Here is a 57,671-nt window from a genome sequence, read left to right on the forward strand (position 1 = left end):
TGGTAAAGATGTTGGTGGATATCGTGAGCAAAAACGGTAACCTCTTGTTGAGTGTGCCTTTGAGGGGAAGCGGTGCCATAGATGAGAAGGAAGTGGCTATCCTTAAAGATATTAAAGCGTGGATGGATGTCAATGGAGAAAGTATTTATGGTACGCGCCCGTGGAACGTATTTGGTGAGGGGCCTTTGGCAGAGGCTGCCAACCCGATGAAAGCCCAAGGGTTCAATGAAGGACAGAATTATACGGCAAAGGATGTACGTTTTGTGCAGAAAGGCAAGAAGATTGTATATGCCACGGCTTTGGGATGGCCCGAAAGCAAAGTAATCATGATGAAAAGCTTCCGTAAAGGTTCTCCTTATTATAAAGGAAAGGTAAAAAGTGTGGAGTTGTTAGGTTACGGAAAGGTGAAGTTCACTTGTGGCGAAGATGGCCTGAAAGTGACGTTGCCGGAGGGGAAGACGAATGGCATAGCACCGGTATTGAAGGTAAAATTGGTATAATGAATGAGTCGGCATATCGGCTTTTATGAGAGAAGGATGCCGTAAAGATGTGACATGCCTGCTGAATCGTGGAAGAGACAGTGGGCATGCCTGTTTTTATCTACAGGGTGCTTTATGCTTTCCGATAGTATCCCCTTTTGCGGATTTCCTGCCAGACCGCTTCGTCCAATCCGTAAGAGGCATCTTCACCTTGGGAGATGAGACGGCGGAGTTCGGTGGAACTGATGTCGATGAGCGGGGTTTCCGTGAGCCGGACTCCGGAGGGCAGGGACGCGGTCTGCACCGGATAACCGGGGCGGGGGTAGACCAAGATGCGATGGTGGCTTAGAATCTCGTCCGGTTTCTTCCAATCCTTGAAAGCAAGCCAGTTGTCGGCACCGATGACTAATGTAAAAAGCCGGTCGGGATAAGCTTGCCGCAGGGCGGCCAAGGTGTCTGCCGTGTAGGATGGACGGGGCAGGCGGAACTCGAAATCGCTCACTTTGAGGCAGGGATGTTCCCGTACGGCCATGCGGGCCAACTCCAGACGGCTATTTTCATCCAACAAATCGGGAGACGATTTTTTGAATGGATTCTGGGGAGATACCATAAACCACAATTCATCCAACCCTTCATCCCGGCAAAGGCGTTCGGCCAGTTCCACGTGTCCCCGGTGGATAGGATTGAAAGACCCCCCGTAGATGCCCGTTTCCGTCATGCCCTTTCGTGGGATTTATGTTGGAAATGGGGTCTCCGGTGACGTTTGCGGTGCCACCATACGTAGATGATATAGGCTTGCACCACAGCCAACACGCCCATGGCTATAGTGATTTCGGTCCATTGCAGAAGGGCTGCGGCGATGGTGGTTATCAGGCACAGGACGAACAGTATGATGCTGGTCTGTAAGTTCCTTTGGATGGTTTTATCGTCCATGGAATATGGGTTTTATGGGTGCAAGAAGGCTTTCAAGCGGGCCAGTGCTTCGGCCTTGGCCTTTTCGAGGTCGTCGTTTACGACAATCGTATCGAATTTGGGGGCGAAGGTCAGTTCGTATTCCGCCCGTGCGATGCGGTCGTCTATGACTTCCGGCGTATCCGTGCCCCGGTTTTCCAATCTGCGGCGAAGTTCTTCCACCGAGGGCGGTTGGATGAACATGCTCAAGGCGCGGTCGCCATAAAACTCTTTGATGCGGCATCCACCGTGCACGTCCACGTCGAATACTACGTTTTGTCCGGCTTCCAGTTGCTTTTCCACTTGTGCTTTCAAGGTTCCGTAGAAGCGATCTTTGTAGACTTCTTCGTATTCTAAAAATTCGCCGTTGGCGATGCGTTGGCGGAATTCTTCGGGCGTGAGGAAGAAATATTCCACCCCGTCACGTTCCGTTCCCCGTGGCGGGCGGCTGGTTGCACTGATGCTGAAAGCCAAATTCAAGTCCTGCCCCATCAGATAATTGATAAGCGTGCTTTTCCCGCTGCCGCTGGGAGCGGAAAAGATAATCAGTTTGCCTGTCATTTTCGTCAGTATGGTTACATTACGTTGAGCACTTGCTCTTTGATTTGTTCCAGTTCGTCTTTCATCTTCACCACGATGTTTTGCATTTCTGCCAGATTGCTCTTGCTTCCCGTCGTGTTGATTTCACGTCCCATTTCCTGGGCGATGAAGCCTAACTTCTTGCCTTGTCCATGCCCGTTTTCCATGGTCTCCACGAAATATTTCAAGTGGTTGGCCAGACGCTGTTTCTCTTCGTTGATGTCCAGTTTCTCGATATAATAAATCATTTCCTGCTCCAGGCGGTTCTTGTCGTATTCCACATTGGGAATCGTTTCCAAGGTTTCCACCAGGCGTTGGCGGATGCGTTCGGTGCGGCTTTGCTCATACGGCTCGATGCTTTTCAGCAAATCACCTATGTTTTGTATCTTCTCGGTGAATTTCTTTTGCAATGCGGCACCTTCCTGTTTACGGAAGTCCACGAGCTTGCCGATGGCTTCCTTGATGGCGGTCCGTACGGCATTCCATTCCTCCTCGTCCAATTCTTCCACTTCCGTGCGGGTCATGACATCAGGCAGGCGCAATAACGTGGCGAACCAGTCGGCCGGAAGAGGAATATGCCGTTCTTCACTGATTTGTTTAATCTGTTGGTAATAGTTGTCCAAGATAACGCCGTTGATAGGTGTAGCCGTTTGCGTGTCGTCTTTTTCCACCCAGATAGTGAAGTCCACTTTTCCGCGCTCCAACGTCTGGCTGATCATGGCACGGATTTCCATTTCCTTTTCCCGATAGAGCGGTACGATACGTGCAGAAAGATCTAAAGCCTTGCTATTGAGGGATTTGATTTCCACGTGTATCTTTTTGCCTTTCACTACGGCAGTCGATTTGCCGTAGCCCGTCATTGATTGAATCATGATTTAATAATTATTTTATGCAAAAGTAGGAAAATAATAGGATAAAATGGTAACTTTGCGGAGTTATTCTAAGGAAAAAATAGTTTATGTCTTGTATACTGCATATTGAAACGAGTACGAAGGTTTGCTCGGTAGCCGTCACGGAAGACGGGGCGGTATTGTTTGAAAAAGTAGACAAAAGCGGGCCTTCACATGCGGTGCAGTTAGGTGTTTTTGTGGACGAAGCTATCTCTTATATCGACAATCACGGAATTCCTTTTGATGCGGTGGCAGTGAGTCAGGGGCCGGGTTCATATACGGGATTGCGTATCGGTGTGTCGATGGCCAAGGGCATCTGTTATGCCCGTGGTTTGAAGTTGATAGCTGTCCCGACGTTGGAACTGTTGTGCGTGCCGGTGTTGCTCTATCACGAAGATTTGCCTGAAGACGCTTTGCTATGTCCTATGATAGATGCGCGCAGGATGGAAGTGTATGCCGCTTTGTACGACAGGGCCTTGGGACCTGTACGGGCCATCGGGGCCGACATCGTGGACGGAAGCACTTACCAAGACTTTCTGAATGAGCGGCCCGTCTACTTCTTCGGTGACGGGGCTGAGAAGTGCAAGGTCGGGATTACGCACCCGAATGCGCGTTTCCTTCCGGAGGTCCTGCCTTTGGCACGGAACATGGGGCCTCTGGCCGAGAAGGCTTTCGCACTGGGCCGATTTGAAGATGTGGCTTATTTCGAGCCTTTCTATTTGAAAGAATTTGTAGCTTCAAAACCGAAAAAACTTTTGTAAATGATATATAATACCCAACGCAAGAAATTACCGATGCCGGAGTACGGGCGCGGCATTCAGGAAATGGTGGATTATGCGCTCACATTGGAAAACCGTGAGGAGCGTCAACGTTGTGCCCGCACGATAGTCTCGATAATGGGAAATATGTTTCCGCATTTGCGTGATGTACCGGATTTCAAGCATAAATTGTGGGATCATTTGGCTATCATGGCCGATTATAAGTTGGATATTGATTATCCGTACGAAGTGACGCCCAGAAAAGTAGGAGGGGACGGTAAGCCGTCTCCTATGGCTTATCCGATGAAAAAGATCCGTTATCGTCATTACGGGGCTTTGTTGGAAGCGTTGATACGCAAATTGGCCGAGATGCCGGAGGGTGTGGAACGGGAAGAACTGACGATGTTGGTAGCCGGGCAGATGAAACGGAGTTTGGGAAATTGGAACAAGGATGCCATGGACGATGACAAGGTGGCTCTGGATTTGGACCATTATACGCATGGTTCCGTGCATTTGGACAAAGAACGGTTCCATCTATTCTTCGACCAATACGATAAGGTCCAACCGGGGCGTGCTCCTGTGGCCTATCGCAATGTTGGGCGGAAGAACAAACGGAAAAATTAAGCGGCGGTTCTGTTTGTATGGCTTCATTTATCATAGAGGGCGGTCGTCGTTTGACCGGAGAGATTGTACCCCAAGGCGCGAAGAACGAAGCCTTGCAGGTGATTTGTGCGACATTGCTTACTTCAGAACCGGTACGTATCAAAAACATACCCGACATCTCGGATGTGAACAACCAAATCCGATTGTTGGAAGATGTAGGTGTGAAAGTCACGCGGAATGCTCCGGGCGACTTTACTTTCCAGGCCGACGAGGTGAACATGGAATATGTGCAGAGCGATGAGTTCCTGGCGCGTTGTACCAAACTGCGGGGAAGCGTGATGCTTATCGGGCCGATGATAGCCCGTTTCGGCCGTGCCATGGTGGCTAAACCGGGGGGAGACAAAATAGGACGCCGTCGGTTGGACACACATTTCCTCGGAATCCAGAAACTGGGGGCCAAGTTTGATTACGACATCCGCCGGGGCGTGTACGACATTCATGCCGGGCGCTTGTGTGGTACGTATATGTTGCTCGACGAAGCCTCGGTCACGGGTACGGCCAATATCATTATGGCTTCGGTGTTGGCTACGGGTACGACAACGATATATAATGCCGCGTGCGAACCTTATATCCAGCAACTTTGTCATTTGCTCAACCGTATGGGGGCGAACATCAGCGGAATAGCTTCCAACCTGCTCACCATCGTAGGAGTGGATGCGCTTCATGGTGCCGCACATACGGTTTTGCCGGACATGATAGAGGTGGGCAGCTTCATTGGCATGGCGGCCATGGTGGGCGACGGTATCGGCATCAAGAATGTGTCGTATGATAATTTAGGCATCATTCCTTATACTTTTAGCCGTCTGGGCGTGCAAGTGCTTCGTCATGGAGATGATTTGTTCATCCCGAGGCATGACCATTATGAGATTGATTCTTTCTTGGACGGTTCGTTCATGACTTTGAGCGACGCACCGTGGCCGGGACTGACCCCGGATTTGTTGAGTGTGTTGCTCGTGGTGGCTACACAAGCCAAAGGTACGGTGTTGATTCACCAGAAGATGTTCGAGAGCCGCTTGTTCTTTGTGGACAAGTTGATTGACATGGGTGCACAGATTATCCTTTGTGACCCGCATCGGGCCGTGGTGGTCGGGCACGACCATCAAATCCGTTTGCGTGGCGGACGCATGACGTCGCCTGACATACGTGCCGGAATTGCCCTATTGATAGCCGCCATGAGTGCAGACGGGACGAGCCGTATCAGCAATATCGAACAGATTGACCGGGGATACGAGAATATCGAATCGCGTCTGGCGGCATTGGGAGCTTGCATCAAACGTGTGGAAGAATGATACGTGAAGACGAAGTATATAAAATAGGTATGTTGACCAAGACACACGGGGTGTCGGGGGAATTGAACATGGCCTTTACGGACGATGTGTTCGACCGTGTGGAAGCGGAGTATGTGGTATGCCGTATGGACGGGATACTGGTGCCTTTCTTTATGGAAGAATACCGCTTTCGGAGCGATACGACGGTCTTGATGAAATTCGAAGGGGTGGATACGGAGGAGCAGGCACGCCGCATGGTCGGCGTGGAGGTTTATTTCCCGAAGGCCCTGACGGAAGAGGTACATGAGGGAGAATATACGTGGAGTTACTTCACTGGTTTCACAGTTGTGGACACGGTTCATGGTGAATTGGGACAGGTGGAAGCGGTAGACGAATCTACGTTGAATATCCTTTTTGAAGTCGCTACCCCTTCCGGCGGGAAGATTTTGCTTCCGGCCGGTGAAGATTTGGTGGATGATATCGACCATAAAAACCGTAAGATTTACATGACTTTGCCCGATGGCCTTTTGGCTTTGGGTGAATGAGAATAATACCTTGGATGAATACGAACGAGAAAAAAAAGATTGCGATATTAGGTTCCACGGGATCTATCGGGACGCAGGCCTTGCAAGTCATCGAGGAACATTCCGATTTGTATGAGGCGTATGTACTGACGGCAAACAACCGGGTGGAGCTGTTGATAGAACAGGCACGCCGTTTCATGCCCGAAGCGGTAGTCATTGCCAATGAGGACAAGTATGAGGTGCTGCGAGATGCGTTGGCCGACTTGCCCGTTAAAGTGTATGCCGGGGCGGATGCGCTTTGCCAGATTGTGCAGGAAAGACCGGTGGACGTGGTGCTGACGGCCATGGTGGGATTTGCAGGATTGAAGCCGACCATCAGTGCCATAAAGGCCGGTAAGGCCATAGCTTTAGCCAATAAGGAAACATTGGTCGTGGCCGGAGAATTGATTAACCGTCTGGCAAATGATTACCATGCAGACATCATTCCGGTGGATTCGGAACATTCCGCCATTTTCCAATGTCTGGCTGGTGAGGTAAGCCCTGTGGAGAAGATTATCCTTACAGCTTCGGGCGGTCCTTTCCGCACGTTTTCCCGTGAACAGTTGGCTATGGTGACCAAAGCCCAGGCTTTGAAACATCCGAATTGGTCGATGGGGGCGAAAATTACCATCGACTCCGCGTCGATGATGAACAAGGGCTTTGAAGTGATAGAGGCCAAATGGTTGTTTGGCGTCGAGCCGGGACAGATACAGGTGGTGGTACATCCACAGTCTATCGTGCACAGTGCCGTGCAGTTTGCCGACGGGGCGGTCAAGGCTCAGTTGGGAGTGCCGGACATGCGTGTGCCCATACAATATGCTTTCTCTTATCCGTTGCGTTTGCAGAGTTCATTCGAAAGGTTGGACTTGTTCCGGATAGGTACGCTTACTTTCGAGGAGCCGGACACCTGTCGTTTCCGGAATCTGGCTTTGGCGTATGAAGCCTTGTACGAGGGTGGGAACATGCCTTGCATTGTCAATGCGGCTAACGAAGTTGTCAACCGTGCCTTTTTGGAGGATCGTATCGGTTTCTTGCAGATGAGCGATGTGATAGCCAATACGATGCGGGAAGCTTCTTTCATAAAGGAACCCACGTACGAGGATTATTTGCAGACAGATGCCGAGGCACGCCGGATTGCGGCAGAGTACGTCGGGACATGTTAAACAAAAACAAAACAAACACAATATTACATGGATGCAACATTGATTAAAGCCCTCCAGTTGGTGCTCTCGCTTTCGATTCTCGTAGTGCTTCACGAGGGGGGACATTTCTTTTTCTCCAAACTCTTCCGCGTGAAAGTGGAGAAGTTTTTTCTTTTTTTCGATCCTTATTTCCACTTATTTAGTACGAAAGACAAATGGTTTACCCGTTTGTTTCCCAAGTGCAAGGACAATGAGACCGAGTACGGTGTCGGTTGGCTTCCCTTTGGAGGCTATGTGAAGATTGCCGGCATGATAGACGAAAGCATGGACACCGAGCAGATGAAAAAACCGGTGCAGCCGTGGGAGTTCCGTGCCAAACCGGCGTGGCAACGCCTGCTCATTATGATTGGAGGCGTAGTAGTCAATTTCCTTTTGGCTTTGTTCATTTACACCATGATTCTTTTCCATTGGGGCGAACAGTATGTTCCGGCCAAGGATATGACGATGGGATATCAGTTCAACGAACAAGCGGAACGGTTAGGTTTCTGTGACGGGGATGTCTTGTTGGCGGTGGACGGTGAAGAAATCCGGAAATGGGACGGTTCCGTTTACCGTGCCGTATCGGAAGCCCGTGAAGTGACTGTGTTGCGTGGGGGCAAGGAAGCAAACTTGACAATGCCGGAAGATATGAACATGTTGGAGATGCTCAAGTCCAATCCGCCGTTCATGGTTCCTTTCATTCCCTCGGTCATAGATTCTGTTCTTCCTTCCTCTCCGGTGTATGAAGCCGGAATCCGTAGTGGTGACCGCATCGTGGCGATGGATGGGAAGCCGGTGGCTACGTGGAGCGACTTTGACGAAATTATGAGAGCACGCATGGAACCTTTGATGGCCGAAAGCCCGTCCCATGAGGATAGCGTGCGTCTCAGTCGCCTGTCTGTGGTTTACCAGTCGAAAGATGGCACTCGTACGGATACCGTTACATTGGAACTTGGGGCGGATTACAAATTAGGATTGTTGAAACAAACCCTTTCGGCATATTATAAACCAATAAAGGTTGACTATGGTTTCTGGGCCAGTATTCCGGCCGGTGTTTCCCATGGGATAGATGTACTTTCCGGATATGTAAGCGACTTGAAGTACTTATTTACGGCCGACGGAGCGAAAAGTGTGGGCAGTTTCATCACTATCGGGAGCATTTTCCCTGCTACGTGGGACTGGCTGACGTTTTGGGAAACCACAGCTTTCCTGAGCCTGATGCTGGCCTTCATGAACATCCTGCCCATTCCGGCGTTGGACGGTGGTCACGTGCTGTTCCTCGTTGCCGAGATGATTCTTCGCCGCCCGCCTAGCGACAAGTTCCTCGAACGTGCCCAAGTGGTAGGTATGGCTTTGATCATGGGTCTTATGGTGTTGGCTTGTTATAATGATATTGTGAGGTTCTTATTGTAACATCTTTGTCGTATCTGATACAACGTTCCGGTAAATTCTTGATTTAGGTCAAGAATTTACCGGAATTCATTTCTAAATGATTATTCATCCTTGCGGGATAAACGTCCTGTTTGTATCTTTGTATCACGAAAAAGAGATTAATAGGTAATTGTTTTAAGGTAAAGATACGCGTTAGGTTACGGTTTGTTTAAGGTAAAAAGATTATTTTTTCAGATGGATACATATATATGGCACGTGTTGTTTGCTTGTCTGGTGGCGGCTGCGCTTTGCATAGGCACGTTGGTGGTGACGGTCAGGCACGGACATTTATAATGATAAGATGGAGAGAAAGAAGATGGAAAGAGAAATGCCGAAAGATCCGATGATGTTGATGAGTTTCATCAATATGAAGTTGCGTGATTTTTATCCGACGCTCGATGCTTTATGCGATGATATGGACGTGGACCGTCAGGAATTGGAAGGCAAGATGGCCGAAGCCGGTTTGGAATATAATGCGGCAGCCAATAAGTTCTGGTAACACACAAACACAATCAATTATAGTAGACGTCCCCTTCTTGCCGCAACGGCTATGAAGGGGACGTTGTTTCCTTATGATGTAAAAAGTGGGTAGTGGCTCAATCTTGTTCCTTATTGCCCGTGTCTCGCTTGTTCTCAAGCATGTCCACTTCAATCTTGCGCAGATAAAATTTGACTTTGGCTCCCAGTTCGTCAAAACGTTGTTTGAGATGGAATACTTCCGTGCGTTGTCGGTAATATTCGGCATTATTTCCCCGTCGTTTTTCTGTTTCCAGTTTTTTCAGTATTTCCTGTTCTGCCATCAAGGTGCTGTCCATTATGGCCAACGTATCTTGTGCCGCAAGGAGTTCGATGCTGTCCATTACGATAATGCCGGTGGCGCGGGCTTTAAAGGCCGTAGGGAAAGTTTCACGCATGGCCAGAATACTGTCTTTGGCAGCTACGTAGTTTCCTTCTGTCATTAAGGTACGCGCGGCATCAATCATACGGCCTGCGTATTCTTCTTCCTTATCTTCTTGGCCTGTACAGGAACAGGCGATAACAGGAAGCAATAAGGTGTATAATGCTTTTCTCATAGGCTTTTTGTCACAGAGTTCGTTTTACAAAAGTACCATTTTTTGAGGGAATAATTCAAACCGATGCGCAAAAAATCGTATTTTTGCAATTATTTTATGGTATTTTTGAAGAATGAGGAATTTGACGAAGGAAGATTTGCGACATTTGTTGGACAAAAAGATATTCCATCAAATATCGGAAGTGGCTGATGAGCAGGGTGTGGAATGCTATGTCGTAGGCGGTTATGTGCGTGATCTTTTTCTGGAGCGTCCTTCGCAGGACATCGATGTCGTGACGGTGGGGAGCGGCATAGCTTTGGCAAAGGCCCTGGCCGGCAGGTTAGGGCGAGGTGCACGCCTGAGTGTGTTCAGCAATTTCGGTACGGCACAAGTCAAGTTCCGGGGGATGGAGGTGGAGTTCGTGGGAGCACGGAAGGAGAGTTACAGCCATGACTCGCGCAAGCCGGTGGTGGAAGACGGGACGTTGGAAGACGACCAGAACCGCCGTGATTTCACGATTAACGCGTTGGCCGTATGTTTGAACCGTGAACGGTTCGGGGAACTGGTCGACCCGTTCGACGGCGTGTGGGACATGGAAGACCGCCTCATCCGTACGCCGCTCGACCCCGACATCACTTTCAGCGACGACCCGCTGCGTATGATGCGTTGTGTGCGTTTTGCCACCCAACTGAATTTTTATATAGACGAAGAGACGTTCGAGGCACTGGAACGGAACCGGGAACGGATAAAGATTGTCTCCCGCGAGCGTATTGCCGATGAATTGAACAAGATAATGATGACCCCTACGCCTTCGAAGGGTTTCGTGGAGTTGGCCCGGTGCGGCTTGTTGCCTCTCATTTTTCCTGAGTTGGCAGCTATGGAGGGGGTGGAAAAGGTAAAAGGACGTGCGCATAAGGACAATTTCTACCACACGCTTGAAGTGCTCGATAATATTTGCCGGCACACGGATAATTTGTGGTTGCGTTGGGCGGCCCTCTTGCACGACATCGGCAAACCGCGTACGAAACGTTTTGACCCTGTGGCGGGGTGGACTTTCCACAACCATAACTTTATCGGTTCCAAGATGGTGCCGGACATTTTCCGGAAGATGAAGCTGCCGATGAACGAGAAGATGAAATATGTGCAAAAGATGGTGGAGCTGCACATGCGCCCCATTGTCATTGCCGATGAGGAAGTGACAGATTCTGCCGTGCGTCGCTTGTTGTTCGAAGCCGGTGATGACATCGAGGACTTGATGACACTTTGCGAGGCTGATATTACCTCGAAGAACGCCCAACGTAAACAACGTTTCTTAGACAATTTCAAATTGGTACGCCGCAAGTTGGTGGATTTGGAGGAGCGCGATCGCGTGCGCAACTTCCAGCCTCCGGTTTCGGGAGAGGAGATTATGGCGGTGTTCGGACTGCCTCCTTGCCGTGAAGTCGGTAGCCTGAAGAGTGCAATTAAGGATGCGATTCTCGACGGTGTGGTGCCGAACGAGCACGATGCGGCATACGAGTTCATGCTCCGTCGGGCGGTAAAGATGGGACTTAAACCGGTTGGCACTTCAGAAATAGGAGGAGCACCTTCTGCATCGGTAAAGGAAGAAGTTTGACAGCCGGAGGAGACTGTGGCTTCTTTTGCCATGGGTGGCCGCTTTCTTTTTAATTAACTGTGATACAGTTTGGTAGATAGTTAGTTCTCGAACGGAAGAGAATGACGTTTCGTTCTGCGCCAAACGAAAAATCAATCTCAGCCAAACGATTTCTCATTCTCAGCCGAATGAAATTCCGTTCTCAGGAGATTTTCATTTGGGGCGGAGGGACGATGAAAATCATATACATGTGAAACAAAGTTCCTGGACGGGAAACCAACAATGCGGCGGAGCCGGATGCTTTCCTGCCCCGCCGTATCGTTGGTAGGTTGAGGGCTTATCTTGTCAGCGAGAACCGCAGGCTGAACCCGAAATCCTGCGTGATGGTGGGATAAGCGTTGGACGAGAGCAACGGTTGGTTGCGTTGGCGGTCGTAGTAGAGGCTCAATGTGACGTAACGGCTCATCGTGTAGTCCGCACTGAACGAGGCTTTGATGGCTTTGTTGCCGCTTGTAGCTTCCGACAGCGAAGTCTGTATGTTGCGCGTAATGGCATCTTGGTTGCGGAACGAGAAGTCGAAACGCAGGTTCAGGTCGTGGCTGATGACTCGGCTGTTTTTTGCCGAAGTCCCGCTCTTGCGGGTATTGTTCCGGTTGTTGGCCGCGTTCGTTTGTTTGTTGTTGCTTCCCCTCCCGGCTTTCTTGCGTCGGCCTCCAAAGAGGGACGAGAACTTGAAATCATTGATTTTATAGCCCCATCCGATGACGAAGTCGTTGCTGCACGCCTCATTCAACTGCGCTGCGGTCATACTCAGGGTGAGTACGCGTGTCTTGCGGTATTCCACCTTGAAAGTCATGTTGTTGTTCAACGTCATGTCCAATCCGGCCAAAGGGGAGAAGGCTTCGTTGATGGATACGGAACTGATGTCGTACATGCTGCTTGGGATGATGGCATTGTCCGTGGTGTTTTGTATGAATCCTAAGTCGCCCATGTACTCCATCCAACTGCTGTACGTATTGTAAGCCCCCACGGAGTAGATGCTCTTGTAAGAGTGGTTCAGGGTTACGCTCTTGAAATGGTCCCGTATCCATGGCAGGTAGGCCAGGCCTTTGTAGGATACGGTCCAGTTGGGCAGCATGCGTGCCAGGTTCGGGAAAATGTCCAACGGGGAGTTGATGTCACCTCCCCCGGTGTAAGCGGCCAGGAAAGCCGGTATCATTACGTCGGACGAATACTTGTCTACCGTACCGTTGGCAGGGTCGAACTTGCCCTGTAACCCGGTGGCAGCCGGATAGGTGGCATTGGCGTAGCGGGCTTCCACACGGCTTTGGAACGTGTTGAGGTATTGTTGGAAACGGGCGAATGTCTTGCTGCTGTATCCGTTTCCGGCATCGCCCCGGCTTTCGAAGGCCGATTTGATGGAAATGGTGGTCATCGTGAAGCTGCCGCTTTGCGTGGTGGGCATGCCCGCATACATATATTGTATGCTCTTGTTGCTGTTCACCGTACGGCTGGCGTTCAAGTCAATCTTCAAGTCCGGGATAGGTTCCAACGTGGCTTTAATCTGGAGATCCTCCATGGCGTTGGTGGTGGCCGGCGTGCTGATGCTGTCATTGTTGAGCAGCCAGCCCCGTTCGTTGGCCTTGTCGATATAGCTTTCGCCAGTGAAACCGAAGGCAAAGTCCAATCCCGGTTGCATGCCGCCGCCCGTGCGTTGCCCGAGCATGTCGCCCACGTTGGGCAGGAACCCGGGTAAGGACATGGCAAACGTGTTACGGTAGCTGACACTGACGTTGCGCACCATCATCAGGAAGCGTGTAGCTCCTTGTAAGTAGGGGTACCAGGGCTTTTCCCTGGCCGGTGTCTTGGCTATGACGTTGACACGCAGTTTTACGGAGTCCATGTTCAGGATGCGAATCTTGTTCTTGTCCAGTTTCTTGAACTTGATCGGGTAGCGGTGTCCGGCAGCGGTTACGGCGGTGACGCGTATGCGGCGGCTTTTTTGGTTGTGCGCCAGTTCCACGGTCGTGTCGGGCTTCAGGGTGATTTCACCGGCGAATCCCTTGAACTTCGGGTTTTTCACCTTGGCGTTGGCCGTGCCTTTGGCATTGTCTGCCGGTTTGCTGCCCGGTTTGTCCTTCCCGTCTTTGTTTTGCCCGTCTTTTCCCTTGGCGGCAGCTTCCTTCTCTTTTTCTTTTTGTGCCTTGGCCTTCTCCCGTTCACGGTTGCTTTTGTCCTTGGCTTTCTTTCGTTCGCTGGCCGAGAATTTCTTGTTGACCTCTTTCAGGAAAGAAGAGAAATTATACAGCGTTTCCAGGTTGAAGCGCCCGTTTATCGTAGCCGAACGTTGGTTGTTGATGGTGTTGCCGTAGGAAGTCCCGTCTTCCAGTTCCATGCCGCGTTCCCAGGAATAGTTGGCCGTGTAGTTCCCGTCAAGCGAAATCCACGAGAAGCACGGGATTTTCTCCAAAGGCACTTTGTAGGAGGCCGTAAAGTCCTGTTGGTAGTCAAGCGGCGTACCGAAACCCTTGATGCTGTGCCATACGGAATCTTTCCATGCGTGGTATTGGTCGGCGTAGAGGTCCTTGTTGACCGGAACGTTCGGTTCTTCGATTTCCGCATGGGTGGCGGAATTGAACGAGAAATGAAGGTTTTTGGTCAAATCCCATTTCAGGCTGAAATCACGATTCCACAGGAATTCTTTGGAGAAGGAGAGAGGGAGCGACGTTGGGTCTTCCAGATTCTCGATGTCCCGTTCCTGGTACTCGTAATAGTTTCGCAGGATGTTCGTGTTGAAGCTGATGTTTTGCGGCAAGTAGTTAAAGTTCTGGTCGCGGATGATGTCCCACCATTTGCTCTTGCTTTTAATCATCTTCTTGAACGGCTCGAAAGGCTTGTATTCGGGAGAATAGTTGTAGTTGAACGCTCCGTTCCAGTTCTTTTCCGTTTCCCAAGCCGTGGTTTCGCCCGTTTTGTTAGACTCGCTGTGCGAATAGCTGAACGAGAAGTTGGCAGGGTCGTAGGGCATGGGGTGTTTGGGCGTGGCGATGTTGAATTTCACGTTGCTCAGGCTGAAGTTCTTGTTCGTGGTTTCCGTGGTAGTCAGACTTCGCAGCGAGTCCTTTTCGTGTTCCGTGGCGCAAGCGTCGAGGGCGTCTTCCAACAACATGTCCGTGTCGAGCGGATTGTATTTCGGTTTGACGACCTCTTTATTGAACGAATAGTAAATGGGAGCCGTGAAGCGTACTTTCTCCGGCAGCAGCTTGCCCAGTTCAAAACTGGTCGTGATGCTGTAATTGTACATGTCCTCCTGGTTGCGTTCGCTCACTTTGTCTTCTATGCCTCCGAATCCGGCAGTTTCCATGTGCCCGGTCAGGTTGACGGAGCCGAGGTCGGAGAATTGGACGTTCAAGGAGCCTTGTGCTGCCCATCCGCCGTCGTTGCTGTATTCCTGCAGGCGAAGCTCGTTGGCCCATACTTCCACCGACTTGGTTTCGCGGGCATTGTTGCGCACGCCTATCATGATGGTCTTCACTTCTCCCAAGGTAGGGTTACCCATGACGCTTACCTTGTTGTTCGGCCTGTTGTCGTCGTAGACGGAGAAGAGTGTGGTCAGGTTGGTGTTGCCGAGGCTCTTTTCGCGGTTGCGTGCCTGTTTTACTTTGGTAAACACCGAGAGGTCGATGTCCAACATGTTCTCTTCGGGCCACACGGCACGGCACTGGTCGGCGGAGTAAGTGTCGTACCGTCCGGCAGCCGTCAGCTTCAAGGGAATTTCGTATTCGTAGAAATTGTTCTTGTAGTCCGAACCGAGGCGGATAAAGACACTGGTCTGGTTGTCTTCCGTTTCGGTTACGTTCTCGGCCAACGCGTTAGCATGTACGAACATTTGGAGGTGTTTATACTGGCGCATGTCCAAGTTGGTATTCTTGTACACGGCACGGGCGTCTCCTGTGGCCAAGTTGCGGACCGTCAGCGAGAGGGCCTGTTCGTTGTCTTCTGCCAGTTGGCTTTGTGAGGGATCCACTACGCGGCTGATACCCGGAGGGAGTACGTAGTTCACCGGTGTCTTGTCGTTGTTTTCTTCAATGTTGACGGCCGATATTTCCATGCTTCCGGTCGTGGAGGGCATTTCTCCTGCATAAAGGGCCTGTTCGTAGGAACGCCATTCGGCTTTCACCAGGTCCAACGTGGCGAAACGCAGGATGACGGGCTGTTCGAAACCGGTCAGGAACATGCGCATGAACCGTATGCTCGTAAAGTCGTTGATGTTGCCCACTTTCTTTTGGTATTCGGTAAGCGGTACGCGGAACTGGTACCAGTTCACCTCTTCCGTGTTGCCGTTGCGGAGCTTGACGCTCGCCGTGCGTTTGTCCACGATATAGTTTTGTCCCACGACGAAGCTCTCCGGACGGATGCTGATTTTGTATTGGTAATATTTCTCGTACTCGTTCAACGTGTAGTCCTGGTTGATGTCTTCCACGTCGGGCGTGGTCTTGTATGAAGTGTCATACGATTCGTTCGCATTTTCGTTCGACCGCGAGTTGCCTTCCGGCAGGTTGATGTACTTGTAACGGTCGAGGATGCTGCGTTGTTGGGCATCGTAGTCCGACCCCCGGAAGTAATGGTAATCGTCTCCGGCCGGGTCGTTCATCAGCGAATCGTACACTTGCGGGCTTACTTTCCCTTGTACGGCCATGAGGAACTCGCGGTAGGCACCGAACGTGCGTTCTTCTTCGCTGTTGAGTCCGTTCAACCCGATGTCCTGCCGCTCGCGCGCTCCGGACTCGTTGTTGAAGGCGTAGACCACGCTGGTGGTGTTGGGCACGCGTCCCCACGCTGTTTCCGTATAGTAACTGGAGTTCCCGTCGATGGGCATTCCGCTTTCGAAGAATTTCTTCCCGTCGTGGAGGATGTCCTCGCTCACTTCGCCTAAGTTCAGATAGAAGTCCCCCCCGTAATCGCCGCCCTTGTCACGGGTATAGATGAACGGGTCGAGCAACCAGAATTCCACGTATTCGATGTTGGCCGTCTCGAAATCGTTGGTGTCCAATTTACGCATCATGCCGCCCCAACGGGTTTTGGGGTTGGTGAGCCGTCCGTTGTAGTCCAGATTCGGATCTAAGTTGTAGGCTCCCCGTTCGGTAGGGTAGAATGCGAGGTTCATGACCGGGAGCGAAGCAGCCGAGTTGTAACTGGTCTGCGTCTTGTTGGGATAGAGTTCCCGTTCGTACACTTCGCGCACATAGTGGTTGGAAAGTTGGTTCAAGTCGCTCTTGATATGGGCGGGCGTGAGCGAGGAGCTTTGGCGCGTGAAAAGCGGATCCACGGTGTACCAACTCAGCAGGGCGCGGTTGTATCCTCCGCGCACGTCATTGACGAGCTTGCTTTCTTCAAAGTCGGAGGGCACGCTGGAAATCATCCAGTTGGTGGGCTGCATCACGCTGATGCCGTTTTTCGTGTTCTCGAAGTCATCGATGTAGGAAGCCGACCCCTGTATCTTCTTGTTTTGCCCGGCAATGAGTTGGGCGAACTCCCCGGTAAAGCTGATTTGCGAAGGCTCTGTCACATCGATGAGCGGTATTTTGTCTATCAGGTTGGTCAGCCATTGGCTTTCTTTTTTCCACGAGAGGTTGACACCCCACAGGGTGTTTTTCAAAGGTTCTTCTCCCATGTTTACTTTTGTGGTGAGCGGCTGTTCGTTCAGGAACATGAACGTCCCACCGAAAGTGAAGTCCTTGCTCACGTCGTATTGCAAGTTGAATCCTACGAGCGTTTTGCGCTGCATGCCGTAGTTGTCGTTGCTTTCAAAGTCCACGCTCACGTTCGTACCTGCGTCGATGATGCTTTGGTTGATGATGGTCACCACGCCCATGGAGTAATCCACCGTGTAGTCTTGGTTCTCCACCAACGTTACCCCGCCGGCCGTGACGGTCACGGAGCCTTGTGGCACGTTCATGGCTCCGAGGCTGATTTCGGCACCGTTGTTTCCCTTGTACTCTCCGGAGAGCAGGAATTTGTTCTTTTCCGCTATCTGCTTGGCCATGGTCTTGGTGGAGTCGTACAATGCGTCGAAACAATACTTCTCGGCCAAGGCTTCATCGTTCAAATATTTACGCAGGTGGCTTCCGAAAGGTTCGGTCACGGGGAAATAGATGCGCCCTTTGTTGATGGTGTATCCCTCCACGTAGTCGAACTGTCCGTTTGGGTTCGGACGGTTGTTGGCATCCAAGCGGTCTAAGTTCATTACTCTTAAAAGTTTGGTGCTTTTGAACTTGGCTTCGGGAATGTAGGACACGTACACCCCGGCGGAGTCGCTTTGGTATTGGATGTCCAGCTTGAACTTCTCCTTTTGCGTGCTTGTGGCTCCCAAGCTGTACACGTTTTTCATCATCAAGTCCCAGTTGCCCATCTGCGGTGTGTTCGAGGTGTTCTTCAGGGCCTTGACGAACAAGGCTTGGGTATTGTCGGTCAGGTCGGCCGAGAATTCGCCCACTTGGTAGGTTGTGCCGTTATAAGTGTATTCGAAGGCTACGGCCAGGACTTCGTCCGGTTGCAGGGTAAAGTTGAGCGACACGTAGCCCAATGAATTGTTTACGGTGTATTCCGAAGAAGACAACAGGCGTGCGCTTTGCAGCTTTTCATAGTCCACGCTGCCTTCAAAGCCCGCGATGGCGTCCAAGTCGCTCGATGTCTGGCTGATGTCGCGTGCGGCGGCATGCTGCGTGGTCATGGTCGAATAGAGGGTGTTGGCGGCATTGGCGGCCACTTGCACGTTGCCTTTGCTCCAAATCGGGTTGGAGATATGGTCATGTTCGCCCAGGTCGGTGAAGGCCACGATGTTACGGTTGCTTTCATAGCTTCCCGATTTGTTCGTCACCCAGAGTTCGATGCGTTTGATGGTCACGCCGGACATGACGGTGGGCAGTTTGCTCATGTTCTGGTCATAATGTTCACGGAAGAAGTGGGCGAGGAAAAAATGCCGGTTCTCTTCGTATTCCGTGGCCGAGAACTCATAATTGTGCGTTTGTGTGCCGCCCTTGGACGACACGCTTTTCGAGGCCGATTTCTTTTGGGAAACGACCGTTTGCAGTTTCAGTTTGCCGAATTGCAGGTCAGCCCGCAGGCCGAACAGCGAGGAAGCGCCTTTGATGAGCGAGGAATTGGTGGGAAGCGAGACGTTACCCCCTTCTATCAACTTGATGATTTCGTCTTCCTTGCCTTCGTAGCGCAGTTTCATGCTTTGTGCGTCGAAGTCGAACGTGGCATCGGTGTTGTAGTTCAGGTTCATGTTGATTTTGTCGCCCACGCTGCCGTTCATGCTCATGTTGATTTTCTCTTCGAAATCGAATCCGAAGGTTTTCCGGCGGTTTTCCGATAGGCTTGGGTTATCTGTCTTCTTCAGGTTGCCCCCGATTTTCAGTTCGGCGGAACCTTGGGTCTTGATGCGTACGCCGCCGGGGCCGAATATTTTCTCAGCCGGTCCCAGGTCGAATTGCATGTCCGTGAAGTCGAATTTGTTTTTGCCCTCGTTTTCGAAAGCTTCGCTGTTCTTTTGCCGGTAGTAGTTCTGTAAGGACTTTTTTAGGCTCCATTCCTGATATTCTTCCGGCGACATCAGGAGAGGGGCGTTCAGGTAACTGTCGCCCACTTTGGTACCGATGGTGTAATTGCCTGTCGCCGGGTCGTAAACAGTATCCGTTTTCAGGTTGTCCGGGTCTTTCAGGTCGAGGCTCCGTTTTTTCAGGTCGTCTTCGTCGCGGGGCACCGTCCGCTTCACGCTGAAACGTGGCCGGATGGTGTCCGGTTCGGCCGGAGCCGGGGTCTCGTTCCGGGGTATATGCAAGAAAGCGGCACCTCCCATGTCCGCCAGTGCGTTGGCACTGATGGCCAAAAGGATGAGGTAGAGCCACTTTTGTAGGTTTCTTTTCATGCTGTTCCGTTGGGCTATGAAGCTTTCAGCTTCCTATAATCTTTTGAGGGCAAGTTTGATGACACGCTCCACGGCGGCTTCCGGTTCTTCTTTCAGGATGGCCAATGCGACCTTTTGCGAGGGGGCGGGCGGGAAGCCCAACATGGTGAGGGCGGCCACGGCCTCTTCCAGTATTTCGGAATGTCCGGTTGCCATGGTCGCGGAAGTGCCGGGGGAGGCTGTCCCTTCGATTTCCACCGATGCGATTTTGTCTTTCAGGTCCACGATGATGCGTTGGGCGGTTTTCAGCCCGATGCCTTTCACGGTTTTGAGCAACTTGTCGTTGCCGGAGCTGATGACGTTGACCAATTCTGCCGGTGTGAGGGCGGAGAGAATCATGCGTGCCGTGTTGCCCCCGATGCCCGATACGCTGATGAGCAGTAGGAAGAGGGCACGTTCCTGGCGGGTGGAAAAACCGTAAAGCACGTAAGCGTCTTCGCGGATGGCTTCGTAAACATATAGTTTGGCTTCCTGCTTGCCTTGCAGGGCGGAAAATGTATTCAAAGAGATGTTGAGGCCGTATCCCACGCCGTGGCAATCCACGACGGCGGTGGCCGGAGTGAGTTCGGCAATCTGGCCCTTCACGTATTCTATCATGTCTTTTTTTGCTAAATATACTTTAAGAAAACGTGTCCGTCACCTCTTTTATTGTGCGCACGCGTTAATTTTTAATAGGGCATGTAGAAGAAATGTGAAATTTCAAGTACCGGGCCAACGGGCTGTCTATGGCACGCAATCCTTCGGCTATGCTTTGCGCGTTGAGTTGCGCACCTTTGAGTGAGGTGTGCGTGTGGTCGCGGTTATAATAAGCTTTGGCATTTTTCTGCCCTATCTGGTCGAGGGTATCGGCCGAGATGTTGTGCAGGTCCACGAACTCTACGGCGGTTTCGGCCACTACCTCCCGATACCATTTGCCGTAGCTGTCGTTGCGGCGTTCTATCTTTCCGCCGGGCCATTCGTTGCGGGGCGTGAGGGACACCAGAATCGGCGTGGCACCTTTTTCGCGCACGTCGTCGATGAATTTTTTCAGATACCATCCGAAGGAGTAAATGACTTCGTTGTAAACTTTATCTCCTTTATTGACCCGGTAAACGTGACTGGTGTCTTGTGCGCAGGCAATGACGCCTCGGGCCTTGCCACGGTCGATGTCACCGATGTCGTTATGGCCGAATTGTATCAACACAAAGTCGCCCGGTTGAAGGGCATTGTATACACGTTCCCAACGGTTCTCTTCTAAGTAAGTACGGGTGCTCCGGCCGGCTTTAGCTTCGTTTGCCACGGTGATTTTGTCCGTATCGAAGATGGTTTCCGCCTGGCTGCCCCAACCCCACATGCCGTCCGGGTCTTTGTCCTCGTTCTTTACGGTGGAATCTCCCGTGATGAAGACCACGGGTTTGCCTTTCTCGCGTTTCACTTGTGCGGTGGGCGGTTCGAGGTTCGTCAGGCAAGCCTGCAAGGCTTTCAGCGCGGGATGCGTGGAAGCGGCCACTCCTTCGGCGGCCGAACGGGCGTTCAGGCGTGCGCCGAACGCACTGGTGTGGATGCGGTCCCGATAGAAGTGGTAATCCACCTTCCATGCCGAGAACCGGTCGTATTTCGAGGCCGATATTTCGTTCAGGTCTACGAAGGGTATGCCTTGCTCTTCGGCCACTTGCCGCGCCCAAAGTCCGAAGGTCTCGTCCACGCGTACGATGTGCCCGGGGCGTTTCGTGTCCCATGCGTTGCGGGGCGTGAGCGAGAGCAGGATGGGGTGTGCGCCCAAGGCTTTGCATTCACGGACGAAGCGGCGCAAGTATTCGCCGTAGCTGTAGACGGTTTCTTTCTCGCCCGTCTCCTTGATGGTCACACAAAGCGAGTCCGTGGGGCTGATGCCGCGTATGGATGCCCGTGCCCGTCCGCTGTCGAACGGACCATTGTCGTTGTGCCCTAGTTCGATGATGACGTAGTCTCCCTTGCGGATGCCTTTCTTCACGTCCGGCCATAGTTTACGGTAGAACGTGCGGCTGCTCGTGCCGCCCAAGGCGTGGTTTTCCACGGTCAGCCTGTTTGCGTCGAAAAACTCGTGGGCATAATATCCCCAACCCCATTGTCCGTTGTCGCCGTTGCCTTTCGTGCCGGTACGCATCGTGGAGTTTCCCACGAGGAAGAGCACGGGGTGGTTGCCCTTCCGCGACGAACCGGGCACAGGGCGTGCCGTATTGGCCTTTTCCAGACTGTCGAGCGTGAGGTCCGTGACGTGGTTCACGTCCTCCATCGGGCGGAAGTTCTTGGAGTTTTGGGCGGTGGAACATAATCCGCATCCTATTAAAATGGCGGAAAGCATACAGGTCTTTTTCATGTCAGTCAGTGTTTCGATTGGTGTGGCAAAGATAATGTTTTGAACTGGAATCCTGTTCTTTCGATAGGGAAAAACTTTTGTTCCGAGAGTGAATCATCTTGCAAATTACGGTCTGAATGCCTTTTTATGCTTTTTTTCTTTGGGCACTTGCCATAAAATAAGTACATTTGCGAGATATGTTTTGCCATGAAAAGGAAACAAATCTTAATCTGTACGACAAAAATAAGTAAAGAACTATGAGTTTAAACATCATTGTACTTGCCAAGCAAGTTCCCGACACACGCAATGTCGGGCCGGATGCCATGACACCGGAAGGCACGGTAAACCGTTCTGCTTTGCCGGCAATCTTCAATCCTGAAGACTTGAATGCGTTGGAACAGGCTTTGAGGCTGAAAGATGCGAATCCGGGTTCTACCGTGACTGTCATCACCATGGGGCCTCCCCGTGCAGCCGAAGTGATTCGCGAGAGTTTATACCGTGGAGCCGACGGTGGCTATTTGTTGACCGACCGTGCTTTTGCAGGTGCCGACACCCTGGCCACCAGTTATGCGCTGGCTGCTACAATTCAGAAATTGGGCATGCCCGATGTGATTTTGGGTGGTCGTCAAGCCATCGACGGCGATACGGCACAAGTGGGGCCGCAAGTGGCGCAGAAATTGGGCTTGCCTCAGGTGACCTACGTGGAAGAAATCCTGAAATGCACCGACGGGAAGATGACGGTGAAGCGTCATATCGACGGCGGTGTGGAGACTGTGGAGGCTCCGTTGCCCCTTGTGCTGACGGTGAACGGGAGTGCGGCTCCTTGCCGTCCGCGCAACGCCAAGTTGGTGATGAAATACAAGCGCGCCATGGTGCCGATGGAAAAGCCTGCGGAAGGGTTGGCCTACGCTGAAGAGTACGACAAGAAACCTTACCTGACTTTGGGACAGTTGAGTACGGCCGATGTGGATGCCGACTTGAAGCAGTGCGGGCTGAGCGGTTCGCCCACCAAGGTGAAGGCCGTGCAGAACATCGTGTTCAAGGCCAAGGAGAGCAAGGTGCTGACGGCTTCCGATGCCGACGTTGAGGGATTGATACAGGAATTATTGGCTAACCATACAATCGGATAAAGATGAACAACGTATTTGTATATTGCGAGCTTGAAGGCACTACGGTGGCCGAAGTAAGCCAGGAATTATTGACCAAAGGCCGTAAGTTAGCCAACACGCTCGGCGTGCAGCTCGAAGCTGTGGCCGCCGGGGCGGGCATTACGGGAAAGATAGAACCGCAGATATTGCCATACGGCGTAGATAAATTGCATATCTTCGACGCTCCGGGGTTGGCTCCTTACACGTCGTTGCCGCATACGGCCGTGTTGGTGAATCTGTTTAAAGAAGAGCAGCCGCAAATTTGCCTGATGGGGGCCGATGTCGTGGGGCGTGATTTGGGGCCGCGTGTGTCGTCCGCCCTTCATTCCGGGTTGACGGCAGACTGTACCTCATTGGAAATCGGTTCCCATGAGGATAAGAAAGCCGGAAAGAAGTATGAGAACCTGCTTTATCAGATTCGTCCGGCGTTCGGGGGTAACATCGTGGCTACGATCGTGAATCCGGAGAACCGTCCGCAGATGGCTACGGTGCGCAGCGGCGTGATGAAGGCGGAAGTGCTCGATCCTAATTATAAAGGAGAAGTGATTGTGCACGATGTGGCCAAGTATGTACCGGAAACGGAATACGTGGTGAAGGTCATCGACCGCCATGTGGAGAAGGCTAAAAACAATTTGAAAGGTGCGGCCATCGTCATTGCCGGAGGTTACGGCATGGGCAGCAAGGAAGGCTTCGGCATGCTCTATGAATTGGCGCACGAGCTTCATGCCGAAGTGGGTGGAAGCCGTGCGGCTGTGGATGCCGGGTTCTGCGACCACGACCTGCAAATCGGCCAGACCGGCGTGACGGTGCGCCCAAAAGTGTATATCGCTTGCGGCATTTCCGGGGCTATCCAACACATTGCGGGCATGAAGGAAAGCGGTATCATCATTTCCGTGAACAGCGACCCGAACGCCCCGATCAATGCCATTGCCGACTATGTCATTAACGGTACGGTGGAGGAAGTCGTGCCGAAGCTCATCAAGTATTACAAACAAAACAGCAAGTAAACAACATGGCTAATTACTATTCAGATATACCGGAACTCAAGTATCACTTAGAGAATCCGATGATGAAGCGCATTGTGGAATTGAAAGAGCGCGACTTCAGGGACAAGGACGAATTTGATTATGCGCCGGTGGACTATGCCGACGCGATGGATTCGTATAATAAGGTGTTGGACATCGTAGGCGACATCACGGCCAATGTGATTGCCCCGAATGCCGAAGGGGTAGACGAAGAAGGCCCGCACTGCCACGACGGCCGTGTGGATTATGCCAGTGGGACGGTGGAGAACCTGGACGCCATGGTCAAGGCCGGTATGAACGGCATGACGATGCCGCGCAAGTACAACGGGTTGAACTTCCCTATTACGCCGTACACGATGTGTGCCGAGGTAGTGGCTGCCGCCGATGCCGGTTTCGGAAACATCTGGTCGTTGCAGGACTGTATCGAAACCTTGTATGAATTTGGCGACGAAGACCAGCACAGCCGCTTCATCCCGCGTGTATGCGCCGGGGAAACGATGTCGATGGACCTGACCGAACCGGATGCCGGTTCCGACTTGCAGAGCGTCATGTTGAAGGCCACCTTCGACGAGGAGAACAACTGTTGGAGACTGAACGGTGTGAAGCGTTTCATCACGAACGGGGATGCCGACATTCACTTGGTGTTGGCGCGTTCGGAGGAAGGCACGAGGGATGGACGTGGGCTTTCCATGTTCATTTACGACAAGCGCGACGGCGGAGTGGACGTGCGCCGCATCGAGAACAAAATGGGTATCCACGGTTCGCCGACTTGCGAACTGGTGTATAAGAATGCTAAGGCTGAGTTATGCGGAAGCCGCAAGTTGGGTTTGATAAAGTATGTCATGGCATTGATGAACGGTGCACGCCTCGGCATTGCTGCACAGTCGGTAGGGTTGAGTCAGGCGGCCTACAACGAGGCTTTGGCATACGCGAAAGACCGTGAACAGTTCGGCAAGGCCATCATCAACTTCCCGGCCGTATATGACATGCTGGCCACGATGAAAGCCAAGTTGGACGCAGGCCGTGCGTTGTTGTACCAGACTTCGCGTTATGTGGATATTTACAAGGCATTGGACGACATAGCCCGCGAACGCAAGCTGACGCCGGAAGAACGTGCCGAACAGAAGAAGTATGCCAAACTGGCCGACAGTTTTACGCCATTGGCCAAGGGTATGAATTCGGAATACGCCAACCAGAATGCTTACGACGGCATCCAGGTGCACGGAGGTTCCGGTTTCATGTTGGAATATGCTTGTCAGCGCATTTACCGCGACGTTCGTATCACTTCCATTTACGAGGGTACGACCCAGTTGCAGACTGTGGCGGCCATCCGTTACGTGACGAATGGGGCATACATCGCCACCATCCGTGATTTCGAGCAGCAGCCCGTGCTTCCGGAATACGAGGGCTACATGAACCGCGTGAAGGAGATGGCCAACAAGTTCGACGCTTGTACGAACGCCGTGAAAGAAGCAGGCAACCAAGAACTGCACGATTTCGTGGCCCGTCGTTTGATGGAGATGGCAGCCGACACCATCATGTGCCATTTGCTGATGCAGGATGCCACGCGCCGTCCCGATTTGTTTGCCAAGAGCCTGAACGTGTATGTGAACTATGCCGAGGCCGAGGTGGAGAAGCATTTCAACTTTATCCGCAAGTTCACGGCAGAGCAATTGGATAGCTACCGCCAGGCGGCTGTGGAAACGTCGGCTGAATAATCCGGTACGATATATGATAATCATGAAGAGGAATACTTTCTGTGTAAAAAGAAGTATTCCTCTTTATTGTTAAAAATGGCTGTATCACAGGATGGTTGTGGCTTTTTTTATAATTTTACACCCAAATAAATCAAGTCGGTTTGCCAATAGGAAAAACAAAGTATGTCAGTTGGGAAGTGGGATAAGATATTTTTCCGGAGAAAAAAGGTGCATTCAGAGGGTGAAGAATGCACTGGAAGCAAGCGCTTGGAGGATTTCGAGAGGCAAATCGGACTTTTACTGCATAGCGACCGTTTCATAGCCCGAAGCGATTACCGTCCTATTCATGAAAGATATGCAGAGCTGCATGTCAGTCTGTCCAATTTGGAAAAGATGGGGATGTTGGACGTGTATTGCGAAAAGAACCGTATAGACCCGAAGAAAATGGAGAGATTCCTTTGCCTGTATGAAGACTTGGGCAGTAAGGAGGGTTCCAAGGTCGTTGAAGCGCACAATGACGAATTTGTCAAGAGGCATTTGGCCAAAGACAAACTTTATCTTGATACGATACTTCGTAGGGTGGACCCTAATGTGAAGCTGGATGAGGAACAGCGACGGGTCGTATTGTCCGATGAAGACTACACGTTGGTTGTAGCCGGGGCCGGAGCCGGGAAGACAACGACCATGGCTGCGAAGGTGAAATACCTTGTGGAAAAAAGAGGGGTGAAACCGGAACAGATATTGGTCATTTCATATACGAATAAGGCGGTCGGGGAATTGCGCAGCAAAATCAATAAGGGTCTGAAGATAGATTGCCCGGTGACGACTTTCCATAAGACGGGCTATGCCATACTGCGAAAGAAAGACACCGAAAGGAAGACGGTAGTGGATGGTGGCTTTATGTGGCATGTGGTCAACAATTACTTGAAAGAAAACATATTGGAGTGTCCGGAGTTGGTGGATAAGCTGATATTGTTCTTCGGAAGTTATTTCGACGCACCGTATGAGGGCGACAATCTCAATGATTTCTTCAATTACATATCCAAAGCCGACTTTTCCACTTTGCGTGGCAATATGGATGAGTATGCGGAAAAGATTATAGACCAACGGACCGGCAAATGTGTCAGCATTGCCCACGAGACGTTAAGGTCGGTTCAGGAGGTCAGGATAGCGAATTTCTTGTTCATGAACGGCATTGACTATGTGTACGAGAAAATTTATCCTTATAATATGAGGTATTCGTACAAGCCATATACTCCGGATTTTACGATTACCCAAGGAGACAAGACGGTGTATATTGAACATTTCGGCATTACGGAAGATGGCCGGAACAGCAGATATACGGAAGAACAGTTGGCCCGGTATAAAAAAGAAATAGATGATAAAATCCGTTTGCACCGCAGGCACCATACGGATTTGGTTTATACTTATTCCGAATATGACGACGGGCGCGATTACCTTGACCATTTGCAGGAAATGCTCGTAGCCCAAGGGATTGAGTTCCGCCCGAGAACTTCACGGGAAGTTTTCGACAGGTTGGTCAGCACGGAAGAGAACAAATATATCATAAAGTTGGTCAAGTTGGTTTGTACGTTCTTGCATGGCTTTAAGACCAACGGCTTCACGATAGAGCATTTCCACCAGTTTCAAAGCAAGTCCTCCAATGAGAGAAACAAGTTGTTTCTATCCATCTGCGAGCGGTGTTATTTAGAATACTCCAAGCGTCTGAAAGAAAAGCAGGCGGTAGATTTTGAAGACATGATAAACAGTTCGGCGAAAATGCTCCGCGAAAAGGAAATCCAAGGGGAGAGGTTGGGGTTCAAATATATCATAGTTGATGAGTATCAGGATATTTCCCGTCAACGGTTTAATCTGACCTTGGAGTTGAGCAAACTCTGCGATGCAAAGATCGTGGCCGTGGGCGACGATTGGCAATCTATTTATGCCTATGCAGGTTCGGATATCACGCTGTTCACCCAATTCAAGGATTCCTTTGGGTACGGATTGGAACTGGGTATTACCCAAACTTACCGGAACGCCCAAGAAGTAATCGACATAGCCGGTAGCTTCATACAGAAGAACACGGCGCAGATACGCAAAAGCCTGGTTTCGCCCAAACATATAACACGTCCGATTGTGGTCGAGACCTATACGGAGAACGTAGACCGGAGCAAATATGCCGGAAGAGGTGGGAAGTATTTCCTTGTGGGCGAAACGGTGGAGAGGATTGTCGGGCAGATATTGGAGGAGAATCCGGACGCGTCGATATTGTTGTTGGGGCGTTACGGGTTCGACGCTTTTAACCTTTGCCGTTCATCGGAGTTCACGTACGAGGAGAAGACGGGGAATGTGATTTCCAAGAAGTACCCGTTCGCGAAACTGGATTTTATGACCGTGCACCGCTCAAAGGGATTGGGATACGACCATGTCATCCTCATCAATGCCCGTAATGAGTTGTACGGCTTCCCGTCGCAAGTGCAGGATGATCCGGTATTGAAGTATGTCGTGAGGGACGACCATTCGATGGAATATGCGGAAGAGCGGCGGCTTTTCTATGTGGCCTTGACACGTACCAAGAACCGCGTGTACATCGTTACGCCTCAACAGCATCCCTCCGATTTTGTACGGGAACTCGTGAAAGACTATCCCGGCGTGATGGTAAATGGTAAATTGGACGATTGCCGGGAGACGCGCACTGAAATGAAACGGTGTCCCGTATGCGGTTATCCCATGCAGCTGAGGTACAAGAAGGCATACGGGTTGAAGTTGTGGATTTGTTCCAATGAACCGGAGATTTGCGATTTCATGACCAATAACCTGAAGGGCGGTGATTTGCCCATCCTGAAATGCGACTGTTGCAAGGACGGTTATTTGATAGTGAAAGAAGGATGGGGAGAACCGTTCTTGGGATGTACGAATTTTAGGGCTGACCGGAGCGGTTGCAACCGTGCGATTTCACGGGACAAGTATTTGAGGTCTGTCAAGCCTCTTTTTGATGAATGAGATACTTTTTTGACCAGTTTTTGAGGAAAAACACGATTCTCTTGTCACAAAAATCCGGTTTCTGCGTATTCATATATGTAGGACTATTAAAAAGTGAAATACCATGGAACGGAAAGAAAACTGTAGCAGTGAGGGTGTTTTGTATTATGCCCGGATATTGTTCGTGTGGGTTTGTCTTTTGGGAAATGTGGGACATGCCGTGGCAAAACGTTTGAAAGTGGAAGTGGAAACGCCCGGGACGTTACCGGAACTGGTGGGGAAGAAAGCCAAGTACAAGGTGACGGACCTGACGCTGAAAGGAACATTGAACGGGAGGGACTTGTGCTTCCTGCGCGAAATGGCCGGGAGGGATAAAGAGCGGCAGTCCACACCGGGACGTTTGCGCGTGTTGGACATGCGGGGCGTTTCTTTTGCCCGTGGCGGAGGTGGGTACGTAAGACACGGGGAATGGCGAGAGGTGCAGGGAGAGCATACGCTTCCGCCTTATTTGTTCAGCGAATGTGGATTGGCGCATATCGTTTTGCCCGAACGGTTGGACACCATAGCGGAAGGGGCTTTGGGAGCCACACGAATCAGCAGGATCGTATTGCCGGAAAATGTGTTTGTGGGTGCTTCTGCCTTTTATGTGAGCAGCGAATTGGCGGAAGTGGTCTTCCCCCAACATACGAAAGCCATTTGGAAGGGGGCTTTTGAAGGATGTACCCAATTGAAAGTCTTGTCGTTGAATCATGTGGACTTTATCAGTGGATGTGCTTTCCAGAAGATGCCGGCCGTGGAGCGGATAGAAGTGAACGGAGACGTGGGACAACTCGACGGGTGACGCACTTTTGCCGAATGCCCGCAGTTGAAGCGTGTGGATTTCCGTGGCGTTGTCTTGGGATCGGGAGGCCCCACATTGTTGGCGGACTGTCCCCGGTTGGAACAGGTGGTGTTCCATGGCGACATATTGAAAACAGGACTCGGTGAGGCAGTGCATTGCCCTTTGTTTGAGGGATATACTGTGAAAGGAAAGGTCTTGTACAGTCAGCATAAAGATTTCGTTCCGCAATTATCGGATGAAGAGACTCTGGAGGGACGCGGTTTGGCCGACTTCATGAGCCGGTTTGCGCCGGTTATACGTCGGATTTGGGCGCACGGCGGAGAGGTGATGACTTACATGAAGAAGACCTCCTCCCCTTGGTTTTATCGTTCGGCCTGCGCTTGGGCATCTGAGGGAAGAGACAAGGAGGCTTTGGCGCATTTGGATATCGCAATAAAGTTGGGATTTACCGAGTATGACCGGATAAAGAACGACAAGGAGTGGGATGCCCTGCGCGGAAATCCGGAGTTTCAAGCCCTTGTGGAAAAGGTGCGTGAAGTGGGGGACTACCTTTATGTGTTGAAGAAGTCCCCGGCCTATCGGGAAGATGCCCGCCCGATGCCTGAATTTACGTACCAATCGGCTATGGACGGTAATTTGGTACGTGTGCGCCGCTATTTCAATTTGGACAGTATTGCCGGTGGCGGCGACGAAATCAGCCAAATCAAGAATCTGATGTATTGGTTGCATGATGCCATCCGTCACGACGGTGGTTCGGGGAGGCCGGACTGTGCACGGAACTCGATAGCCATGTATGAATTGTGCAAGCGGGAAGGGCGCGGGCTGAATTGCCGTTTCCTGGCACAGGTGCTCAATGAGATGTATCTGGCCATGGGATTCCCGTCACGCTTCGTGACGTGCCAGTCGAAAGCGTATGACACCGACACCGATTGCCATGTCATCAATGTGGTGTGGAGCCGCCAGTTGGGGAAATGGATATGGATGGACGCATCTTTTGCAGCTTACGTCACCGACGAAAACGGTCTGTTGTTGCATCCGGGCGAGGTGCGTGAGCGGCTGATCAAGGGACTCCCTTTGGTATTGAACGAGGATGCGAACTGGAACCATAAGACCAAGCAGACCAAAGAAGGATATTTGGAGAATTACATGGCCAAGAACCTTTATATGCTCGATGCCCACCTTGAAAGCCGGTTTGAGACGGAGCCTGCTGACGGGTCGGGAAGCCGTCAAATCTATTTGGTGCCGGAGGGGTTCTGGCCGTTATCCGAGTATGCTACTTACGACGACCGTTATTTCTGGCAAGCTCCTTAGCGCGGTGCAAGGCCGTGACGGGGCGTGAATGCGAGGATCAAATGTCCGGTTGTTCCACGGGAAAAAGCGGCCTGATTTTTCTGCGCCAAACGAAAAATCAATCTCAGGCGAACGATTTTTCGTTTGGCGCAGAATGATTTTCCAATCTCTGCCGGGTGATTTTCGGGGGTACTCCACCGCCCGGAACCGTTTCTATCGTATTTTAGTAGGATGGGCGTGGCATGCCTTGTTTTTTCTTTGAACGAAATGCCTTGTGGCGTGTATATCCTTATGACACGTGTTGCAAGTACAAACATTATTTATGGTAGAAACAGAAAGAATATGAGAAAGACGTTGCTTGTTTCGTGGGCGATGGCCGTGGCGCTTTGCGTGTCGGCACAGGAACCGCAGGAGATAAAAGGAATCGTGGAAGAGGTGCACGACTCGCTCTGGTATGCAGGCCAGGTCGAGGCTTGGCAAAAAGAAGTGGATGCAGACGGGCAGGATGAAAAGGCGTGGCGCAACCTGTTTGAGGCTGCCTGGGGGCTGAAATCTTGTTCCCGTGGAAAGAACGATGGAGGAATACCCCGTGTCTTGGAGCGTATGGAGCGGGCTATCCCCGAGACTTATACCTATAATATATGTGCTTACCGCGCCTCCCAGGGACCTGACAACAAGTTTGCGGAGATGGCGATGACGATGTTGCCGGATGATATTTCAGACCGTGGATACGATGCCATCCTGGGTTATCTTTGGATGATGGGGGAAACGGACGGGACAGGATGGAAGGCAGGGCTTTTCAATGACATCCTGAGTCGCCAGTATGAGCATGGCAAATATCCTTCGTTTATCCTGCGTTTCGGTTACAACCAGTTGCAAGGGATGGCCGAAGGCGGGCTTTTCTTCGGCAACGGCGATGCGGAACTTTTCGACAAGGTCATGTTGCAGCGCGCGATGCGTGTACATACGGACAAGGTGGTGGTCGTGATTCCTTTTCTGTCCATACGGTCCTATCGCGACGCTTTGTGCCGGAAGTTGGGGATTCCGACCTTTCCCGGGCGCGAGGTCAGAACGGAAGAAGAGTTCAAGGCGGCTGTGCAAGAGATGGTGGAATATGTCATCCGCGAATCCGGTCGCCCGGCTTACTTCTCGCCGGGTTCGCAGTGGGCCGTGCAGGGCATAGCCCGCAAACTTTATAATGAGGGATTGGTGTACCGGTACAGTGAAGAGCCTTATGACAATGTTTCGGCAGCCAAGCGCCATGTAGAGCGGGATTATCATTTCGATTACCTGACCGAACCTGCTTTCCGTTTGGAGTCATGGTGGTCGGGAAGCGAGATGTTGCTGCTGAACTACACGGTCATGTTGGGGCCATTGGTACAATCATATAGGGAATCGGGTAATCAGGAGCGTGCCGGTTGGCTTTACCGGATATTGAAAGCTTCGGTGGAGAACGGCCGGTTTTCAGCCGCGAAGAAAAAGGAATATTTGGACTATTTGGAGAAATGGCGGTAAAAATAAACTTCAGGCCGTCGTTGCGGAAACTGTCGGACGAGGAATTGATGGGGCGTGTACGGCAAATGGGTGACGAAAAGGCTTTCGATGAACTGTACCGTCGTTATGCCCGCCGCCTGTATGGCTTCTTCTTCCGTATGTTGGGGCGGGAAGGGCAGTTGGCTTCGGACTTCACACAGGAACTGTTCTTGCGCGTATGGGCGGTAAGGGGGCGGTATGAATGCGGACGGGAGTTATGTCCCTGGCTTTTCACGATGGCCTATAACTTGTGCCGGAATGAATACCGTTTCCGGAATATTGCGGTAGGTTTTGAGGAAGAGGTGCGTGGCGGACCGTGGACGTATGAGGAACAGCCGGAACTCCGGATGGATGTCCAGATGTTCGATCGCGAACTCTCCACATTGTTGGACAAGCTGCCTCCGGAGCAACGTGTGCTGTTTGCTTTGCGTTATGAGGAGGAACTTACGGTGCCGCAACTGGCCGAAGTAATGGGTATCCCGGAAGGTACGGTGAAATCGCGTCTTCATTATTTATTGCAATACTTAAGAAAGAAATTGAAGGTTTATGAAACACTTTGAGGAACAAGTTTCACAGGCAGCCATACGGCTGCGGAATGAAGAAAACGGTCGTTTATGTGTGCCACGGAACCCGCGTCGGGGTAGTGGCATTTCTTGGGGATGGGTAGCTACGCCGGTGGCAGCCGTGGTTGGTCTTTTATGGGGAGTGGAATTAGGTAAAATGTCAGATGAATCGTCGTTTCGGCAGGTTGCGCAGGAAATAGATACGGTAATATGCCATGAGGTCGTGCGTGATACGGTTTATTTCGTTCGACCGGAAAGTAAAGTTGCCTCATGGCAGGATGGTAGAGAAAGCAAAGCGGGGGGGATATCTCGGTCCGACTTTTCGGTTACAAACCCTGAACCTGAAAAAAAGACCGTGACATTGCCAACGCGGACGGGGAAATGTGTTTTGGAGGATGGTATAGACTATTCAATGTTATGGGAGCCTGTAGCAATCCGCTGAGTGGTACTTTAGAATGGATTTTTCGGTATATATTTCGGTAAACCTCCTCTTTTTACCGTATTTGCTTTGTCTTTCATGCGAACAATGGTAACTTTGTCTTCATTAATTGTAATGTGCGTAAAGAAAGTATGTATAATTCTTAAAAAAGAAAATAATGAAGAGAAATCTACTTTTATCTACTTTGTTGTTGGCATCGGCTTCGATGGCGGCACAGGGTTTTGACGGTTCGTTTGATGGGCCTTGGGAAACTTGCTATCCCGATGGAAAGACGGCAGTGGGTACGCAGCCGAAGGGTTGGATGGCATCCAGTGTATGCAAGAACTTCATCATCACGATGAAGAAAGAATTAGTGGAAGCAGATGCCGACCGTATAGGCAATGAAGATGGACATTCCGTGCGAATGTGGAATGATTACGTCGGAATGTTCGGCATCGGTGCAACCGCTCCCGGATATATCACGTTGGGTAAGGCTTGGGCATATGGTGATGTGTCTAATGTAGGAACTCCGGAAGATACCAGTGACGGTGGTGCGTATGGTGGTGTCGCCTTTACTTCTCGTCCAGATTCTTTGGCTTTTTATATAAAGCGTACTCATGCGCATGAGAAACCTGCAAACGGTTCTTTTAATGAAAGTGAAAGGGCTACGGTGGTGTTTTATTCATGGACGGGAAGTTCGGTTTCGAAAGTTACTACCGGAATGAGCAATGCGCCGGAGGTTATTGATATGGTAGACCGCGAGAAGGATATTTTGGGAAAGATAACAGAAGGTGTGACCGGAGATGCCAAGTTAGTGGCTTCTAATGAATATTATATTGAGGGCGATGTTGAAAACTGGACGCGTAATTCTTTTGCCATCGATTATAAATCGGATGTGAATCCGGAAAAGATGAATATTATTTTTGCTGCTTCCGATTACTTCGACCGTTCTGCATTAGGAACCGGCAATACACTGACGGTGGACGATGTGCGATTCATTTATAATTCACGCCTGAAAAGCCTGACGGTGGGAGGGCAAGAGGTTTCCGGTTTTGACAATGGCGTATTCGAATACCAACTACCCGGTGACATGGTGGATGCCAAAGTGGAAGCCAAGGCTTTTGGTAAAGATGCCAAAGTGGCTGTCTCAAAAAACGGAAATGTGACGACAATTGTTGTGACCGACGATACTGCCAAAGGTGAGAAAGAAAATACTTACAAGTTGACATTTAAGGGAGTACAAACCGTGATTTCCTTACCCGAAGCGGCACCGTCCATCACGTATGGTGATGCCTTAGATGGACTTGGTTTTGTATCCAATAGTGACCAGGCTTTTAGTTATTCATTCTCTGTCGACGGCGTACTGAAACAAGGAGAAGATGGGAAATTACATGCTATTGGAGCCGGTGAAGTTATGGTAACGGCAAGTCAGACCGGTAGTGAAGATTATACTCCGGCTGTTTCTGAACCGTTGATGGTGCAGGTGTCTAAGGCGGTATTGAATGTTTCCCTTGCGGAAGATGCCTGGTGTTGGCGCGGCGTCAATGTAAGTACTTCCAATTTAGATAAAGGCAAATGTGGTTATTCGTTTGTTTTGGATGGCTTGAAAGGTGATGATGCCGAGAAACCTGTGGAGGAAATTCTTTCCAAGCTTCCTACGGTGAAGGCTAATGCGCCAAAAGAAGAAGAAAAGGCCGGTGACATGCGTGAGGCTGCATTAAGTGGCGGAGAGGCTGCAAATTATGAACTTGCGTTGTCGGACAAGGCAAAGTTTGCGGTGGTGAAAAATAAAGTGGGTGTATACGTCAGATATGGAAACAATACTTTGTCATCGGTATACGACGGTGAACAATATCGTACTGTGAAAGTGGCTGTGGGGCAAGATGAATACATCTTTACGGTAGAATACACGGATGTTGTATATGATGATGAAGACGTTTTGGCCAATATGGACGTTCAGCCGGAGGTGGTATGTACGGTGAACAAGGATGCTGAAATTGGTGATGAGTTCCCGGTTTCACTGAAATTGCCGGAACAGGTGTCTTTTGATAACTTTGACCTTATCAGTATTGTACCAGATGTTGCCAAACTTGTCATGGCGGCCAATCCTGATATTACGGTAACAATACCCGAGAAAGTTGTTTATGGTGATGAATTCACGTTAGTTTCCAATGAGCATGGTATTACATATAGTAATAAGGTGTTGACTTCAGGCGTGGTGAGTATGACATCTAAAGGTGTGGTTACGGCAAAGAAAGCGGGTGAGGCTGAGTTGGTGGTAATGACTAACGCCAAAACGGTGGATGATGTGGATTACGGTGCCACTACAACGAAGGTGTCGTTCGAAGTACAGAAAGCTTTGCTTACGGTTACGGCAAAGAATGTGACGGTTAAAGTGGATGAGGAACTGCCTCCGACCTACGATTTGGTATATGAGGGTTGGATAGGGAAAGATACAGTGGAGACCGTTTTTGAAACTGAACCTGTGGCGCAACCCGAACTTCCGACGGAACTCGTACCTGGTACTTATCCTATCGTAGTGAAAGTTGAGAGCATGCCCGAAAACTATGAAGTGAAGACCGTAAATGGTATTTTGACGGTGGAAAAAGGCAATGGAGTTACATCTGTAAATAGTGGAGACGTGAAAGTGGCTTATGCTAATGGGAATTTGTATGTGCCTTGCGGCGGACGCGTGGAAGTTTACGCCTTGACAGGAGCTTTGGTCGGTCGGTATGAAGGCACTGTTATTCCGGTAGCTTTGCGTACCAATACATTATACATCGTGAAGACACAAAAGGGTGCTTTCCGCTTGTTGATAAAGTAAGTTGGAATGTGTGTCGGCTTTAGATGCCGTGCACGTATAATAATCCCCTTATTCTTTCTCTTTCCAGATGGGAGAGGACTGAATAAGGGGAAATCTTTTTTAGTCGCGGCGTTCGTTGTACACGCCGATTTCATTCAGGTACATGCGTTCGTTTTCGTTCTTCTTGGTGAAAGTGACTTTGACTTTATTGCCCCATACTTCATCAAAGCGGTGCACTTTTATTTTCCCGTTCTTCGGTGTCACGGGAATCTCATGCCAAACTCCGTCTTTGAGGTAGTGTATGCGGTAGCTGCTGAAGCTTTCGTTGTTGTCTACGAGTGAAATCATGTTGAACGGGCGCGTGCGTTCAAATTCCACTTCGTACCATGGTTCTTTGATTCTCGGGTTGGAATGCCAGGCCGAGCCGAAGTTGTCGTCGTTCCCGAAGTCCATGATGAAAGAATCGTAACTCCAACTGGAATTGGCCGGACGGTGTTTGGCGATGTTTTCTGCTGTAATCGGACGTTCATATTCGCCCAACGTCATTTCACCGCCTTCTTTTCCTTTCCAAAGGCGGCCGATTTCCTTCAACGCCTCCAAGGCATTGTCGTCAATCAATCCGTCCCGGTTGGGCGACACGTTGAGGATGAAGGTGCAGTATGCTTTGTTGAAAGGTATCAGGTTCTCGTTGACAATCCATTCGGGCGATTTTACGTCCGTTGTGGGGAAGTCGCTTTTCCAGAACCACGACGAGTTCAGCGGCAGGCACGACAAGGCCGGCATCCGGTTGGTGTCTTTGGAGATGTGTTGTCCGGCATTCTGTTCGAAGGACTTGATGTCGGTGTAGAACAATGCGTCCTGTGGGTATTTGGCAGAGTTCAAGTCCATGACGAGGCAGTTCGGCTGGAGCAGTTTGATGAAGTGATAGATGTCGTCGAATGGGACTTCTTCGTATGAAATGCGCGACCAAGGAGCGTCCCAACCGTCGATGATGAGGGCGGAAATGGGGCCATAGTTAGTCAGCAGCTCCTTTAATTGATTTTTAATCAAATCGATGTGGTCACGATGGATAAATCCCGGACGTAAACGGTGGTGCGTGTCGAGGATGGAATAATATAACATCACATCCAACCCTTTTTTACGGAAAGCGTCCACGTATTCCCGTACCACGTCACGTTTCAGGGGGCTGTTCATGACGTTGTATTCCGTGGTCTTCGTGTCCCAAATGCAATAACCACTGTGGTGTTTTGTGGTCAGGCATCCGAACTTCATTCCTGCACTAAGGGCAGCTTCGGCCCATTGGTTACAGTCCAGTTTCTTCGGATGGAAGGTTTCAGCCGGCATGTCGGGGTCGGGCCAGTCTTCGTCCACAAATGAGGGCATGTTGAAATGGATGAACATGCCGAACTTCTCGTTGACGAATTTCTGTTGCATGGCTTTCAGGTTGTCTTGGGCGAGGACTGAGCCACACACTGCGCAGGTAACCATGAGCAGCATGCTTCTTAAACTTTTGTACATAAATGACGAATGTTTTTAATGGTTATAAAAAATAGTTTCTTTTGCATAGCAAAGGTATGTATTCCGCAGCTTTCAAAAAGTTGATGTATGCTTCAAATAATGTAATAGCTGCACCAAAACGGGGGAAGAGAAAAAGAAACGTGCACTTCCGCCCATAGGATAATGTGGTTTTATCTGCGGAAGTGTACGTAATTCAGTTTGTGGAAGTGGTTATAAGACAACTTTGAAAGTTTGTGCCTTATTTCCAATGTCGGCTTTTATGAGATAGACCCCGTGTAGGGGAATGTCGGTTGTTCCGCTGCCGTTGACAGTCATGTGGGAAATGGTGGTTCCGGTTTCATCCATGATGGTCAGGGTTGTGCTTTCGTTCACGTGGTAATGCAATTTGCCATTTGCACCATATATCCGGACGCCGGGGAGCATATATTCCTCTACGGAACTGCCGGACGGGTCGAAGCGGGACTGTGTGAACGCTCCGCCTCTCTTGCCGTTGTCGATGGCCTGTACGCCCCATTCATACGTGGCTTCCTCGTCATCTATGTACATGGAGTAGACGGTCGTCGAGATTTGTCCCGAGATTTCTCTTGTTTTGATGAAACCGGTTTGCACGTCAGCCGGCACGGTCATGAAGATATTGTCTGAACCCGATTTTTTCAAATACAGGTTGTATTGCAAGGCTTCTTGGGGAGTGACGTCATCCGAAGCTGCGTCCCAACTGAAAGTGACCATCTTTGTGGCTTGGTCGTAGACGGCTTTCAGGTTTTGGGGAGCTGTGGGGGCTTCGTTGGCGACGGCTCCCTTGTCGGACGACGTGTTCCGGTAAAGTTCGGTGGCGCATTCGCGTGAGCATACGTCACTATGCGCCCATCCCATGTTCCAAGCATCCAGATAGCCATCGTTGTCGAAGTCTATCAAATGATTGTTACCGTGGGTGATGCGGTTGAACGTCCAAGGAGATTCCGTGTCGTACCATCCGCCGTAGGGCTTGAAACAGAAATCTCCCCGGTTCAGATAAAGCCAGGTTGTGATTTCGTGGCTTTCGCCGTGTCCGCCCGCTAAGATGTCCGGCAGCCCGTCGTGGTTCACGTCGCCGAACGAGGGGGTAGCCCCGTCTACTCCTTCAAATCCGCAGAACAAATCGTCCAACATCTCAAATGTCCGTCCGCCCTTATTGCGGTATACGTAGAATGATTTGGCATTCTGTCCTTTGGTGGCAGAATATCCGGTTACCACGATGTCCGTCCACCCGTCGGCATTCAGGTCGCAGGGGAAACAAGACGAATCGTATGATCCGTATAGGTATTGCCCGTTTTCGGAGAAAGTGCCGTCGCCATTGTTCCAATAGATGCGGAGATTGCCTTCGCCCGGGCCGTAACCGGATGAGATGATATCCAACCAACCGTCGTTGTCCATATCGGCAAAATGTACCGAACCTCTTGACAGCCCCGTGAAGGGTTTGTCGCCGTCCAGAGGGGTTTCTTGCCGGATGAATCCTTTCCCTTTATTGTTTTTATAGAGGTAAAGCACGCGCCGGTCGTGGTGTACGACGGGGTTACCGTTTTCATCCATGATGCCGTCTTTGTCTTCGTAGTCGTCCAGTCCGGCGATGATGAGGTCAAGGTAACCGTCTTTGTCATAATCGCCTACGGAGACGTAGTGGCGCGACCGTCCACCGTCCAGCGAGCCGTAGATAGGAGAGATTCCCATGAGGTTGCTTTCCGGCGTGGCTTGGTTTACTTCTTCAAATACATATTGCCCGTCCGGTCCGATACCTTTGTTCTCGTACAAGTAGGCAACCACATCATCGAGGTCATTTTCATAATCCATGGATTTCACTCCGGGTACGAACAAGTCCATTAAGCCGTCGTTGTTGTAGTCGAACCATGTGGGGCAAGCATAATATACCACGTCGAAAGGACTGTCCAGCTTCTTGAATGTCCCGTCTTCTTGATAGTCATACAGGGCGGAGAACTTTTTCCGCGAGGTTATCCGTTGGTGTTCGTTGTTGCCGGAATAAGTGACTTCCAGGAATCCGTCGTTGTCGAAGTCTCCCCAAGCCGCATTGGAACGGTCGGTAGAATGCAGGAACTGTCCACGGGAGATGGCGGTAGCCGCTTGTTCGGCAGGCACGGGGTATTTCACTTTTTCAAATACCGGTTCTGTCGGATTGCCCGGTTCCGGAAGTTCTGTAAAGTCTTCGTTCGTGAATTCGTCGTACACCTCCTTATAATGGAAGTCTGTGGCTGAAAACGCCGAGATGCCCACGTCTACGATTTGCTCTCCGCTGCCTTGTATGCATTTTACGGCTATCAGGTTCCAACTGTTCGGTTTGAGGGTCTGGCGTGCTTCGTCGGAAATGTCGTAAGGAATGTAATTGGAAACAGAACCTTTCTTCGTGGCAGCCCAAACTCCGTTGATGTAGATGAAAATGTCATCGTCATGGTAAATCATGAAGCGCATGCAGTCGATCATTTCTTGGGTTACGTCGCCCAAGTAGAACCAACGGCGCATGTAAATTTGCGGTGTGGTCCAAGGTATGGAGATAAGTCCTTGCGTATTCCATAATGAACTCTTTCCGAATGCGGCAGTCCCTTTGGGCCATAGGCTGTCATCGAACCCTTTGGAAAACCAGTGGCGAGGTGCATTGTCTTCGGTGATGAACTTCCATTTGTATTTATGTTCCTTGGCCGTCGATACGACGGGTTGTATCTTTACGTCGCTTTGCGGCATGTTGATGCATTCCAAGATTTTATCTTTCAATTCTCCTGTGGGTGAATATGGTTTCAATATGCGCCGGTCATAGGTGTAGATGCCGTTCTTCTCGATTTCCACGTCCGACAACTGTGTGTAAACGGCTGCGTTAAGTCCATAATAATAATGGTCTTTGATTTTGTCAGCCAAGTCGTTGAACATGATGGTAAAGTCTTCCGGTGTTTCCACAGTCGTGTATCCGAAGTCGCCGCCCGGCCAGATATGTCCGGGTACTTTCAGGGTGATGCCTCCGTATTCACCGTTGACGCAGGCGCGTTTCTGGTCAATGGGGCAAGAAGGGTAGGGGTAGCTGTGAGAGTCCTTGATGTCACCGATTTCGGCATCGTTCCATCCGCTGGCGCAGCAGACAAGGCTTTGCGGGCTGACTTTGTCGATGACTACTTGCGTCATCCGTTCGGTGTCGAACTGTCCCCACCCCTCATTGAATACGACCCATTGCACGATGCTCGGATGGTTTTCGAAAGCATCTATGATGCGGACAGCTTCCTCTTCAAAGTTCTGCCTTGCAAAGGCTTCGTGTCCGGCAGGAAGGTTCGGGCTGGGCAGGTCTTGCCATACTAATATCCCTTCGCGGTCGCAATGCATGTACCAGCGTGACGGTTCCACTTTGATGTGTTTGCGTATCATGTTGAAGCCAAGTTCTTTCATCGCTTTGATGTCGAACAGGAGGGCTTCGTCGCTAGGTGCCGTGTACAGTCCGTCCGGCCACCAACCTTGGTCCAACGGTCCCATTTGGAAGATTTGTGTATCGTTCAGGAAGATGCGTGGTGTGCCGTCCACGTTTTTCACTTCAATCTTGCGCATGCCGCAATAGCTTTTCACGGCATCGGTTTGTTGTCCTTCCGAAGATAGTGTGATGTTGAGGTCGTAAAGGTAGGGATGTTCTGACGACCACAGTTCCGGAGCGTTTACAGGCAAGGTGCATGGAGTGCCTGTGGCTACGCCTTGCAATGAAGCTACAGTGTTACCGTCGGGGGCTGACAACCGGATGTCGGCAGTGGCTTCGCTGTCGCCGGTAGCGTTCACTTGCAGTTTGAAGCAGGAATTGTCCACGTCCGGTTCGATAGACAACCGGGTGATATGTACCGGATTCACCGGTTCGAGCCAAACCGTCTGCCAGATGCCGCTGACTGGAGTGTACCAACATCCCCACTTGTCCAAGGCTTGTTTGCCTTTAGGTTGGCCTTCTGCTCCCGTATTGTCATGGATATAAACGGCTATTTCCTGCTCGCCTCCGTCTGTTAGTGCAGAGGTTATGTCGAAATAGAACGGGTCGTAACCTCCCGTGTGTTGGCCTACTTTCTTTCCATTGACATAGACAATCGCTTTCCAATCCACGGCATCGAAATGCAACAGGATGTTTTTCCCTTTCATGCTTTCCGGTATCGTCAGAGTTCGCCTGTACCAATAGCATTGGTTGTCGCTTTCTTCCATTACACCGGAGATGGCCGATTCAAGTGGGAAGGGCACGAGTATTTTCTTGTCATAAATGAAATCGGGGCTGTAAGCTTCGTCTTGTATGGCTTTCCGCAAGTCCCAAATGCCATTTAAGTTCATCCATTCTTGGCGTTCCATTTGTGGACGGGGGTATTCGCCGAGCACATTTTCCGGGTCAAGGGTTTCGCTCCAAGGTGTCATCATGGGGCCTTGCTTCATTTGCCATTCTACGGCATTTGCCGTCCGTATGCCTGTGAGCAATAGCAGGCTTACGGCAATCATGTGTTTTATTTTCATAATGGTCATTTTAGAAATGGATGCGGGGGCATGTTCACCCCGCATCCAAAGGTTAGGTGTTTTTTATTTCACGATAAACTTTTGGGCAGTTGTCTTACCGTCCTTGTCTGTAGCTTTCAGGATATAGATGCCCGAATTGAGGTTGTCGATGAGCGTTGTGCCGGCTTTTACGTCCATTTCAGCTATGGCAGTTCCGTTTACGGTGTAAACCGTGACATGCATATCCGTGCCGGTGCAAATGGTGGCCCGGTTGTCATGGCCGCGTACTTCTATTCCGTTTCCTTGGGCAATGTTTTCCTTGATGCTTTGGGGATTCTCTCCCGGATCGAGGTACAAGCCATAGATGTTGGCACCGATATTATCCCTGTCGGGCAAGTTATAGACTACGTACAGGTCATGTATTCCGCTTATGTCTGCCAAATCGCCGGCTGTCGTCAGCTTGTTGCCCCAACTTCCGGTGCCTTGCGCCCTGACGACGGCTACGGGTTCGCGTCCTTCGAGTGCCGCATTCAATTCTTCCAGGTTGGTGACATTTTCCCAGTCGATGTCGTTCAAGTCTGTGTAAAGCGTAAAGTTGGCATCTTCTATGGTACTGCCAATGTATGAAGGTTCGCAGGATGCGTTGATGAAGACCTCTTTATAGTAATTGTCCTTGAAGTCGATGCCTTTGTAAGCTACGACTACGCCGGCTTTGGTGTAACCTATGTTGCTTCCTTCGCATCGTGCATCCCCGCTGATAGGCTTGATGACTTCCCATTGTATGCCTTGGTTGGTGTCAGTTCCTTCCGTAGCCCCGTTTTCTCCTGTCGTGACGAACACTACGGCATTCTTCGATGGTTCTACGTTTTCATATACCACGCCGCAATCCGGATTTTCAAACCAGAGGGAATCCTTGACCAGTTCGATTTTCTGCAGATTCGTGGCATCTCCCCACTTGATGAACAGGCGATGGCTGCCGGTCACATCTTGTAACCGGGTGGCTACCGGAGTGAAGCTGTTCCATTCCTGTATGTTGATTCCGGTCCATGTCCGTGCTATCATATTTTCGGGTTTAACCTCGTCTATGTAGAATTCCATATATTCCATGTATCTTTCACCGTCGTGACCGATATAGGCCACCAGTTGTTGGAACTCTCCGTTACCGAAGTCTATTTCCTCGGTGGATTTGACGATAAATCCGTTGTTTGTTCCGCCCCAGCATCCGGCTTCTTCGTTGTATTTTGCATCTTTGTAGGGATCTTCTTCCGGATTCTCCGGAACGTCTACCGCCCTCACAAGGGCAGAACCGTCGATGACGGTGGCCAGTTCTTCGTATCCTTCCATTTCGCCGGGCCATGGTTGCAGGCCTTCCTCTTCTTCCGGTATAGCTTCTTCGTAGAATTTCACGGAACGCAAGTTCCCGCTTCCGGCACGGAAAGTCAGCCATACTTTCTGTTTGCCGGTAGGACGTGCGAAACCGTCTTCTTCTTTCATGTTTTCGGCAAACATGTCGAACTGGTGGTAACCGAAAGTCCTTTCCACCCTGATTTCATTGAACGGGACGGCTTCTTCCGGAGTAGCCCCGGCACTGAGTACGACGTATTTGGCTTCACCATACGTGCCCCATCCGTTGGCAAACTCCACACCGGTAGCCTGATAGGCATTTCCGTCTGTTCCGAAATCTACCTCTCCCAATCCGATGACGGTGTTTTCGCTAGTGTTACCTATGTTTCCGTATCCCACGTCAAAAGACGCGTCTGTCACCAATTCGATGTTTTCCGCATTGCTCTTCATGAGCGGGATAAACAAGTCGCCGGTAGCAGGTTGAGGCTCTTCGGGGTTCTGTCCCGGATCCAAATACAATCCGTAGATGTTGGCACCGATATTGTCCCTGTCGGGCAAATTATAGACCACATATAAATTATGTATGCCTTCCACATGGCTTAACGGGGCTGTAGTGGTGAGTTTGTTACTCCACGCGCCGGTACCTTGTGCCCTGACTATAGCCACCGGCTCACGGCCTTCGAGCGCGCCATGCAGCTCGTCTAAGTTAGTCACGGTGGCCCAGTCGATGTCGTCCAAGTCTACATATAAAGAGTAATTAGCCTCTTCTGTGGTGCTGCCGATATAGGTCTTGTCGCAAGAAGCATTGATGAACACGTCCTTATAATAACCGTTCTTGAAGTCTATGTCTTGGTACATTACCACCACGCCGGCTTTTGTATAACCGATGTTGCCGCCCTCGCATTTGGCATCCCCGCTGATGGGTTGGATTATTTTCCAGGCAGTTTCGCCTTGGGACACGTCTCCGCCTTCCGTAGCTCCGGATTCGCCTTTGGTCACGAATACCACAGCATTCTCCGACGGTTGTGCGTTGTCGTAAACGACTCCGCAGTCCGGATTCTCATACCAGACGGGTTCTTTGACCAAATCTATCTGGTGGAGGTTCGTGGCATTGCCCCATTTCACATACAGGTGATGGCTGCCCGTTACCTCTTTCAACGTAGTGGCCACCGGTGTGAACTTGTTCCATTCCTGTATATTGATGCCCGTCCATGTCCTGGCCACCATATTTTCCGGTTTTACTTCGTCGATATAGAATTCCATGTACTCCGTGTATCTTTCACCGTCATGCCCGATATAGGCCACTAATTGTTGGAATTCTCCGTTGCCGAAGTCTATTTCCTTGGTGGATTTGACGATAAACCCGTCGTTTGTTCCGCCCCAACATGCCGTATTTTCATCGTATTTGGCATCTTTGTAAGGGTCTTCTTCCGGATTTTCAGGTACTTCTACCGCTCTCTCAAATGCGGCAGCTTCTATGGAGTTCGTGATGTCTCCGTAGCTTTCTGCTTGGTTGGGCCAAGGCTGTACGCCTTCCATACCTTCGGAAAGGGCGTTTTCATAGAACTTCACCGAACGCAGGTTGCCTTGTCCGGCACGGAATGTCAGCCACACTTTCTGTTTACCGGTGGGAAGGGCGAATCCGTCTCCTTTGTCCATATTCTCGGCAAATAGTTCAAACTGATGGTAACCGTAAGTGCGGGTCACGGTCATTTCGTTGAACGGGACGGCCTCTTCTGCCGTGGCTCCGGCACTGAGGACTACAATCTTCTCTTCGTCGTAGCTGCCCCATCCGTGGGCGAACTCCACTCCGGTGGCTTTGTAGTTCGTCCCGTCTGTACCGAAATCCACTTCTCCCAAACCGATGACGGTTTCCGTCGAAGTGTTCCCGATGCAGCCGTAACCTACATCAAAACTCGCATCTTTTACCAACTCAATGTGGGATGCGTTGCTTTTCATGAGTCCGACGACCAGGTCTTCGGCCATCGCCTGACTTGTCCCCAATAAGGACAGTACTCCTACGAGTAACGTGTTTTTTCTCATTGTGATTAACTGTTTAATTTATGGGTTAAGTTGTAATGAAGTATTGCGGGTGCGCCCACGATACTTGTTTTTTATGGTTATCAAAGATCTCGACGCTGTAAATTTACACCTTTATGATATAGCGGAAAGAGAATAAACGCGTCAAATAGTGGTAGGGTTGAATCAATACGCTCTTTTTGGGCACAGGTTGGCGCATTTGCTTTGTTTTTTATCCGCTTTGTACTATCTTTACCCTTGTAAAATAAGGCACAAATGAAAGCAAAGATAGATTGCATATTGGACTTCCTGAAAGATGTGGCGGCGCATAACGACCGGGGATGGTTTGCAGGACACAAAAGGCAGTATGAGGAAGCGCACGGGCTTTTCGAGGAGATGGTGCAGGCACTTATCCATCGTATCGCGGTATTTGACGGTAGTGTGGCACACCTTACGGTAAAGGATTGCACGTATCGTTTTTATCGCGACACGCGTTTCTCTGAAGACAAATCGCCTTATAAGCGCCATTTCGGAGCCTATATCAACGCCTGCGGCAAGAAATCCTGGCATAGCGGTTATTATTTCCACCTTCAGCCCGGCGAATGCTTGTTGGCCGGTGGGTCGTGGTGTCTGCCTTCGCCGATTCTGAAAGCTGTCCGCCAGTCCATCGTGGACGAGGTGGACGAATTCCGCTCTATTGTGGAGGCGGCAGATTTCAAGGCGGCATTTCCCGTCATAGGCGAGACGCACTTGAAAACCCTTCCTAAGGGCTTTCCGAAGGATTTCCCTTATCCGGATTATTTGAGGCCGAAAGATTACTCCGTTTGCCACACGGTGCCGGATGATTTCTTCCGTGATGAAAACTGGTTGGACCGTACGGCCGGGATTTTCGAGTTGATGAAGCCCTTCAATGATTTTGTGAACTATACGATTGACGAATGCGAGTGAATCGTAAGATGCCGGACTGATGATTATATTTAACCTGAAAATAAAGAAAATATGAATGTAGGAGACAAGGCGCCCGAGGTGCTGGGCGTGAACGAACAAGGAGAGCAGATTTTGTTGAGCCACTACCGTGGAAAGAAAGTGGTGCTTTATTTTTATCCCAAGGACAATACGTCGGGCTGTACGGCCGAAGCTTGCAGCCTGCGCGACAACTATTCTGCGCTGAAGGATAAAGGATACGAGGTAATCGGGGTAAGCGTGGACAGTGCCGCTTCGCACAAGAAGTTCATAGAGAAACATGAGTTGCCTTTCACGTTGATTGCCGATACGGACAAGTTGTTGGTCAATGAGATGGGCGTATGGGGAGAGAAGAGCATGTATGGCCGCAAGTATATGGGAACTTTCCGCACCACCTTTGTCATTGATGAAGAAGGAGTGATAGAGAAGGTCTTCTCCCCGAAAGAAGTCAAGACCAAGACGCACGGCGAACAGCTGCTTGCGTTGTAGATGGCATAGCCGAAGTTACGGCCGCCCTTCCATATACCTATTTATATATATGGGAGGGCGGCCGTTTTTTTAGTCAAGGCCGGAGAAACGGGTCAGCGGTTCAAGTAATGCCGGGCCACTTCGAGGGCCGTATGGATATTGTCGCAGATGTTTTTCTTGCCGAGCAGTTCATAAAATCCGCTTTTCTTGAGGGCTTCGTGTACTTTCGGATTAACTCCGGACAAGATGATGTGCACCCCTTCGCGATGGCTCATCTCGCACAGGTTGGTCAGGTTGTGGATACCCGTAGAGTCGATGAACGGAACTTTCCGCATGCGGATGATACGTACCTTAGGCTGTTCCTTGGTTTGTAGTACGACCTCTTCAAACCGGTTGGCAATGCCGAAGAAGTAAGGGCCGTTGATTTCGTAGACCTCCGTGTGGTCGGGAATGTGCAAGTGTTCTTCCGAAATCACGGTGCCGTCGGCATCCGTAGGGACGATTTCATCCTTAAAAAGGTTCACCTCCGTGGTTTCCATGACCCGCTTGATGAACAACAGGCAGGCCAGTACCAGTCCGAACTCAATGGCTACGGTCAGGTCGAATATCACGGTGAGGAAGAAAGTGATAAGCAAGACGGCCACATCGGACTTAGGATTGCGCAAAAGTTCCCTGAATGTCCGCCAACCGCTCATGTTATAGCTCACAATGACCAATACGCCCGCCAGACAGGCCATAGGAATGTATTGCGCCAGTGGCATGAGCAACAGGAAAATGAGCAGCAGCACGATAGCATGCACGATACCGGCCACGGGCGTGCGTCCCCCATTGTTGATGTTCGTCATGGTACGGGCGATGGCACCGGTGGCAGGGATGCCGCCGAAGATGGGGGAGAGGATGTTGGCGATGCCCTGTCCCACTAATTCCTGGTTCGAGTCATGATGGTCGCCGATGACACCGTCGGCCACGGTGGCCGAGAGCAGCGATTCGATGGCTCCCAGTATGGCGATGGTGATGGCAGGAGCCATCAGTTGCTTGATGCTTTCCCAGTTCAGTTCGGGTACGTTCATGCCCGGAAGTTCGGCTTTAATCATGAAGCGGTCGCCGATGGTTTCCACTTGCGTCGCTATACCGTATTGTTTCAGCAGGTAGACTCCCACGGTCATGACGATGATGGCAATGAGCGAACCCGGAATCTTGTGGGTCAGTTTGGGGGAGAGGGCGATAATGGCCACGCTGACTATACCCACGGCGGTGGACCATACGTCCAAGCTGCCGAAGTGGCGGATGTACACGATCCATTTCTCTATGAAATCGGCCGGCACGTTGTCGATGGTCAGTCCGAACAGGTCTTTGATTTGCGTCGTGAAAATGGTCACGGCGATTCCGCTAGTGAAGCCTACCACGATGGGATAGGGGATGTATTTGATGATGGTACCCAGATGGAATACGCCCAACAGAATCAGGAACACGCCGGCCATGACGGTGGCCACAAGCAGGCCTGCTTCGCCGTATTGTTGTATGATGCCGTAGATGATGACGATAAAAGCCCCCGTCGGTCCGCCGATTTGCACACGGCTTCCGCCAAACAGGGACACGGCCAGTCCGGCGATGATGGCCGTGATGATGCCCTTCTCAGGTGTCACGCCGGATGCAATGCCGAAGGCTATGGCCAATGGCAGGGCTACGATGCCCACTATGAGGCCGGCCATGATGTCTGCCGTCAGCTTTTCTTTGTTGTACTCTCTCAAGTCAAGGAATAGTTTAGGCTTGAATTCAAATTTGCTCATAATCTGGTTATTTTGGATTTGTATATCCTGATTGTTTTTAAGGAAGTGCAAAGATAGCCCTTTTATGTCACAAACTCTAATAAATTGCTAAAAAACGTTTTTATGCGGAGGTTGGAAATGATAAAATGTTTGTGGATATGGGGGAAAAACGATACTAAAGCCTCAAAATGGGGTGGAAAGCAAAAATTAAATGTTATCTTTGCGATTAAAATTATTCACTATTAAAAACATTTTAAGTTATGTTCGAAGGTCAACCTAAAGGTCTTTATGCATTGGCGCTGGCCAATACGGGCGAGCGTTTCGGTTACTACACGATGCTGGCCATTTTCACGTTGTTCTTACAGGCGAAATTCGGATACTCAGCCGGTGAGACATCCACAATTTTCGGCGTGTTCCTCGGGGCGGTTTATTTTGTGCCGCTTTTTGGTGGAATGTTGGCCGACAAGTACGGGTTCGGCAAGATGGTCACGCTCGGTATATTCATCATGTTCATCGGTTACTTGTTGTTAGCGGTCCCGACGGGTGCTGATGTGGCCGGAAAGTCCATGATGTTCGGTGCGTTGGCATTGATTGCTTGCGGCACGGGACTTTTCAAAGGCAACCTGCAAGTCATGGTCGGCAACCTCTATGATGCGCCAGAGTACAGGGACAAGCGCGACACGGCGTTCAGCCTCTTCTACATGGCCATCAACATCGGTGCGCTGTTTGCCCCCACGGCGGCCACCAAGATGACTAATTACGTGTTGGGCATGAACGGCTTCACTTATAATGCACAGATTCCTGCCCTTGCCCACCAGTATATGGATAATGCGGCGGGAATGACGGCACAGTCTGCCGCCACGTTGGAGTCGCTCAAGGCTGCACAGGGATTCACGGGTGACACGGCGGTTTTCTGTCAGAGTTACATCGAAAAGTTGTCCGAAGCTTACAATTACGGCTTTGCCGTGGCATGTGTTTCGCTTATCGTGTCCATCCTTATATACTATGGCTTCCGCAGCACTTTCAAGCATGCCGATTATAACGCGAAGACGGCATCTGACGGGCATGTACCCGTGGAGGAACTGTCTCCGGCCGAGACGCGCCAACGCATCACCGCGCTTTGTCTTGTGTTTGCCGTGGTGCTCTTTTTCTGGATGGCTTTCCACCAGAACGGCTTGACGCTTACGTTCTTCGCGCGCGATTATACGCAGGCTTCGGCTTCGGGCTTGTTGGGCATGACGTTTAATGTGTTCAATTTGGTGCTGATTATTGCTTTGGTGTATGCCATGTTCTCTCTCTTCCAAAGCAGGACAGGCCGCGGCAAACTGGTTTCCGGTCTGGTGGCAGTAGCTTCCGTGGGCGTTCTGGCGGGGCAGTATGCAGCAAGCGATGCCGAGGTGGAGATCCTGCCGCAGATTTTCCAACAGTTCAATCCGTTCTTCGTGGTAGCCTTGACACCGGTTTCGTTGGCGATATTCGGTTTCTTGGCCAAGAAAGGAAAGGAACCTTCGGCTCCTCGTAAAATCGGGTTGGGGATGCTGATTGCCGCCTGCGGTTTCGGTATCATGGCTTTCGGTTCCATGGGATTGCCTACGCCCGATGCGTTGGCTCAGGGTGCCGATGTCAGCTTGGTCTCGCCCAATTTGCTCATTTCCACTTATCTTGTGTTGACGTTTGCTGAGTTGTTGTTGTCTCCCATGGGCATTTCTTTCGTGTCTAAAGTGGCTCCCCCGAAGTATAAGGGTATGATGATGGGTGGTTGGTTCGTGGCCACGGCTATCGGCAATTACATGGTGTCTATCATCGGTTACCTGTGGGGCGGCATCGAGTTGTGGATGGTGTGGAGCGTGCTCATCGTGCTTTGTCTGCTTTCGGCCTTGTTCATCTTCTCCATTATGAAGAAGCTCGAAAAGGTGGCGTAAGGAATATTTTTCGGGAACTTTTCTTGTAAAGTTTCCGGATGAAGTGTGAAACCTCTGGGTGTCATTCTCTATTATGTTGGCATTCAGAGGTTTAATGTTTTGTGTAGAGTCGTGAAATTCTTTGCGCCAAATGAAAAATCAATCTCAGCCGAATGAAAAATCGTTTGGCTGAGATTGATTTTTTGTTTGGCGCATGTTGTTTTTCAGATTTCCTACATGAGGAATTTGTAAATCTTTACGCCCTGACTCCCGGGCTTAGCGGTCTTCCCAGATTTCGGCCATCGCCTTGCGTGTCTTTTCCGGAATGGCCGGTGTGGCCGGATAGCCGATGGGGATGATGGCTACCGGATACCACTCGTCAGGCAGATTGAAAAGCTCTTGGCAGAGTTGCACGCGGAAGTTGCACACCCAACAAGTACCCAATCCTTGTTCAGTCGCAGCCAGGCACAAGTGCTCTATGGCGATGGCCACGTCGATGTCGGCATGGTTTTTCTCGTCATACCGCCGCGTCCAGGCCGCCCCGTGGTTTTCGCAGACCAAGATATAAGCCGGAGCCTCGCGGAACCATTCCTTGTCGTAACATTGCTGCAGGCGTGCGCGGTCGTCTTCGCCGGTGAAGAGGATGAATTTCCATGGCTGCCTGTTGACGGCCGAGGGAGCCAGGCGCGTGCATTCTTTGATATATTCCATTTTCTCTGCCGGAATGGCATCCGGCTTGAAGGCACGCACGGAATAGCGTGCGTGGCAAAGGTCTTTGAAGTCCATAATCATGTATTTTGTGGTTCAGTGAACAAATGTACACAAAAAACAATAAAGCTGTATTTTATGCGGCAGAAAATAAGTATTTCTTCACAAAGTATAAATGAGGGTAAATAAAATCCTGAAAAGTTTGTGGGTATGGCAAATAGTGTTACCTTTGTGATATGCGATTCCTGTGTATGTGAGAGATGAAGGGGAAGCATACTAAACCCAATATATTAATTAAAAAATGAAGAAATCATGTTGACGCAAATTATCATCACTTCTATGGCAGCCGTATTTTCGCTGCCCCAGTTACCCTACGAGAGCAATGCCTTGGAACCTGTCATCAGCAAGGAAACCATAGATTATCATTATGGCAAGCATTTACAGGCATACGTGAATACGTTGAATACGTTGGTGAAAGGCACCGAGTATGAAAAGAAGAATCTGGAAGAGATCGTACGCCATGCACCGGCCGGTCCGTTGTTTAACAATGCGGGCCAGGTGCTCAATCATACACTGTATTTTGAACAGTTCCGTCCGGTGGGGGCTGAAGGCCCGGCAGTGCCGGAAGGCAAGTTGGACAAGGCCATCCGGACTGCATTCGGAAGCTTTGACGAATTCAAGGAGAAAATGGCGGCAGCCTCCACCGGTTTATTCGGTTCGGGTTGGGCGTGGTTGGCGCAAAACGAAAAGGGCGAATTGGTTATCGTACAATGTCCTAACGGCGGCAATCCTGTGACGATGGGCTACGTGCCCCTGTTGGGATTCGATGTTTGGGAACATGCCTACTATGTGGACTATCGCAATCGGCGTGCCGACCATATCGCAGCTTTGTGGCAGATTATTGATTGGAAAGTAGTGGAGAATCGAATGAAATAGGCTTTCCGTATGGGAAAGTATATTTTCGATTAGTTAAGGTTGGACCGCCTGTTGTCGTGAAGATAACAGGCGGTTTTTAGTATCCCTCATGGAATGGGGAAATCATTGGGTGTCTAATGATTTGATGTAGCTGTACATCAGTTTGTAGAAAGGTGTGCGGCATAGCGTATGGCTGTTGCCCACTATGATAAGCTTCATGCGTGCCCTCGTGATGGCCACGTTCATACGGCGCAGGTCGTGCAGGAATCCGATTTGCCCGTTCTCGTTGCTCCGCACCAAGCTGATGAGGATGACGTCGCGCTCCTGCCCTTGGAACCCGTCTACGGTGTTTACGCTCAGCAGATGGCGGTAGGGTTTGAAAAAGGCATCCCGGCGCAACAGGGTGCGCAATAGTTGCACTTGGCCTTTGTAAGGGGAGATGAGCCCGGTGTCGATGCGTTCCGCCAATATCCTTTCCTTGCCTATCTTTTGGAAATAGGCCTTCAGTATGTTCAGGGTGAGCCGTGCTTCTTCGGGGTTGGAACGGCTAGTGCTGTCCGGATTGCGGGTTTCTTCGAAGTCGGGTATCCCTGCCGTCGGGGGAGCCGGTGCGGATACCGGATTGGAAGGTTCTTCTGTCAGGTATGGGGCGGTTTGTTCCTCGTCTGCCGTGTCTATCCATTCCATTGGCGTGTCCCAGTCCAGAATGCCCCTGTATTTCACTTCCGGGGCACTTTCCACCTTCCCGTCGTAGAAGCATTCGCTAGAGAAGTGCATGATGGCATCGTTCATGCGGTATTGCGTACGGAGCAGGCTGACAGCGGAAGGTTGGCGGGCGGCGATGGTTTCCATCAGCGTGCGGTCCAGTCCGCCCTTCAGGGCCTCGGGGCATTTCACGGTGGGAGGAAGTTGGCGGTGGTCACCGGCCAGGATGACGCGCCCGGCCTTTTGGATGGCAATCCAACAGGACGCTTCGAGGGCTTGGGCGGCTTCGTCGATGAACAAGGTTGAGAACTTTTTTCCTGCTAATACGCGGTTGGCACTGCCTGTCAGCGTGCAGGCAATGACCCGCGTTTCGTTGAACAAACTTTCGTTGATGGCGATTTCCAGTTCGGTTGCCCGGTCGCGCAGCCGGGCTATCTTTTGGTGGAAAGCTTCACGGCCCGACGACGGGCGGTGGGCGTACAGGTCGCGGATGGCTTTGCGGATGGCCCAGAGCGAGGGGTAGGAAGGATGTGCTTCGAAACGCCGTTCGTAGGTGAACGACAGCATCTTGTCATTCACGCGAGAAGGGTTTCCGATGCGCAGGACTGCCACGCCCCGGTCGGTCAGTTTCTCCGAAATCCAGTCTACGGCCATGTTACTTTGTGCGCACACCAATACTTGGCTCTCGCGGTGGAGCGTCTCGTAGATGGCTTCCACAAGGGTAGTGGTCTTGCCTGTTCCCGGAGGGCCGTGCACGATCATCACGTCTTTGGCACGCAACACTTCGTTGACTGCGGTTTCTTGTGTGGGATTGAGCCAAGGAAAACGTACTGGTTGGAATGTAAAGTGACCGGCCTGGGCCGTTCCGTGAAAAATGTCGCGCAATTCTGCCAAGCGGCCATGCCGTGCGGCACTTACCCGGTCCAAGGCTTCGAACATCAGGCGGTAGGTGGTTTCGTCCAAGTAGAGTTGCGCACCGACGCGGTCGTTTCCTCTCAAATGCGAAAGGGTTTCCGTGTCCGGCAGGGCTACCACCATCGTGTTGCCGTCTACGAAGCTTACGGTGCCGGTGAAGTGGAAATAATGCAGTCGGCCGCCGTGGTTGCCCTGTCGTAGCTCTCCGGAGGCATCTTGTGTGAAGAAACACACTTGTTTGCCCGGCTCGAAGCCATGGTCTTCTTCTGTATGCTCCGTGCGTTCTACTTCTATTACCAGTTGGTTGAGCGAGTTGTAATAACTCTTTCCAAAGGAAAGCGGGTACCAACATAGCCCTTGTTTGATTTTTCGGGTTATACCGGCTATTTCCGTTTGGGTGCGGAATTGCGTTTTTTCGTATTCATATTCCAATTCGAGCAAGCGACGTTGCTGTTGGAGCCATAAGACAGGTGATGCAGGCATGGCAGCTTAGGATTTGGGATCGGTAGGAGAAGTATGCTCGGATTTCAGGTCGGCCCGGCTTTTGCTTTGGGTAACCAACCATACGCCTCCGAAAACCAAAAGGACGGCTGTCCCTTGACTCCATCCGAAGACTCCTAACCCCGTAGCTACGCTGACGATACAGGCTACGATGGGTTGCACGTAGTTGTACATGCTCACGATGGTGGGGCGTAGCAGTTTCTGTCCTGTCATCATCATGATATAAGCTAAATAAGTGGCCACGAAGACCACAAAAGCCGTTTCAAACCAAGTGGTTGGCGGAATTTCAGCCCATGGCAGTATGGCCAGATCCTTATAGGTGAAGGGCAGGATGACGATGGTGGCGTAGGTGAACATCCATTTCATGCAGGTCACTACGGTGTATTTCTGTATCAGCTTCTTGAAGATAGTCAGGTAAACGGCAAAGCTGCATTGGGCGGTAAGGCACAGCAGGTCGCCCGTCAGGCTGCCATTGCCTTTTTGGGTGGCGTGTCCGTTGCCTAAGATAAGCAGCAGGGCACCGATGGCACCACAGAAGATGCCCAACACTTTTTTGTTCGTGACCGGTTCTTTCAGGAACAGGGCGGCCAGAATCATGGTCACGATGGGGAGTGTGGTGGTGACGATGCTGGCGTTGACGGGGGATGTCAGGGATAGCCCAATCGTAAAGCAGCATTGGTTGAACACGATGGCGAGCATGCCGGCAAAGAAAAACATCAGTAAGTCACGGGGAGCGACTTCTTCCTTATGGCGGCCGAAAAGGGAAGTGAGCCAAAAGCATAAGGCCGCACCGGCCGCCCGGAAACTTACCAATGCCAATCCGCTGATGCCGTGCGCCATGGCATCTTTGCCTAAGGGCGACATCAGTCCCCAGGCCGCACAGGCCGCAAACATGCAAAGGTGGCCTGTCAGGTTTTTATCTTTATACATCTTTCTTGAATTTATACGTATCGGAAAAACGACTGCAAAGTTAGTCGTTTCATCACAAATTTTAGCATCTTTCCGTTGCTTCTTTCTATGGGAAAACTTATCTTTGCTGAAGCGAGGACAGGATTCGGCTTGGCTGTTTGCTGTCTTTGGATAAAGAGGATTCTGAAAAACGCAGACTATGGATAAGATAGGTGAATACATACGGCGTATTGAGATAGACTCGCTTTGGAGCGGGCAGAAGCATATCGTGTGGGAATTGGACCGCAAGGTGAATATCCTGAGCGGTGTGAACGGGGTCGGCAAGAGCACGATTCTGAACAAAGTGATATTAAGGCTTTTGCAGGTGGTCAAAGACAGCTGTACGGACAAGCCCGATGTGAAACTAACATACGAACCGGTGGATGCCGTGACTGTCCGGTTCGATGTGGTGCGGAGCTTCGACCGTCCTTTGGTCCACAGCAATTTGTTGGAAAAATTAGCGGATGACAGGGTGGCTACAGAGCTAGACTGGCAGCTTTATCTCTTGCAGCGGCGTTTCCTGGACTATCAGGTCAATGTGGGGAATCGTATGATTGCCATGCTGACGAGCGGTGACCCGGAAGCGAAGGCCAAGGCCCAGGAGGCAGCTCAAGCCCGTGTGCAGTTCCAAGACATGGTGGACGAGCTGTTCAGCGAGACCGGAAAGAAAATCGTGCGCAGTAGCAATGAAATACAGTTGGAGCAGTTCGGCGAGGTGCTTTCGCCTTACAAACTTTCTTCCGGCGAGAAGCAGATGCTCGTGATTCTGCTTACCGTATTGGTGGAAGACCGTCAGCCTTACGTGCTTTTCATGGACGAGCCGGAAATCAGCCTGCATGTAGAGTGGCAGCAAAGGCTGATTACGCTGATACGGCAGTTGAATCCGAATGTCCAAATCATCCTGACGACGCATTCGCCGGCCATGATCATGAACGGATGGATGGATGCCGTGACGGAAGTGACCGACATTACACAATAAATTTCTGAGGAAGGGAGGGGAGCGTTATGGCCAAAAGATTGTCTGAGAACCTGACTTCTTTGTATCTGGGAGCGGCGCAGAGGTTGAAACCCAAAACGGCACGGCGGAAAATCGTGGCGTATGTGGAAAGTTACGACGATGTGTTTTTCTGGCGGACCGTATTGGATGATTTTGAGGATGACAGCCGTTATTTTGAAATCATGTTGCCTTCCCGCAGTACGTTGGGCAAAGGGAAAAAACTGGTGTTGACGAACAAGCTCGGCCCCCAACTGGGAAATTATATGATAGCCTGCGTCGATGCGGACTACGATTATTTGTTGCAGGGCGCCACGCCGACCTCACGGCTGATTAACCGGAACCCTTTTGTGTTCCATACTTATGCATACGCCATCGAGAATTACCAGTGTTATGCGGAGACGTTGCACCGTGTCTGTGTAATGGCTACGCTCAACGACCGCCAGATTGTGGATTTTGAGAGTTTCATGCGGGAATATTCCCAACTCATCTGGCCGTTGTTCGTATGGTCGGTTTGGGTGTACCGGCGGAACCATTACCGGGAGTTTACTTTGACGGAGTTTGGCAATCATGTGAGTTTCAGTGATATTAATGTGTACCATCCCGAACAGACGTTGGAACTTGTGCGGCGGAGGGTCAACCGGAAGATAGCTTGGTTGCAACGCCACTTCCCACAGGCGAAGAAAGATTACGAGATGCTGAAGACGGAACTGTTAGGTTTGGGGGTCACCCCGGAGACGACTTATTTGTATATTCAGGGGCATACCTTGTTCGACAACGTGATTTCTCCCTTGTTGGATCCTGTTTGTATTTTGCTGCGTAAAGAACGTGAGCGTGAAATCCGTAATCTGGCCGAGCACGACACGCAGCGGCAAAACGAATTGTCGTGTTACCAACATAGCCAGAATTCCGTGGAGGACATGTTGCGGAAGAATGTAGGGTTTAAGGATGCGCCGCCTTATAAATTGCTTGAACGGGACATCCGGCGTTTGTTGGACCGCATGGATGCCGGAGCTATGCAAAATACTTGTCCAACTTCTTGATGAACATGTTTTGGCAGAATACGACCACGCTGTCGCCTTCCTGGATTTGTGTCAATCCGTTTACGTGCATGCCTTCGCCGTTTCGTACTAACCCTCCGATGGCTACTCCCGTCGGAAGGCCGAGGTCTTTCACCGGTTTCTTGGTGACTTTGGCCCCGGATTTTACTTCGAATTCAGCCACGTCGGCATCGGCCACGGTCAGGCATTTCACGTTGGTAACGTCCGAATCCAACATCATCTGGTAAATATGACTGGCGGCAATCGTCTTTTTGTTGATGATGGTGCCGATATCCAATCTTTCGGCCATGGAGATATAGTCCAGGTTATCTATTAGCGCCACGGTTTTCCGCACTCCCAACCGTTTGGCCGTAAGGCAAGCCAGGATGTTGCTTTCGCTTTGTCCGGTCAGGGCCACGAAAGCTTGGGTGTGCTGTATGCCTTCCGTAATCAGTAACGAAGAGTCGCGTGCGTCTCCGT

Annotated in this window: 41 protein-coding genes (2 of these 41 cut by a window edge); 25 read left to right on the plus strand and 16 right to left on the minus strand. The window is 50.8% G+C overall.

All coding sequences use genetic code 11. The annotated features are described in order from the left end of the window. Nucleotides 1–500, plus strand: partial view of an alpha-L-fucosidase gene (locus AC5RDV_RS06465; RefSeq protein WP_282748398.1) — the end only. Its footprint begins 1,105 nt before the window's first position; only the last 500 of its 1,605 coding nucleotides appear in the window; the start codon falls outside the window, past its left edge; the stop codon is at nt 498–500. Nucleotides 501–612: 112 nt separating this feature from the next. Here the strand turns inward: AC5RDV_RS06465 and nadD are convergent, their stop codons facing one another. From nadD to AC5RDV_RS06485, 4 genes are read right to left on the minus strand one after another with little or no spacing between them, the layout of a single operon-like run. After that, nucleotides 613–1,197, minus strand: a complete 585-nt coding sequence (gene nadD, locus AC5RDV_RS06470; RefSeq protein WP_130893403.1) for a nicotinate (nicotinamide) nucleotide adenylyltransferase — start codon at nt 1,195–1,197, stop codon at nt 613–615. Beyond that, nucleotides 1,194–1,412, minus strand: a complete 219-nt coding sequence (locus AC5RDV_RS06475; RefSeq protein ID WP_008625733.1) for a hypothetical protein — start codon at nt 1,410–1,412, stop codon at nt 1,194–1,196. The genes nadD and AC5RDV_RS06475 overlap by 4 nt, the downstream gene beginning before the upstream one ends. A gap of 12 nt (nt 1,413–1,424) precedes the next feature. Further along, on the minus strand, nt 1,425–1,991 hold the full coding sequence (gmk, locus tag AC5RDV_RS06480; RefSeq protein WP_008625732.1) for a guanylate kinase: 567 nt from the start codon (nt 1,989–1,991) through the stop codon (nt 1,425–1,427). Between the two features lie 14 nt (nt 1,992–2,005). After that, entirely contained in the window at nt 2,006–2,881 is an 876-nt protein-coding gene (locus AC5RDV_RS06485) for a YicC/YloC family endoribonuclease (RefSeq protein ID WP_008625731.1), read from the minus strand. Between the two features lie 86 nt (nt 2,882–2,967). Here AC5RDV_RS06485 and tsaB point away from each other — a divergent pair, with 86 nt between their 5' ends. The 7 genes from tsaB (at nt 2,968) to AC5RDV_RS06520 (ending at nt 9,262) form a co-directional block, all read left to right on the plus strand. Next, nucleotides 2,968–3,660: a tRNA (adenosine(37)-N6)-threonylcarbamoyltransferase complex dimerization subunit type 1 TsaB gene (tsaB, locus tag AC5RDV_RS06490; protein ID WP_008625730.1), complete on the plus strand. Its 693-nt coding sequence runs from the start codon at nt 2,968–2,970 to the stop codon at nt 3,658–3,660. Beyond that, nucleotides 3,661–4,281, plus strand: coding sequence for a DUF4290 domain-containing protein (locus AC5RDV_RS06495; protein WP_008625729.1), 621 nt, complete (start codon nt 3,661–3,663; stop codon nt 4,279–4,281). A 17-nt stretch (nt 4,282–4,298) separates the two neighbouring features. Further along, nucleotides 4,299–5,609 carry a UDP-N-acetylglucosamine 1-carboxyvinyltransferase gene (murA, locus tag AC5RDV_RS06500; protein ID WP_008625728.1) on the plus strand — a complete coding sequence of 437 codons (1,311 nt, stop codon included), beginning with the start codon at nt 4,299–4,301 and terminating at the stop codon, nt 5,607–5,609. Next, nucleotides 5,606–6,133, plus strand: coding sequence for a ribosome maturation factor RimM (gene rimM, locus AC5RDV_RS06505; protein ID WP_276786463.1), 528 nt, complete (start codon nt 5,606–5,608; stop codon nt 6,131–6,133). The genes murA and rimM overlap by 4 nt, the downstream gene beginning before the upstream one ends. Nucleotides 6,134–6,147: 14 nt before the next feature. After that, nucleotides 6,148–7,314: a 1-deoxy-D-xylulose-5-phosphate reductoisomerase gene (locus AC5RDV_RS06510; RefSeq protein WP_040602594.1), complete on the plus strand. Its 1,167-nt coding sequence runs from the start codon at nt 6,148–6,150 to the stop codon at nt 7,312–7,314. A 27-nt stretch (nt 7,315–7,341) separates the two neighbouring features. After that, on the plus strand, nt 7,342–8,745 hold the full coding sequence (gene rseP / locus AC5RDV_RS06515) for an RIP metalloprotease RseP (RefSeq protein ID WP_282748379.1): 1,404 nt from the start codon (nt 7,342–7,344) through the stop codon (nt 8,743–8,745). 334 nt (nt 8,746–9,079) lie between these two features. Then, entirely contained in the window at nt 9,080–9,262 is a 183-nt protein-coding gene (locus tag AC5RDV_RS06520; RefSeq protein WP_040602592.1) for a DUF4250 domain-containing protein, read from the plus strand. Nucleotides 9,263–9,359: 97 nt separating this feature from the next. Here AC5RDV_RS06520 and AC5RDV_RS06525 read toward each other — a convergent pair whose 3' ends face one another. Beyond that, a complete protein-coding gene (locus AC5RDV_RS06525; protein WP_008625722.1) occupies nt 9,360–9,836 on the minus strand; it encodes a hypothetical protein in 477 nt (158 codons plus the stop codon). 112 nt (nt 9,837–9,948) lie between these two features. On the opposite strand from AC5RDV_RS06525, the gene AC5RDV_RS06530 reads away from it, so the two are divergent. After that, nucleotides 9,949–11,430, plus strand: coding sequence for a CCA tRNA nucleotidyltransferase (locus AC5RDV_RS06530; RefSeq protein ID WP_008625721.1), 1,482 nt, complete (start codon nt 9,949–9,951; stop codon nt 11,428–11,430). A gap of 316 nt (nt 11,431–11,746) precedes the next feature. On the opposite strand, the gene sov is transcribed toward AC5RDV_RS06530, so the two are convergent. From sov to AC5RDV_RS06545, 3 genes are all read right to left on the minus strand, one after another. After that, nucleotides 11,747–19,342, minus strand: coding sequence for a T9SS outer membrane translocon Sov/SprA (gene sov / locus AC5RDV_RS06535; RefSeq protein ID WP_282748378.1), 7,596 nt, complete (start codon nt 19,340–19,342; stop codon nt 11,747–11,749). A 33-nt stretch (nt 19,343–19,375) separates the two neighbouring features. After that, on the minus strand, nt 19,376–19,978 hold the full coding sequence (gene ruvA, locus AC5RDV_RS06540) for a Holliday junction branch migration protein RuvA (RefSeq protein WP_008625714.1): 603 nt from the start codon (nt 19,976–19,978) through the stop codon (nt 19,376–19,378). A gap of 64 nt (nt 19,979–20,042) precedes the next feature. Beyond that, nucleotides 20,043–21,719, minus strand: a complete 1,677-nt coding sequence (locus AC5RDV_RS06545) for a rhamnogalacturonan acetylesterase (RefSeq protein WP_282748377.1) — start codon at nt 21,717–21,719, stop codon at nt 20,043–20,045. 236 nt (nt 21,720–21,955) lie between these two features. Here AC5RDV_RS06545 and AC5RDV_RS06550 point away from each other — a divergent pair, with 236 nt between their 5' ends. The 10 genes from AC5RDV_RS06550 (at nt 21,956) to AC5RDV_RS06595 (ending at nt 36,019) form a co-directional block, all read left to right on the plus strand. Next, nucleotides 21,956–22,828, plus strand: a complete 873-nt coding sequence (locus AC5RDV_RS06550) for an electron transfer flavoprotein subunit beta/FixA family protein (protein ID WP_008625712.1) — start codon at nt 21,956–21,958, stop codon at nt 22,826–22,828. A gap of 2 nt (nt 22,829–22,830) precedes the next feature. After that, entirely contained in the window at nt 22,831–23,853 is a 1,023-nt protein-coding gene (locus tag AC5RDV_RS06555; protein WP_008625705.1) for an electron transfer flavoprotein subunit alpha/FixB family protein, read from the plus strand. Between the two features lie 5 nt (nt 23,854–23,858). Then, complete coding sequence (locus AC5RDV_RS06560; protein ID WP_282748376.1) at nt 23,859–25,589, plus strand: acyl-CoA dehydrogenase family protein; 1,731 nt, start codon at nt 23,859–23,861, stop codon at nt 25,587–25,589. Between the two features lie 162 nt (nt 25,590–25,751). Then, nucleotides 25,752–28,571: a UvrD-helicase domain-containing protein gene (locus tag AC5RDV_RS06565; RefSeq protein ID WP_282748375.1), complete on the plus strand. Its 2,820-nt coding sequence runs from the start codon at nt 25,752–25,754 to the stop codon at nt 28,569–28,571. A 103-nt stretch (nt 28,572–28,674) separates the two neighbouring features. Then, nucleotides 28,675–29,391, plus strand: coding sequence for a leucine-rich repeat domain-containing protein (locus tag AC5RDV_RS06570; RefSeq protein WP_282748374.1), 717 nt, complete (start codon nt 28,675–28,677; stop codon nt 29,389–29,391). Between the two features lie 33 nt (nt 29,392–29,424). Beyond that, nucleotides 29,425–30,702, plus strand: a complete 1,278-nt coding sequence (locus tag AC5RDV_RS06575; protein ID WP_282748397.1) for a TPR end-of-group domain-containing protein — start codon at nt 29,425–29,427, stop codon at nt 30,700–30,702. 321 nt (nt 30,703–31,023) lie between these two features. Beyond that, the gene (locus tag AC5RDV_RS06580) at nt 31,024–32,196 is read left to right on the plus strand and encodes a hypothetical protein (RefSeq protein ID WP_282748373.1); all 1,173 of its coding nucleotides are present in this window, start codon (nt 31,024–31,026) and stop codon (nt 32,194–32,196) included. Next, nucleotides 32,187–32,774, plus strand: a complete 588-nt coding sequence (locus tag AC5RDV_RS06585; RefSeq protein ID WP_282748372.1) for an RNA polymerase sigma factor — start codon at nt 32,187–32,189, stop codon at nt 32,772–32,774. Before AC5RDV_RS06580 ends, AC5RDV_RS06585 begins: the two co-directional genes overlap by 10 nt. Next, nucleotides 32,761–33,219, plus strand: coding sequence for a hypothetical protein (locus AC5RDV_RS06590; protein WP_282748371.1), 459 nt, complete (start codon nt 32,761–32,763; stop codon nt 33,217–33,219). The genes AC5RDV_RS06585 and AC5RDV_RS06590 overlap by 14 nt, the downstream gene beginning before the upstream one ends. A gap of 154 nt (nt 33,220–33,373) precedes the next feature. Further along, nucleotides 33,374–36,019 (plus strand): MBG domain-containing protein, encoded by a 2,646-nt coding sequence (locus AC5RDV_RS06595; RefSeq protein WP_232038372.1) that lies wholly within the window; start codon nt 33,374–33,376, stop codon nt 36,017–36,019. A 99-nt stretch (nt 36,020–36,118) separates the two neighbouring features. Here AC5RDV_RS06595 and AC5RDV_RS06600 read toward each other — a convergent pair whose 3' ends face one another. The 3 genes from AC5RDV_RS06600 to AC5RDV_RS06610 all read right to left on the minus strand — a co-directional run bounded on the left by AC5RDV_RS06600 (nt 36,119) and on the right by AC5RDV_RS06610 (nt 45,388). Continuing rightward, nucleotides 36,119–37,495, minus strand: coding sequence for an alpha-L-fucosidase (locus AC5RDV_RS06600; RefSeq protein WP_282748396.1), 1,377 nt, complete (start codon nt 37,493–37,495; stop codon nt 36,119–36,121). Between the two features lie 231 nt (nt 37,496–37,726). After that, a complete protein-coding gene (locus AC5RDV_RS06605) occupies nt 37,727–42,067 on the minus strand; it encodes an FG-GAP-like repeat-containing protein (RefSeq protein ID WP_345894545.1) in 4,341 nt (1,446 codons plus the stop codon). Nucleotides 42,068–42,085: 18 nt separating this feature from the next. Further along, entirely contained in the window at nt 42,086–45,388 is a 3,303-nt protein-coding gene (locus AC5RDV_RS06610) for a T9SS type A sorting domain-containing protein (protein ID WP_282748369.1), read from the minus strand. 252 nt (nt 45,389–45,640) lie between these two features. Here AC5RDV_RS06610 and AC5RDV_RS06615 point away from each other — a divergent pair, with 252 nt between their 5' ends. Continuing rightward, nucleotides 45,641–46,312 (plus strand): DUF2461 domain-containing protein, encoded by a 672-nt coding sequence (locus AC5RDV_RS06615; protein WP_282748368.1) that lies wholly within the window; start codon nt 45,641–45,643, stop codon nt 46,310–46,312. Nucleotides 46,313–46,363: 51 nt separating this feature from the next. Further along, nucleotides 46,364–46,816 carry a thioredoxin-dependent thiol peroxidase gene (bcp, locus tag AC5RDV_RS06620; protein ID WP_282748367.1) on the plus strand — a complete coding sequence of 151 codons (453 nt, stop codon included), beginning with the start codon at nt 46,364–46,366 and terminating at the stop codon, nt 46,814–46,816. Between the two features lie 92 nt (nt 46,817–46,908). On the opposite strand, the gene AC5RDV_RS06625 is transcribed toward bcp, so the two are convergent. Next, entirely contained in the window at nt 46,909–48,585 is a 1,677-nt protein-coding gene (locus AC5RDV_RS06625) for a SulP family inorganic anion transporter (protein WP_040602590.1), read from the minus strand. A 239-nt stretch (nt 48,586–48,824) separates the two neighbouring features. Here AC5RDV_RS06625 and AC5RDV_RS06630 point away from each other — a divergent pair, with 239 nt between their 5' ends. Next, complete coding sequence (locus tag AC5RDV_RS06630; protein WP_195996178.1) at nt 48,825–50,486, plus strand: peptide MFS transporter; 1,662 nt, start codon at nt 48,825–48,827, stop codon at nt 50,484–50,486. A gap of 255 nt (nt 50,487–50,741) precedes the next feature. Here the strand turns inward: AC5RDV_RS06630 and AC5RDV_RS06635 are convergent, their stop codons facing one another. Continuing rightward, nucleotides 50,742–51,251 carry a nitroreductase family protein gene (locus AC5RDV_RS06635; RefSeq protein WP_040602620.1) on the minus strand — a complete coding sequence of 170 codons (510 nt, stop codon included), beginning with the start codon at nt 51,249–51,251 and terminating at the stop codon, nt 50,742–50,744. 234 nt (nt 51,252–51,485) lie between these two features. Here AC5RDV_RS06635 and AC5RDV_RS06640 point away from each other — a divergent pair, with 234 nt between their 5' ends. Then, a complete protein-coding gene (locus tag AC5RDV_RS06640) occupies nt 51,486–52,109 on the plus strand; it encodes a superoxide dismutase (protein WP_008625677.1) in 624 nt (207 codons plus the stop codon). Nucleotides 52,110–52,211: 102 nt separating this feature from the next. Here the strand turns inward: AC5RDV_RS06640 and AC5RDV_RS06645 are convergent, their stop codons facing one another. Beyond that, entirely contained in the window at nt 52,212–54,191 is a 1,980-nt protein-coding gene (locus AC5RDV_RS06645; RefSeq protein ID WP_282748366.1) for an AAA domain-containing protein, read from the minus strand. A 6-nt stretch (nt 54,192–54,197) separates the two neighbouring features. Beyond that, nucleotides 54,198–55,139 (minus strand): DMT family transporter, encoded by a 942-nt coding sequence (locus AC5RDV_RS06650; RefSeq protein WP_282748365.1) that lies wholly within the window; start codon nt 55,137–55,139, stop codon nt 54,198–54,200. Nucleotides 55,140–55,317: 178 nt separating this feature from the next. Between AC5RDV_RS06650 and AC5RDV_RS06655 the strand changes: the two genes are divergently transcribed. Together AC5RDV_RS06655 and AC5RDV_RS06660 are read left to right on the plus strand one after the other, a co-directional pair. Beyond that, a complete protein-coding gene (locus AC5RDV_RS06655) occupies nt 55,318–56,136 on the plus strand; it encodes an AAA family ATPase (protein ID WP_008625667.1) in 819 nt (272 codons plus the stop codon). A gap of 26 nt (nt 56,137–56,162) precedes the next feature. Then, a complete protein-coding gene (locus AC5RDV_RS06660) occupies nt 56,163–57,194 on the plus strand; it encodes a DUF4435 domain-containing protein (protein WP_008625665.1) in 1,032 nt (343 codons plus the stop codon). Here AC5RDV_RS06660 and trkA read toward each other — a convergent pair. Continuing rightward, on the minus strand, nt 57,166–57,671 hold the end of the coding sequence (gene trkA / locus AC5RDV_RS06665; protein WP_008625663.1) for a Trk system potassium transporter TrkA. Its footprint extends 838 nt past the window's final position; 506 of the gene's 1,344 nt are visible here — the last part of the coding sequence; its start codon lies off the right edge, out of view; the stop codon is at nt 57,166–57,168. The two genes, AC5RDV_RS06660 and trkA, sit on opposite strands and share 29 nt — an antisense overlap.

It is taken from the genome of Paraprevotella sp., assembly GCF_986071375.1.

Bases quoted from the DNA above. Each gene is read 5' to 3' on its own strand.
- nadD (WP_130893403.1), bottom strand. From the start codon at position 1,197: ATGACGGAAACGGGCATCTACGGGGGGTCTTTCAATCCTATCCACCGG.
- AC5RDV_RS06475 (WP_008625733.1), bottom strand. From the start codon at position 1,412: ATGGACGATAAAACCATCCAAAGGAACTTACAGACCAGCATCATACTG.
- gmk (WP_008625732.1), bottom strand. From the start codon at position 1,991: ATGACAGGCAAACTGATTATCTTTTCCGCTCCCAGCGGCAGCGGGAAA.
- AC5RDV_RS06485 (WP_008625731.1), bottom strand. From the start codon at position 2,881: ATGATTCAATCAATGACGGGCTACGGCAAATCGACTGCCGTAGTGAAA.
- tsaB (WP_008625730.1), top strand. From the start codon at position 2,968: ATGTCTTGTATACTGCATATTGAAACGAGTACGAAGGTTTGCTCGGTA.
- AC5RDV_RS06495 (WP_008625729.1), top strand. From the start codon at position 3,661: ATGATATATAATACCCAACGCAAGAAATTACCGATGCCGGAGTACGGG.
- murA (WP_008625728.1), top strand. From the start codon at position 4,299: ATGGCTTCATTTATCATAGAGGGCGGTCGTCGTTTGACCGGAGAGATT.
- rimM (WP_276786463.1), top strand. From the start codon at position 5,606: ATGATACGTGAAGACGAAGTATATAAAATAGGTATGTTGACCAAGACA.
- AC5RDV_RS06510 (WP_040602594.1), top strand. From the start codon at position 6,148: ATGAATACGAACGAGAAAAAAAAGATTGCGATATTAGGTTCCACGGGA.
- rseP (WP_282748379.1), top strand. From the start codon at position 7,342: ATGGATGCAACATTGATTAAAGCCCTCCAGTTGGTGCTCTCGCTTTCG.
- AC5RDV_RS06520 (WP_040602592.1), top strand. From the start codon at position 9,080: ATGGAAAGAGAAATGCCGAAAGATCCGATGATGTTGATGAGTTTCATC.
- AC5RDV_RS06525 (WP_008625722.1), bottom strand. From the start codon at position 9,836: ATGAGAAAAGCATTATACACCTTATTGCTTCCTGTTATCGCCTGTTCC.
- AC5RDV_RS06530 (WP_008625721.1), top strand. From the start codon at position 9,949: ATGAGGAATTTGACGAAGGAAGATTTGCGACATTTGTTGGACAAAAAG.
- sov (WP_282748378.1), bottom strand. From the start codon at position 19,342: ATGAAAAGAAACCTACAAAAGTGGCTCTACCTCATCCTTTTGGCCATC.
- ruvA (WP_008625714.1), bottom strand. From the start codon at position 19,978: ATGATAGAATACGTGAAGGGCCAGATTGCCGAACTCACTCCGGCCACC.
- AC5RDV_RS06545 (WP_282748377.1), bottom strand. From the start codon at position 21,719: ATGAAAAAGACCTGTATGCTTTCCGCCATTTTAATAGGATGCGGATTA.
- AC5RDV_RS06550 (WP_008625712.1), top strand. From the start codon at position 21,956: ATGAGTTTAAACATCATTGTACTTGCCAAGCAAGTTCCCGACACACGC.
- AC5RDV_RS06555 (WP_008625705.1), top strand. From the start codon at position 22,831: ATGAACAACGTATTTGTATATTGCGAGCTTGAAGGCACTACGGTGGCC.
- AC5RDV_RS06560 (WP_282748376.1), top strand. From the start codon at position 23,859: ATGGCTAATTACTATTCAGATATACCGGAACTCAAGTATCACTTAGAG.
- AC5RDV_RS06565 (WP_282748375.1), top strand. From the start codon at position 25,752: ATGTCAGTTGGGAAGTGGGATAAGATATTTTTCCGGAGAAAAAAGGTG.
- AC5RDV_RS06570 (WP_282748374.1), top strand. From the start codon at position 28,675: ATGGAACGGAAAGAAAACTGTAGCAGTGAGGGTGTTTTGTATTATGCC.
- AC5RDV_RS06580 (WP_282748373.1), top strand. From the start codon at position 31,024: ATGAGAAAGACGTTGCTTGTTTCGTGGGCGATGGCCGTGGCGCTTTGC.
- AC5RDV_RS06585 (WP_282748372.1), top strand. From the start codon at position 32,187: ATGGCGGTAAAAATAAACTTCAGGCCGTCGTTGCGGAAACTGTCGGAC.
- AC5RDV_RS06590 (WP_282748371.1), top strand. From the start codon at position 32,761: ATGAAACACTTTGAGGAACAAGTTTCACAGGCAGCCATACGGCTGCGG.
- AC5RDV_RS06595 (WP_232038372.1), top strand. From the start codon at position 33,374: ATGAAGAGAAATCTACTTTTATCTACTTTGTTGTTGGCATCGGCTTCG.
- AC5RDV_RS06600 (WP_282748396.1), bottom strand. From the start codon at position 37,495: ATGCTGCTCATGGTTACCTGCGCAGTGTGTGGCTCAGTCCTCGCCCAA.
- AC5RDV_RS06605 (WP_345894545.1), bottom strand. From the start codon at position 42,067: ATGCGGGGTGAACATGCCCCCGCATCCATTTCTAAAATGACCATTATG.
- AC5RDV_RS06610 (WP_282748369.1), bottom strand. From the start codon at position 45,388: ATGAGAAAAAACACGTTACTCGTAGGAGTACTGTCCTTATTGGGGACA.
- AC5RDV_RS06615 (WP_282748368.1), top strand. From the start codon at position 45,641: ATGAAAGCAAAGATAGATTGCATATTGGACTTCCTGAAAGATGTGGCG.
- bcp (WP_282748367.1), top strand. From the start codon at position 46,364: ATGAATGTAGGAGACAAGGCGCCCGAGGTGCTGGGCGTGAACGAACAA.
- AC5RDV_RS06625 (WP_040602590.1), bottom strand. From the start codon at position 48,585: ATGAGCAAATTTGAATTCAAGCCTAAACTATTCCTTGACTTGAGAGAG.
- AC5RDV_RS06630 (WP_195996178.1), top strand. From the start codon at position 48,825: ATGTTCGAAGGTCAACCTAAAGGTCTTTATGCATTGGCGCTGGCCAAT.
- AC5RDV_RS06635 (WP_040602620.1), bottom strand. From the start codon at position 51,251: ATGGACTTCAAAGACCTTTGCCACGCACGCTATTCCGTGCGTGCCTTC.
- AC5RDV_RS06640 (WP_008625677.1), top strand. From the start codon at position 51,486: ATGTTGACGCAAATTATCATCACTTCTATGGCAGCCGTATTTTCGCTG.
- AC5RDV_RS06645 (WP_282748366.1), bottom strand. From the start codon at position 54,191: ATGCCTGCATCACCTGTCTTATGGCTCCAACAGCAACGTCGCTTGCTC.
- AC5RDV_RS06650 (WP_282748365.1), bottom strand. From the start codon at position 55,139: ATGTATAAAGATAAAAACCTGACAGGCCACCTTTGCATGTTTGCGGCC.
- AC5RDV_RS06655 (WP_008625667.1), top strand. From the start codon at position 55,318: ATGGATAAGATAGGTGAATACATACGGCGTATTGAGATAGACTCGCTT.
- AC5RDV_RS06660 (WP_008625665.1), top strand. From the start codon at position 56,163: ATGGCCAAAAGATTGTCTGAGAACCTGACTTCTTTGTATCTGGGAGCG.